Origin of the sequence: Kordia jejudonensis (genome assembly GCF_001005315.1) — a bacterium.
GTDB lineage: Bacteria > Bacteroidota > Bacteroidia > Flavobacteriales > Flavobacteriaceae > Kordia > Kordia jejudonensis.
Window position 1 is genome coordinate 1 of the sequence record NZ_LBMG01000048.1, and the last position, 43,647, is coordinate 43,647.

Genomic DNA, 43,647 nt, shown 5'->3' on the forward strand with positions numbered 1-43,647 from the left:
TTAAAAAAGTAGTAATCTCTTCTATAAAAGGAGGATTTACAGATCCTGAAAATGATAGCCGAGAGTGCAGTGATACTAGCTGTCATAGCTGTGATAGCTGTGGTTGTTATATTCCATTAACTAGAACTTCTATGGGAAATTCCGTAGGCTGCCCAATTGGAAATTAAAACAATATTAAAACTCAAAATTATGAAAAAACAAAAAATCAAAAGTCTAGCACTAAACAAAAAGCTAGTATCAAATTTAAATTCACTTATTGGAGGAAGACCAAACCATACACATGTTCCAATACGAACTAGAGACGAACGTTGTATTGTATCTGTAGTGTATGACTGTCCAGATACTTTTATTGAATGCCTTGCATCTGAAGCAGGTCCATCAGTATGTATGGCATGCGCACCAGATCCGGCAGAGCCAACAGATTCTCCAGGTTAAAAAACCACATTATTTTTTCACAAATTTTTATCAATAATTAAAAGTAAACATTATGAAAAAGCAACAATTAAAATCGTTAACATTACAAAAAAGTACAATATCTAACTTTGATCAAGCAGAAATCAACGGAGGAATTTCCGGAGGTGCCTGTGGTTCACATGGTAATTCTGCATGCTGTCCACATTCATATAACATAAACTGTAGAGAAACAGATCAGAGAACATGTACAAATTCAGTTGTACATTGCGCAGCATAATACTTAATATGTAATTTAACAAAGCATCACTTAGCAATAGGTGATGCTTTATTTTTATACAAGTGTATGTAATTTTTTAAATAATAAAATCGGTTTTACACTACAAATGATTCAAATAAATAACACATAATGATAACTAGAAAACGTTGTGGATGTGCAAACAAGATTCCTGATAATAATAATACACACATTAATTTCCACAAAAAACATTTTTTCTAAAACCCATAAATCAAGCAAATTCTTCCTAAAACCACAAAAATCCTTAGTTTATCAGGCTATTTTATTAATTTTTTCAAAAAGAAATGTATTTTTACCCTTCTGTATACTAAATGATTAAGAATTTAGTTTAAGAAATACAAAATTGATTCACCTTGAAGAAAACACTATATATATCGGTAACGTTATCAGTATTAGGGATTTTACTCTTTAGCTGTTCTACCAAAAAGGATACAATTATCAACAGAAATTTCCATGCGCTAACCACGAAATACAATGTATTATTTAATGGAAAAGTAGCCTTTGAAGAAGGCCGTGAAGCGTTGATGAATGCATACATAGACGATTACTGGGAAATTCTTCCTATAGAACGCATGGAAATCCTAGACGACTTAACACTTCCAGGCGAAGGTGGAAAAAATCCAAACTTCAAAAAAGCAGAAGAAAAAGCCGTAAAAGCCATTCAAAAACATTCAATGGAAATTGGTGGACGTCAACGCAATCCGCAAATGGACGAAGCGTATTTACTTTTAGGAGAAGCACGCTACTTTGACCAACGTTTTATTCCTGCTTTAGAAGCGTTCAATTATATTTTAGGCGAATATCCAGATAGTGATAAAATCAATGAAGCACGCATTTGGCGCGAAAAAACACACTTGCGTTTAGAAAATGAAGAATACGCAATTGCCAATTTGAAACGAATTTTACGTTTTGAAAAACTAGAAGATCAAGAATATGCAGATGCAAATGCTGTATTGGGTCAGGCATACATCAACCTAAAACAAAAAGATAGCGCTGTACAAGTAATGAAACTAGCAGCTGCTTCAACCAAAAAACGCGAAGAACAAGGACGTTACAACTATATTATTGGACAATTATTCAATGAATTAGGTTACAAAGACAGTGCAAATATTGCTTTTGATAAAGTAATTGATCTCAACAGAAAATCGCCAAGAGTGTACATGATTAATGCACACATTGAAAAAGCGAAAAACTTTGAAGTAACTCCTGAAAACAAAGAAGAATTCTTAGAAATGTTAACGGACTTAGCGGAAGATCGTGAAAACAGACCGTTTTTAGACAGAATTTATCGTCAATTAGCAGAATATCACTTAGAAAACGATTCGCTACAACTCGCAGAAGAATATTTCAACAAATCGATCAAAAAGGCAATGCAAGACCGATATTTAAAAGCCTTAGATTATGAAAATATTGCAGCCTTACGTTTTGATGATGCCAACTATAAAGATGCTGGAAAATATTTTGACAGCACATTATTAAATCTAAAAAAGAATACCAAGAAATTTAGACGTATTGAAAAAAAGCGTGCCAACTTAGAAGATGTCATCAAATATGAAGACATTGCCTATGTAAATGATAGTATTTTGACGCTGGTTGAATTTTCGGAAGAAGAACGCACCACATATTTTCAAAAATACATTGACAAGCTAAAAGCTGAAGAAGCAGCGCAACTAGAAGCAGAAGCGCAAAAAAATGCAGTAGCGAGTAATAACCAATTTGCCAATAGTAGAGACAACGTAAGAACAGGAAAAGGAGATGACGGATTTTACTTTTACAATCAAACAACGGCGGCATATGGTAAAAATGAATTCAGAAAAAAATGGGGAGATCGTCCATTGGAAGACAACTGGAGATTGCTAAACAAGCAATCGGTTGTTAAAACGAACACACGCGGCGAAAGTCAAAATGCAGGAAGCGGAGAAGGCGAAAAAGATATCTATGCAGTCGCATTTTACACAGATAAAATTCCTTCGGATACAAAAGCAATTGACAGCATCTCTAAAGAACGAAACTTTGCTTACTATCAATTAGGACTCATCTACAAAGAGAAATTTAAAGAATACCAACTCGCGGCAAATCGTTTAGAACAATTATTGAAAAACAATCCTGAAGAAAAATTAATTCTTCCTTCAAAATACAACCTGTACAAAATATATACCTTATTAGAATCAAGCAAAGCGGATGACTACAAAAACGACATCTTAAACAATCATGGTCAAAGTCGTTATGCGCAAATTCTAAGAAATCCGCAAGATGTAATTGCTTCGGATGAAAACAGTCCTGAAAGTCTCTATGCAAAAACATACAAAAAATTTGTTACGGAAGATTTTCAAGGCGCTTTGGCAGATACCGAAAAATACATCAGGCAATTTACGGGCGAAGAAATTGTGCCAAAATTTGAAATGCTCAAAGCCATTACCATTGCTCGATTAGATGGATATCCTGCGTACAAAAAGGCGTTAAACTTTGTAGCACTTAACTATCCTAATGATGAAGAAGGAAAACGTGCACAAGAAATCATCAAAAACTCATTACCAAAATTGCAAAACAATAAATTGGTAAATGATGACAAATCGAAAAATTTCAAAATTCTTTACAAATTCAATTCGCAAGAAGTAGCGGCAATTGAAGCAATCGACAAAAAAATAGAAGAAGCGTTGGAAGAATTCGGATATCGCTCTTTATCAGTATCACAAGACATCTATACAAGAAACGAATTATTTGTAGTAATACACGGATTTAAAACCAAGTTAGCTGCTGTAAGTTTTGAAAATACGCTGCGTACAAGTCCAAGATATCTTATAGAAAATGATTACATCGTGTTATCATCTGAGAATTATCAAATTGTACAAATACACAAAAACCTAAATGAAGTAAACTAATTATAATTATCAAGTAACACAGATCCCTCAAATTTTAAAACTATGTTTTCAGAATCTAAAAAAAAACGCTCATCTGAAGAAACGCGTGGGCAATCGAACCGAATAGGAAAATCTACTCATATCAAAGGAGATGTCGTCTCAGAAGCCGATTTCAGAATTGATGGAAAACTAGAAGGTAGTGTGCAAACTTCAGGAAAAATTGTCATTGGAGGAAGCGGAGTTATCATAGGAAAAGTCACCTGTGCCAATGCAGACATTGAAGGAAAATTTCAAGGAGAACTCATAGTATCAAACTTACTAACGTTAAAAAGTACCGCATACATAGAAGGAGATGTTACCGTAAGCAAACTCTCTATAGATCCCGGAGCAACTTTTAATGCGACGTGTAGCATGAAAACAGGAATTAAAGAACTAAACGCAGGTGAAGCAAAAAAAACCGAGAAGACAGCTTAGTAGTGGCTTAAGACTTATCGTTTTTTCCATTATTATGGGAACTACACTAGTCATATTCAATTGGGCAGGTCAATGGCTTGATGTTGAATATGATAAAGAGTATTGGGAAATTACATTGACCATCATAGGATTTGTAGTGGCATTAGGATTTATAACTTCATACACTATAAAAAATACAGATGACCATGGTTTAAAATAGTATGCATACGCTCTATTAACAAAAAATACTCTTGTGAAAAACAAAAAACCAACTTCAACTGCAAATAAAGCATTGCGACTCAGTGGCGCTGGATTGCAAATGGGATTAACTATTTATGCCTGTAATTACTTAGGAAGCTGGCTTGACGCAAACTATAACCAAACATTTTGGGAAACCACACTTACATTAGTCGGAATTTTTGCATCCATGTATCTCATCATTAAACAAGTATTAAAAATTACCAACGATGATTAAACAAATCTTCGTCTACATGCTGGTATTTGGAATGGTATTTTTCTTAGGAGATTTCATACACAACTACTACTTGGAAAGTCAAGAAATTTCACTTGGGTTTTCCATTCGAAACATGTATGCGTTTCATGCGTTCTTTTCATTACAACTGTGTATTATCTTTACATTAGTGTCCCACAATAAAAAAATAGGTCCGCAATTGGGATTCATATACTTAGCTTCTTTTGTCTTAAAAATAATTGCCTTTTGTGCTATTTTTTACGATCCATTATTTACGGTTGACAAGCTGTCAAAAACACAACGAGTTTCACTGCTAATTCCGATGCTAATTTTTCTAATCGTTGAGGTCTGTTTTATCATCAAAATCTTGAACAAAAAGCATTCTCTGAAATAAAGTTGAAAAAAAGGCTGTTTTTCTAATTAATTGTTTAATTTTGCGCAGAATTTACGAAGGGTAATTTTTGAATAAATCAATTATGAGGATAGTACAAAAATCTATCAAGTTTCTTACAGTACTGGCAATAGCACTATGTTCTTTTCATGGTTTTGCTAGTGATACAGATAAAAAACACGACACACAAGATGATGGTGGTATGATAAATACCAAAGAAGAAGTAGAAGCCTACATCTTACATCACATTCAAGATTCACACGATTTTAATTTATTTTCTTATACAAGCGACGGCGAAAGAAAACACTTTGGTTTTCCTTTACCAGTGATCGTTTGGACAAGTGGTGGATTGAAAACATTTATGTCTTCTGAATTTCATCATGATGATAGCGGACACGAAATTGTTGAAAAAGGCGATGTGAAGTTGACTAAAATTCACGGAAAAATTTACGAACTAGATGCTGGTGCCGCAGAAGTTAAATTTGATGCAGATCATCACGCAACAAATGCGCACAAAGTATTAGACTTATCTATCACAAAAAGTGTTATGGGAGTTCTATTAGTAGGATTGCTATTATTATGGTGGTTCTCATCCCTAGCGCGTCAATACAAAAAGAGACAAGTGCCAACTGGTTTCGGAAGAGTTTTAGAGCCGTTAGTATTATATGTACGTGACGAAATTGCGCGTCCAAACATCGGAGAAAAACATTACAGAAGATTTACAGGATACTTACTAACAGTATTTTTCTTCATCTGGATACTAAACTTATTAGGATTAACACCACTTGGATTCAACGTAACAGGTCAGTTAGCTGTAACAGCATGTTTGGCGATCTTTACCTTAGTGATTTACACAGCAAGTGGAAACAAGCACTATTGGGGACACATCTTATGGATGCCAGGTGTGCCAGTATTAATACGTCCAGTATTAGCAATCATCGAATTAGCAGGAGCATTGGTTATTAAGCCGTTCTCATTACTAGTTCGTTTATTTGCAAACATATCAGCAGGGCACATTGTAGTGATGAGCTTAATTGCAATTATGTTTACACTAAAACAATCATTAGGAGTTGTGGGAGCAACAGGATTGTCTTTAGTACTATCATTTTTTATCACATTAATAGAAGTATTAGTTGCCTTCTTACAAGCATATATCTTTACAATGCTATCAGCATTATTCATTGGTATGGCAGTAGAAGAAGCGCATCATTAATATAAAGAGTTTGTTTAATTATTTAAATCAATTATCATGGAACCAGTAGTAACTTACAATTTAATTGGAGCAGGATTAATCGTAATCGGAGCAGGAATTGGTCTTGGTCAAATTGGTGGAAAAGCAATGGAAGGAATTGCTCGTCAGCCAGAAGCGACTAACAAAATTCAAACTGCAATGATTATCATTGCTGCACTTTTAGAAGGTTTAGCATTCGGTGCTTTATTCTTAGGAAAATAAGAACTGAACAAAGAAATTAGGTATTCTCCTGCAACGGTTGGTTGCAGGAAATACTTAAGAATTAAACAAAAAATACAGAACATAATTATATAAGTATAATGGATAAGTTATTAAATGATTTTTCACCAGGATTATTTTTAGTTCAAACAATACTATTATTACTATTAATATTTTTAATGGTAAAGTTTGCTTGGAAACCAATCATGGATTCTCTTTCTGAAAGAGAAGAAGGAATTCAAGGTGCTTTAGACGCGGCTGAAAATGCTAAGAAAGAAATGCAAAACTTGCAAGCTGATAACGAAAAGTTATTAAAAGAAGCACGTGCCGAAAGAGAAGCAATGTTAAAAGAAGCGCGTGAAATCAAAGAAAAAATGATTGCAGACGCTAAAGGTGAAGCACAAGAGCAAGCTAACAAAATGGTTGCACAAGCACAGGAAAGCATCCGTAGCGAAAAGCAAGCGGCATTAGCAGAACTAAAAAGTCAAGTAGCAAACATTTCTGTAGAAATTGCAGAAAAAGTAGTTCGTGGCGAATTAGCAGATAAAGACAAGCAATTATCATTAATTGATAAAATGCTCGGAGACGTTACATTAAACTAATAATAACAATACTATGGCAGGATCTAGAGCAGCAATACGCTACGCAAAAGCTATCTTAGCATTAGCGCAAGATCAAAAAGCAGGAGAAGCTGTTGCTAAAGATATGGATGGCATCGTAAAAACTGTTGCAAATAGCAAAGACTTACGATTAATGCTAAACAGTCCTATTGTTAAAGCTGAAGTAAAAAAATCAGCATTGCAAGAAATCTTTACTGGAACACATGCAATATCTGAAGGATTAATTGACGTTTTAGTAGCAAACAAACGTATTGATTTATTAGGCGATGTAGCAACTCAATATGCAATCTTATTTGATGAAGCACAAGGAAAACAAGTTGCAGTAGTAACAACGGCAGTTCCTTTAACAGATACGTTAGAAAGTAAAGTATTAGCTAAGATTAAAAGTCTTACGAATAACGAAGTAATCATAGAAAACAAAATCGACGAAAGTATCATAGGTGGGTTTATCTTGCGTTTAGGTGATATGCAATACAATGCAAGCATCGCAAACCAACTAAACAACCTAAAACGATCTTTCTCTCAAAATTAAATACTAAATAGAATGGCAGAAGTTAAAGCTGCTGAGGTATCAGCAATATTAAAAAAGCAACTTTCAGGATTTGAAGCAACAGCTTCACTTGACGAAGTTGGAACTGTACTACAAGTAGGTGATGGAATCGCTCGTGTTTACGGATTAGCGAACGCTCAATACGGAGAATTAGTTGAATTTGACGGCGGACTTGAAGGAATTGTATTAAACCTTGAAGAAGATAATGTTGGTGTAGTTTTATTAGGATCTTCAAAAAGTATCAAAGAAGGCGGAATTGTAAAACGTACACAACGTATCGCATCTATCCAAGTAGGAGAAGGTATTGTTGGACGTGTTGTAGATACATTAGGAAATCCAATTGATGGAAAAGGTCCTATTGAAGGAACAACATACGAAATGCCTTTAGAGCGTAAAGCACCTGGAGTTATCTATCGTGAACCAGTTACAGAACCATTACAAACAGGAATTAAAGCAATTGATGCAATGATTCCAGTAGGTAGAGGACAACGTGAGTTGGTAATTGGAGATAGACAAACGGGAAAAACAGCGGTTTGTATTGACGCAATTCTAAACCAAAAAGAATTTTACGATGCAGGGGAACCTGTATATTGTATATATGTTGCCGTTGGACAAAAAGCATCAACAGTAGCACTTATCGCTAAAACACTTGAAGAAAAAGGAGCTTTAGCATACACAACCATAGTAGCTGCAAACGCATCAGATCCTGCTGCAATGCAAGTATATGCACCATTTACTGGAGCATCTATTGGAGAATACTTTAGAGATACAGGTCGTCCAGCATTAATTGTATATGATGATTTATCGAAGCAAGCTGTTGCATACCGTGAAGTGTCTTTATTATTGCGTCGTCCACCAGGTCGTGAAGCATATCCTGGAGATGTATTCTACCTTCACTCTCGTTTATTAGAGCGTTCGGCAAAAGTAATCAACAACGATGCTATTGCAAAGGAAATGAATGATCTTCCAGACTCATTAAAACCACTTGTAAAAGGTGGTGGATCGTTAACAGCACTACCAATCATTGAAACGCAAGCAGGAGATGTATCTGCATATATTCCAACAAACGTAATTTCGATTACAGATGGACAGATCTTCTTAGATGGTGATTTATTCAACTCTGGGGTACGTCCAGCAATTAACGTAGGTATTTCGGTATCTCGTGTTGGTGGTAATGCACAGATTAAATCAATGAAAAAAGTATCAGGTACTTTAAAACTAGATCAAGCACAGTTCCGTGAATTAGAAGCATTTGCTAAATTCGGTTCTGACTTAGATGCCGTTACCTTAAATGTAATTAACAAAGGTAAGCGTAACGTGGAAATCTTAAAGCAAGCTCAGAATGATCCGTTTGCTGTAGAAGACCAAGTAGCTATTATCTATGCTGGATCTAAAAACTTATTAAAAGACGTTCCTGTAAACAAAGTAAAAGAATTCGAAAGAGATTTCATTGAATTCTTAAACGCGAAGCACAGAGGTGTTTTAGACACGTTAAAAGCAGGAAAACTAACAGACGAAGTTACAGACACGTTAACACAGGTTTGTAAAGAAATGTCTGCGAAATATAACTAGTAATTAGTATTGAGTACAAAGTATTTAGAATATAGATACTTTGTACTTTCAACATAAAATATAGTATAGCGTATTGGTCTCATGACTAATTACTCAATACTCAATACTAACAACAAATGGCAAACTTAAAAGAAATACGTAATAGAATTAGTTCTGTAAAATCAACAATGCAGATCACGAGTGCTATGAAAATGGTATCGGCGGCAAAGTTGAAAAAAGCACAAGATGCCATCACTGCGATGCGTCCGTATGCTAATAAATTGACAGAATTACTACAAAGTTTAAGTGCAACACTTGATGCTGATAGCGGAAGCAAATATGCAACGCAGCGTGAAGTAAACAAAGTACTCATTGTAGCTATTACTTCTAACAGAGGATTGTGTGGAGCATTCAACTCTAACATTATCAAGCAATCCACACACCTAATCAACAATGTATACGCAGGTAAACAAGTTGATGTATTATCGATTGGTAAAAAAGGAAATGACATTCTATCAAAAACAAACACGATTATCGAAAATCGTAGCGATGTATTTGATGCGTTAACCTTTGATAATGTAGCAGAAATTGCTGAAAAGCTAATGGATTTATTTGTAGACGGATCGTACGATAAAATCGAGATTGTATACAATAAATTCAAAAATGCTGCGACACAAATCGTAATGACAGAACAATTTTTACCAATTGTTCCCATTGAATCAGATTCAAACGTGCAATTAGATTACGTTTTTGAGCCATCAAAAGTAGAAATCGTTGAAGAATTGATTCCAAAGTCATTAAAAACACAATTGTACAAAGGAATAAGAGACTCGTTTGCAAGTGAGCACGGTGCGCGTATGACTGCGATGCACAAAGCAACAGACAATGCTGCTGAACTAAGAGACTCGTTAACGTTAACGTACAACAAAGCACGACAAGCTGCCATTACAAACGAAATCTTAGAAATCGTTGGTGGAGCGGAAGCGTTGAATAACTAAATAGAATTATTTTGTTATTCCTGCGAAGGCAGGAATCCATAAGAAATACTGAACATTTCAGCTCAAAACCTCACGGAAACGTGAGGTTTTTTTGTTTTTCATTTGTTCTTTTGTCATTCCTGCGAAGGCAGGAATCCATTAAACTCCAATTGTAGGATCGAGTCGCGAATCTATGATTCGTAGTATCGAGATCTACTTATGAATATCAAAACATACATAAAATTACTTCTCGGTACAATTTTCATCGAAAAAATCACGTTAAAAGTCGAAGTTACACCTTACTAAAATTACCATGCTATATCTTTACTGAAATTGCTAAACACTTACCATGAACCAAAAATTCCGCTATTTCCTCTTTCTTTTTCTCTGTTTTAGTTTGAATACTTCTCTAAACGCACAAACCCAAAATGATTCTTTAGCGAAGTATAGTTATGAGGAGTTGAGATTATTTTATAAAAAGAATAATTCCCAAGATACTATTTATGTTAAAGAATATTTGGAACGAGCGAAACGTGATAATGATACTATTAAAGTTGCAAGAGGATATTATAATATGGCAGTTAAGTATGAAGATTTAACAACTAAAATAAATTATATAGATAGCTCAATAACAATTTGTGAGAACTGTAGACATTCTACTTACCCAGTACTTTCATATTATTTTAAAGGAGCGTACTTATTTAGTTTAGGTGAAAATAAAAGAGCTTTGATTAATTTTTTAAAAGCTTTAAAGGTTCTTGAAAAAAACAAAAATGTTTCTCTTGAATTAGATGTAAGAAATTCTATAATAGCTTTAAAAACTAATTGGCTTGCAAATCAAGAAACACTTGATTTTACAAAGGAAAGTTTAGAATTTGTAATTAATAATAAGAATGAAATTTCCAATTATAATATTACGTATTTTACAATTTTACATAATTTATCAGTTTCATTGATTCGTAATAAGAAGTTTACTAAGGCATTAAAAATAGCTCAAAAAGGAATAGAAGAGACAATCAATACTGATTATACTTCAGATTATAACGATTTTATTTCTTTATCAGGAATTGCAAAATATTTTATAGAAGATTACCAAACAGCTATTGATAGCTTGCAGAAAGCTTTACCCTACAGAAGTGATCATGGAAAAGCAATGAGCAACTATTACTTAGGAAAAAGCTATGATAAACTCAACCAACCTGAAAAAGCTCACGATCATTTTTTAAAAGTAGATTTCTTGTATGTAAAAACACAAGATTTATTTCCTGAATTGCGAAATACATACGAACATATTGTAGAGTATTATAAAGAAAAGGGAGATACAGAACAACAATTATTCTTTTTAGAAAGACTTATAGAAACCGATGCAAAAATAGATTCAGTATACAAATATGTCAACGAAACTATTCAAAAAAAATACGACACACCACAAGCCATCACCGAACGCAATCGATTACTAAAAGAAGCACAAGCCAACGAAAATTCTTGGAAATACAGTTTTGGAATCATCAGTGCTATTTTAGCGGCAATCATTGGTGTCTTGTTTTATGTATATCGCCGTCAAAAATACTACAAGCAACGTTTTGAAAATGTAATGTCGAAAAGCTCAGGTACGGAAAAAAGCATCTCGACTGCGCTCGATGTGACACAAGAAAAAGAAAATACACAATCAAAAGACATAGGCATCTCTGAAACCATTGTAAAAAGTATTCTAAAAGGTTTATCTAAGTTTGAAGCATCAGAAGGTTATAGAAAGCAAATTACGCTCACAGAACTCGCTAAAAACTTGGAAACGAATCCAAAATATTTGTCGAAAGTGATCAATTGGCATTATCAAAAGAACTTTTCAAGTTACATCAACGAATTACGTGTACAGTATACTATTTCAAAACTAAAAGAAGATTCTAAATTTAGAAACTATACCATCAAGGCCATTGCAAAGGAAGTTGGTTTTAAAGGCACAGAATCCTTTTCTAAAAGCTTTTACAAAGTCACACAAATCTATCCTTCGTATTTCATCAAACAGTTGCAGAAACGTCAACATAGTTGATTCTGTCATTCCTGCGAATGCAGGAATCTAAAAGACACTAAAAATATTTTTTGTATCGCATTGTCATTCCGCATTTGTTGCGGAATCCACTATAGAATAACATGGATTCCTGCCTGCGTAGGAATAACAATAAAATCTATCTAAGCAATTACTGCTTCGCTATAATTCCTATTAAAAGTGCGCCAGTAATAATAACATATCCCAAATACAAATACCAAGGATGTTTGGCATCGTCCGTAATGGCTTCAATTCTATCTTGTGTACGTCTTGGAAATACTGCAATATTCGATTCTACTCGTTTACAAGAAGAACAATCTACATAAATCTCTCGGTTCAACGCAAAAGGTAAAATCTTAAGCATAAAAAACTTCGAATACACCTTTACAGTTAATGATTCTTCAGTATCACACCTATCGCAAGCAGTTCGTTTTACAGTTTCATCTGCAATCAATCGTTTTCCAACTCCAATCATGAATATGGTTTTAAGGGAATTAATAAAAATGCTAAAATATGTAAAAAAGACTAATAGCGAAATTTGAAATTATAAATGTTGAATGCTAAATTTTAAATTAAAAAGTATTTCCAAAACAGAGTATTGAGTATTGAGATGTTAGTATTGAGATGTTTCAAGGTAAATTTAGTGTCAATTAGAATATTACAGAGAAACAAGCTAAAAATCTAATAACAAAGCGGTCTAACATCTAATAGCTTAGCGATTTAAATTTTTTTTGTAACATTTTTATACAAACGGTATCTAAAGGGAAAATCAAAAAAAACAAACAGATGAATACTTTTAAAAAAATACTACTAATCGTGTTGATTTTAGGAACATTTTCAGCACAAGCACAAGAAAAATCATTTCAAGTAGAAATAGTTGGAAAAGGAAATCCAGTATTACTATTTCCAGGATTTAGTTGCACGGGCGACGTTTGGGACGACACGGTAAAAGAACTCTCAAAAAACTATGAATGTCACATATTTACCTTTGCAGGATTTGGAAACGTATCCGCAATTGAAATGCCTTGGCTGGAAACCATAAAAAACGATTTGGAAGCTTATGTAGTTCGAAAAAAATTAGAAAAACCAACCATTATCGGACACAGTATGGGCGGTTCGTTGGCATTATGGTTGGCTTCCTCAAAGTCTGATCTCTATAAAAAACTAATCATTGTAGACGGATTGCCAAGTATTGGCGCCTTGATGATTCCTGATTTCTCAAGCGATAAAGTCACTTACGACAATCCATTTGCAAAACAGCAACTTGCCATGGAAGCGGAACCTTTCAAACAAATGGCAACACAAATGGCAGCAGGAATGACCAACAACAAAGAAAAACAATCCTTAATTAGCAATTGGATGCTTCAAGCGGATAGAAAAACGTACGTATATGGTTATGTGGATTTAATGAAATTGGACTTAAGAGAAAGTATTCAAAACATAAAAATTCCTGTAACGATCATGGCGGCTGTAGGTTTCTATACAAAAAAACAAGTTGAAGCACTATACATCAAACAATATCAAAAACTCACTAAAAAAGATATCATCTATGTAGAAGATTCAGCGCACTTTATTATGTTTGACAAACAAGATTGGTTTCTAAAAGAAACTCAAAAGCTTCTAAAATAGTTGAAAAGGTAAAAATGGCGATCTTAAGAAATAGTAAGCGAAAAGTGGAATTGCAAAGCGCAGCTTTAAGCATGAAGCGCATGAACGAACGTTGCGTAGCAATTTCCTACAGATCGTCTTGACTTTTTTGGTTCGTTTTTGTGTCAAGACAAAAATGAACGTTACTAAAAAAGTCGTTATATAACTCTAATTTTTATCAAACTCATAAAAAACAAAATAACTTGTCACAACAGTTCACAAAAATATACGAAGAACACTACCAAAAAGTACACCGATTGTGCTTGGGCTATGTTAATGGTGATGAAGCCTTGGCAAAAGATTTGGCGCAAGATGTATTCATAAAAGTTTGGGAACATTTGGATGCTTTCCAGCAAAAATCGAGCATTGGCACTTGGATTTACAGAATTACGGTAAACGTCTGTTTATTATTCATTCGAAAAAACAAAACGAAGAAAAAAATCAGCTTTACGGAACTCAGAGACGATAGTTTAATCCTAGAAGAACACGATCATCAAAACCGTTTGCAACAAATGTATGCATGCATACAAAAGCTCAAAGAAACGGAGCGCATCATCATTCTGCTTGTATTAGAAGGTTTACCGCAAAAAGAAATAGCGGAAATTACAGGACATTCACACCAAAACATTCGTGTGTTGGTCCATAGAATCAAAGAAAAACTCACTAAATGTGTATCCTAATGGAATTTAAAGACATACAACATACTTGGCAACAGCAATCGGAAGCCACAAAACTTCCCGATTTTGAACCTGCAAAACAACAACTAACCAATCTTAGAAAAAAGCAACGCATCACACAGTTGATTTTAGGAAGTACAGGCATCATACTCATTGCATTCTTCTTCTACATTTCAGCGTACAAACTTAGCGGACTATTCATAGGAATGCTACTCATGATTGGTGTCATTGTAGCGCGAGTTTTCATCGAAATCAGAAGTCAACAAAAACTCAGAAAAATAAACGTATTGCTCTCTTTTATAGAATTCAAAGAACAACTCATTGCGTACTATCAAAAGCGAAAAACACTGGCATTTAAAACCATTCCAGTATTACTAATCATATACAACATTGGTTTTGTCATCATGTCGTATTACTTCTATCAATACCTTTCGAGAGGATTTTTCTATTACATTATCACATCGTATATCGTATCGTTTATCGTATTATTCATCTTCATACGAAAGCAAGTTTTAAAAGAATTAGACATTTTAAAAGGTTTACAGGAAGCATAAATGTTAATTTGAAAGTTTGATAATGTATCAATTTGAAAATAAGTCAACAATTTAAAAAAGAACAAAGAGCTAAGACCCAAGACTCAAGTGAAACTAGTATTGAGATATGAGTATTGAGTATTGAGTATTGAGTATTGAGAAGTATTTTCGAACAACGAATAACGAATAACAACATACAACAAAACCACAATAACGAAATCCATTTGGGAAAGCCCGTAGAAATCAATACTTTTGAAAAGCAAACAATCTCGGGACAAGTTCGCGGGATATATGTGAAAAATTCTCATAAAAATAACGAGACAAATCTTGAAGTATTTTAAATCTCGATTGTCGAGTAAACAAATCATTCCTTGAGCGTACTAAAAAAGTTCTTTAAAGACACCATTATCTATGGAATTGCGGCAATATTGCCACGCGCAATCAATATTGGTTTGGTAAAATTGCACACCGCAGTTTTTGGAACAGAAAAATATGCCGTAAATACAGAATATTACGTGTATGCTGCATACTTAAATGCGCTCTTAACCTACGGAATGGAAACGGCATTCTTTCGATTTTTTAGCAAAGAACAAGAAAAAGGAAAAGTCATTTCCACATCGTTTACAACCTTAGTCTTTACAACGGTTATATTTCTAATCCTCGGTTTAAATTTTGCGCCAAACATTGCAGAAACCTTTGGATTCAAAGAAGTAATGTACGTTAAAATTTTGGTGTGGACAGTGTTTTTAGATACCATTGTCGTGATACCTTTTGCGTATTTACGTGTGACGAATCGTCCAATTCGCTTTGCAGGAATCAAAATTGCAAACATTCTATTTCTCACTGTACTAAACATCATCTTTCTATGGGTTATTCCCAACGGAATCGTATCGGAAAATATCTTGCCAGATTCGCTCAATTTCTATGTAAAAGGAGAAGCGCAAGTCATATACATATTCTTAGCGAATGCATTTGCAAGTGTATTTACCATCATATTACTCTTTCCAAACATTCTAAAAATAAAATGGGCTATTGACAAAGCCGTCTTGCGAAAACTACTCATCTACGGATTGCCCATCATGATCGGAAGTTTGGCATATGTAACCAACGAAAACATTGACAAACTTTTCTTAGGCGATATGATCGGAGATGCCAACATGGGAAAATACGCCGCATGTTACAAACTAGGCGTTTTCATGACACTCTACATTACAGCATTTCGTTTGGGAGCTGAACCGTTTTTCTTCAATCATGCCAAAGAAAAAAATGCTAAAAACAACTATGCTACCATTCTCAAATGGTTTACCATATTGGGCGCAACGTTCATGTTAATTGTCGTTTCATACATCGATTTATTTGCAAACATTCTCATCAGTCAAAAAGAATATCTAGATGCTTTAGCAATTGTACCAATCATTCTTTTAGCAAACCTATGTTTAGGAATTTATAACAATCTATCCATTTGGTACAAACTCACGGACAAAACCAGTTACGGAATGTACATTTCCATATTTGGAGCCATCATTACTATCGTGTTCAATGTAGTCATGATAAAACACATAGGATTCATGGCGTCTGCTTGGGCAACGCTCATCGCTTACGGAAGTATGATGATCATTTCATACATCTTAGGACAGAAACATTATCCTGTTCCGTACAATCTCAAAAAAATATTTGTTTACGTTCTCATAGCCACACTATTTTCAGCAATAGCATTTTACGATACGTTTCGTGGAAATTATGGCATCACAACTGCTTTAGTTTTAGTATTTTTGGGCATAATTTACCTCTCAGAACGAAAAGAATTAAAACGATTACTAAGGAAATAGTGTTGAGACCTGAGAATTGAGTATTGAGAAGTATTTTTGAATAAAGAATAAAGAACATCATTTGTGAATTCGTGATGAAAAAACATATCAAATCATAAATGCTAAATGTTGAATTATAAATGAAGAAAGATACTTTTTAAGACCCAAGACCCAAGACCCAAGACCCAAAAGAAACTAGTATTGAGATGTGAGTATTGAGTATTGAGAAGTATTTTTGAACAAACAACAAACAACGAAATCTAAACCTTAAACTCTTGAATCATTCAATTTTTAATCTTTGAATTAAAATAATATGAACATAAAAATCATTAACAAATCGCAACACGCGTTACCGCATTATGAAACGTTGGCTTCCGCCGGAATGGACGTACGTGCAAACCTATCGGAATCGGTTACATTAGCACCAATGGACAGAACCATCGTAAAAACGGGATTATTCATTGAATTGCCTATCGGATTTGAAGCGCAAGTGCGCCCTAGAAGTGGTTTAGCAGCCAAAAAAGGAATCACAGTACTCAATGCACCTGGAACAATTGATGCTGATTACAGAGGCGAAATCGGCGTGATTCTTGTCAACCTATCCAAAGAAGCATTTACCATAGAAAATGGCGAGCGTATTGCGCAACTTGTCATTGCAAAGCACGAACGTGCCGAATGGCAAGAAGTAACAGAACTTTCAGAAACCGACAGAGGCGCTGGCGGATTTGGAAGTACAGGAGTTAAATAAGAAATTAGTATTGAGATGTGAGTATTGAGAAGTATTTTTGAATAAAGAATAAAGAATAAAGAATAAAGAATAAAGAATAAAGAATCAACAAGAAATGTTAAATTTTAAATATGAAAGTATTTTCAAACAACAAACAACAAATAACGAATAACGAATAACGAAGTTAAAATGCTAAATGTTGAATTTTAAATAAAAAACATACTTTTTAAAACCCAATACCCAATACCCAATACCCAAAACCCAAAACCCAATTAACAAACAACGAAATAAAAAGACATGAAAATAATAGTACCCATGGCAGGAAGAGGTTCAAGACTTCGTCCGCACTCACTTACAGTTCCTAAACCATTAATTCCAGTGGCAGGAAAACCTATTGTACACCGATTGGTTTCTGACATCGCAAAAGTACTTGGCGAACCCATTGAAGAAATCGCTTTTGTATTAGGTGATCCAGCTTTCTTTGGAGACGATGTTGTGACAAGCTTAACGGAATTAGCAGAAAGCTTAGGTGCCAAAGCAAGTATCTATCGTCAAGATCAACCACTAGGAACGGGTCACGCTATTATGTGTGCAAAAGAATCACTATCAGGTCCAGCAGTAATTGCATATGCAGATACATTAATTCGTGCAGATTTCAACCTTGATAAAGATGCAGACGCAGCTATTTGGGTAAAACAAGTAGACAAACCTGAAGCGTATGGAGTGGTAAAACTAAATGACAACAACGAAATTGTTGAATTAGTTGAAAAACCAGCCGAATTTGTATCAGATTTAGCCGTAATTGGTATCTATTACTTCAAAGATGTTGCTGTACTAAAAGAAGAATTACAATACGTATTAGACAACAATATCATTCATGGTGGCGAATATCAAATCAATGACGGAATCAAAGGAATGATGGCAAAAGGACGTCGTTTCGTTACAGGACAAGTTGATGAATGGATGGACTGTGGAAACAAAAATGTTACGCTAGAAACCAACGGAAAAATGTTAGGGTTTTTACACGCCGATAATGAAAAATTAGTGGCGGATTCTGCTAAAATTATAAACTCTGAAATCATTCCACCATGTTACATTGGCGAGAATGTAATCATCGAAAATTCAACAATAGGACCAAATGTTTCTATCGGAAATAATACTCATATTGAAAACACAACTCTTAAAAATAGCTTAATACAAACCAATACTACGGTAAAAAATGCTAATTTAGAGGAAGCAATGATTGGAAATCACGCAAAGTTTGATGGAAGTTTCACAAAAATCAGCATTGGCGACTATTCAACACTAGAAGCATAACAAAGACAAATCACACGTTTCAATGAAAAAATACATGTACATACTTATACTCTCAGGAATACTATTCACAATTCCTGAGTGTGTACATGCGCAAGAAGAAGAAAGTGCAGAAATCTCGTTAGAAGAAAATATTGACGAATTTCAAGAACACTTCTTTGAAGCACTCAAACAACGTGGTATTGAAAACTATGACCGAGCTATAGACGAATTGCTGAAATGTAAAAAAATTGACGACAATGCAAGCGTAGCGTTCGAATTAGGGAAAAACTACTATTCGCAAAAAGACTACGATCAAGCAAAAGAATCATTTCAGAGCGCCGTAAACAAAAAACCTCAAAATCAATGGTATCTTTTAGGATTGTTCAATACGCAAGTAAAACTCAACGAACGTGATGATGCGTTTGCTACAGGAAAAAAAATCATCTATCTCAATCCAAAATTTAGAGAAGATGTTGCCAAACTTCACATCAACCGACAAGAATACAAAAAAGCATTAAAGCAATTAGAAAAGCTTCAAAAAGAAGCTGGACTCACGCCAACAGCAGCACGAATGAAGGAAATGTTGGAAAAGCGAATGGAAAAAAAGCAACCTTCTGAAGATGTTGCCGATGTCATAAAACAAACGCCAAAACCACGCGTAAGAGGTGATGGAAAAATTTTAGATCAAATCAAAGATGCTTTACAAACGAAATCATACCAAGCAGCAATTCGCTTGGCAAAAAATGGTTTAAGTGACTTTCCATCGCAACCAAAACTCTATCTATACAATGCAAAGGCATTAAATGCGTTAAATGAATATAAGAAAGCGATAGAAATGCTCGAAATTGGACTCGACTATATCATTGACGATGCGCCACTGGAAAAAGAATTCTATCAAACATTTATAGTTGCTTACAAAAAAATGGGCAACGCCAAAAAAGAAAAATACTACCTAAAAAAGATACAATAACGTGTTCATGCAAATCAAATTCACGCACTTGAAAAACGGAATTAACATACTAATAATAAGTACATTGTTGCTATTTTTTGTGGGATGTAAAACAACTAAAACGGTTACATCTACAGGTAAAGTAGCCAATCTGTCTACGAAAAATATCATCAAAAATCATTACAAAAACGAATTGAACTTTAAAACCATTCGTGGAAAAATGAAAGTACAATTTGACAATGGCAAAATGCAAGAAAGTTTCACGCTGAGTTTGCGAATGAAAAAAGATGAAGCCATTTGGTTGAGTGCCACACTATCGTTAGTAAAAGTATACATTACACCAACAAAAGTAAGTTTCTATAACAAACTAGACAATACGTATTTTGATGGCGATTTTACGCTATTAAGTAATTTCCTTGGTACAGAACTTGACTTTCAAAAAGTGCAAAACTTACTCATTGGAAATGCGCTTTACGATCTAAAAAAAGAGCGATTCAATTCAGCCATAGAAGACAAAACATATGCATTAACACCAAAACGTGACTTGCTATTATTCAAACGGTTATTCATGTTAGATGCGTTTCATTTCAAAGTAAAAGAACAGCGTTTAGAACAAACCTCAAAACAACGATTGCTTACCATTGTATATCCTGAATATCAAAAAATTACAGGTCAAGCATTTCCAAAAAATGTTCAAATAAAAGCAGAAGAATTAAACAGAGAAACGACAATTCAAGTAGAATACAAAAAAGTAACATTTAACGAAAAAGTACGTTTTCCTTTTAAAATCCCAAGTGGATATAAAGAAATAAAAATTTAGTGAAGTCTCTATTCTCCATACAAAACACAAAAAAAATCACCGTACTCTTACTGCTCTTTGTAAGTTGTATTGGTTTTGCACAGGATAAAAAACAAGAGTTGGAAAACAAACGTTTGCAACTCATGAAAGAAATTAGCCTGATCAATAAACTCATCCGAAAAACAAACTCTAAAACGAAGTTTATTGTAGATGATGTGCGAAGTATCAATCATAAAATTCGTGTCAAAAAAGATTTAATCAAAGTGATGAATCAGCAAACCAACCTGTTGACGAATCAAATTAATAGCAACATCAAAAAAATAGGACAATTACGAGACGATTTAACGAAGCTAAAAACAGACTATGCTGCAATGATTCGCAAATCGTACAAAAGCAAATCTGAGCAAAGCAGACTCATGTTTTTACTTTCGTCAGAAAGCTTCCTGCAAGCATACAAACGTGTAAAATACATGAAACAATACACGGATTACCGCAAAAAGCAAGGAGAAGCCATTGCTGCCAGAACGCAAGAATTGCAAAAACTAAATACGACGTACGCTGCACAAAAAAAGGAAAAAGAAACACTTATTGCCGACAATAGGAAAATTCAAGAAGAATTAGAGAACGAAAAAAATACCCAAAGTGAAATGTTGGCTGCGTTGCGAAAAGACAAAGACAAATATGCAAGTCAGGTAAAAAAGAAGCGACAACAAGCAGACGAAATTGACCGTCAAATAGAAAAACTCATTCGTGATGCCATTGCAAAATCGAACAAAAAAGCTGGGAAAAAATCAACCAACAAAACCTTTGCCTTAACGCCTGAAGCGAAAGCCATTGGAAACAGTTTTACAGCAAACAAAGGAAAACACATTTGGCCAGTTGCCGAAGGAACGAAAGTTCAAGGATACGGAAAACATCGCGATTTATTGAACCCGAATGTTACCATTGAAAACAATGGAGTTGTACTGGCCACCAACAAAAATGCCAGAGTGCGCGCTATTTACAAAGGAAAAGTAACACATGTATTTGGTGTAAAAGGAGGAAACAAAGGTGTAATGATCACGCATGGTAGTTACATAACGGCATATTACAATCTGAAAAATGTAAGTGTAAATGTGGGCGATGAAGTAAGCACCAAACAAAACATTGGAACCGTTGATACGGATGAAAATTCTGACAAAACTGAACTCAAATTTTTCGTCTTCAAAAACACAAAACGCCTAAATCCAGAAAGTTGGTTGTATAGAATGTGATTCAGTATTTTTTTGTCATTCCTGCGGAGGTAGGAATCCAACTTTTGAAAATAAGAACTTTCTTCAAAAACTAATCGTTTTTTGATTGTTGCTTAGCAGGATAAAAATACCCTTGCAATTTAAAAAATAAGGCATGATACGCCACAGAAGCAATATTGAGAATGACTGTAAACCCAATATAAAATTTAGAACAGTTGTCAGCTTTCATATCAGCTATGATTTCTTGTAAATCAGCTATACATTCAGCTCTTGATGATTTTGGAATAACTACTAATAAATATTTAAATTTATTTTTTCTGGAATTTTTCATTTCAACTTCAGTCAATTCTGCATCGCTCAATGATGTTGTGTGGGATTCAAGAATTACTTGCGTAGCTTCTACAAAGTCATTTGCCACTTTTAAATCTCTTAGCATACTATCCCTGATTAGTAATTTTCTCATAACAAGCTCATCAATTAATTCTGTCAAGTTAATTGTTGCTACATATTGATTGTATACACTATACACTTCAATTATATTTTGATCCTTATATTTTACAATGAAGCCAGCATTTTTAAGAACTGCCAATTTTTTATGTACTTCGTTCATGATTCTAGGTTAGTTTAAAAAATGGTGCCAATTCTATACGCGTATCGTTGAGTATCTTGTTCCCCAAGGCGGTAATACTGTAATATTTGCGTCGTCCGCCCTGTCCAGTTTCGTCTCCCCATTTGCTTTCTACATAGCCTTTTCGTTGCATACTTTTCAAGCTATTGTACAAGCTTCCTAAAAGAATTTTACTTTGAATCTCTTTCAAAATCTGGTATCCATACATTTCTTCGATTTCTAAAGCAGAAAGGATTTTTATCTCTTGAAGAGTTAAGTTGTAATTTGACATTGTATTAATTTTAATATTACACTACGAATATAATTAAATTAATTATAATGGTCAAGAATAAGATGCTAAAATACAGAATGTTAAGTTTTTTGGATTCCTGCCTACGCAGGAACGACAATAAAATGTTATTGTTTCAAAGTCGGTTACTTTATGGGAAACGGAACTTGATTTAGTTTGACGGTAATTCAAAGAAAAAAATCCGTGAATTTATGGTAAAAAAAGAAGTGATTTTGAATCAGAATGAATCAAATCACTTCAAAATATCTATATTATTACAAAAGTATTTTAAAAGGAAATTACTAAAACCCAACAGCAAAGTAAGTCTAACTAAACAACGCTTTCAACTCAGTAGCTTCATTAGGTTTCATCTTTCCAGCAAGTACTAAACTCAATTGTCGTCTACGCAATGCACCGTCAAAACGTTCTTTTTCCAATGCAGTTTCAGGAACTAACTCAGGAATTTGAACAGGTCGTCCCGTATCATCAACGGCAACAAACGTGTAAATAGCTTCATTAGCTTTATCGCGCAGTCCAGACTCACGATCTTCAATCCAAACATCAATATAAATCTCCATAGAAGACTTAAATGCGCGTGAAATATTTGCTTCAACCGTAACCACACTTCCCACAGGAATAGAACGGTTAAACGCCACGTGATTCACAGAAGCGGTCACGACAATTCGTCGCGAATGTCTACGTGCGGCAATGCTGGCAGCTCTGTCCATACGTGCTAACAATTCGCCACCAAATAAATTATGCAACGGATTTGTCTCACTTGGTAACACCAAGTCAGTCATGATCGTTTTCGATGATTTAGGATGTTTTGTTTCCATCAATACAATTTTGTGCAAAGGTACACAGATTCGTATTCTAGGACGCTAAAAAATGGAATTAATTATAGGAAATAACACAGGATTCACAAAAGAAACTCCATTTGTTTTATCTCGCGTAAGCACAAAAAAAGACCGCCAAAAAAGCAGTCTATTTAATATATTATTCTAATTTTTTTTATTCTGTAACTAACAACCAAGCTTCAGGAGCTTCTGTTTTTTTAATTTTTGCCAATGCTTCACTTGCTTCAGCTCTTGTTGCAAAACTAGCATATGATACTTGGTGTAAACCGTATCTGTTTTTTCCTAACAATTCCGCATCAAAACCATTGGCTTGCAATTGTGATACTTTCTTATGTGCATTTTCTTCAATTCGGAAAGCACCTGCAACCACGTGATAATTTTGAACTTCTTTCGCAACTTGCAACGTAATCGAAGGCAACTCTACAGGATTATTTCCAAAAAAAGTAGCTTGCTGAATATATTCATTAATAGATTCCTGCGCTTTTCCTTGCTCTGCGAGTTGTTGATTTGATTGATATTCTCTAAATCCAAAAACACTAGCGCTAAAAATAATTGCTGCCGCTGCTGCATATTTCCATGGAAAACGGAATCCTTTGCGTTCTTCTTCTTTGGCAATTAAAGGAATCACAGGCATTTCTTCGGCAACCGAAATTGTTTCTACGTCTTCGGTAGTTTGTACAATTCTGCTAATTTCAGAAGAAACAAAAGAAGATAATCCAAAAGATGAGGTCAAATAATTTAAATGATACGAAGGTTCAAACTGAATATTTCCTTCGGCATTCAATGACAAATCGCCAATATTTTCAAGTGAAACCACTGTTTTACTTTCCAAATTTTGTTTCCAATCGGCAACTTTATTTTCAACCTTTTTCAATACTGTTTCGTACTCTTTTCCAGTAACATCTGCAATATGCTTCACAAGTAATCCGTCATTGGATAAAAGTTGCGCATTAAAAGATAGCACTTTTGAAGGTGGATAAAATGCATTTGTGGTATGATGTACTTGTGCACCTTTTCGTTGCGTTAAAAACGCTCCAAAACCAGGTACTGTTACACATTCATATCTATATAAAAGGTCGCTTATGTAGTTGTCTAATCTCATTAAAACAAAGTTAGAAAAAATATAAAGCGAATGAAATATCGGCGTAACTTTTTATTAACATTAAAAAACACTGTAACTTTGATAGATAGCTATTTTTTATTGTGTAAACCGATAAAAAACTATTTACCAAGTACAAAGTCGGTGCTTGTTCTTCATGTTAAACAGCTAAACTTCTAAGATTTTAAAATGATGATGAACTAACGTTAATTTTATAAAAAAATCCTGTAACTTTAGTTTTGAAAATTAAAATTATATGAATTCTGAACAAGAATTACTGTACACATTAGCGCTTCAAAAAACAGCAAATATTGGCGATATCATTGCGAAGAAACTTATAAAAAACTGTGGAAGTGCGGAAGCTGTATTAAAAGAAAAAAAGCAAAAACTACTCAAAATAGACGGAATTGGCACGCATGTGTTGGCACATATTCATGATGTAAAAAACTTGAAATTGGCAGAAGCCGAATTGCAATTTATTCAAAAAGAAAACATACAAACACATTATTTTTTAGACAAAAGCTATCCGCAACGCTTACTGCATTGTGCTGATGGACCAATTTTATTATTCCAAAAGGGAAATGTAGATTTAAATGCTACGAAAATGATTAGCATTGTTGGCACGCGAAAAGCAACTACATATGGACGTTCTTTCTGTGAAAAACTGGTGGAAGAATTAGCCGTATTGCAACCAACTATTGTGTCAGGTTTTGCATACGGAATTGACATTGTAGCACAACAAGCCGCCGTTAAAAATAACATTCCTACCATTGGTTGTTTGGCACATGGACTCAATCAAATATACCCGAAAGTTCACAAACGATTTATGCCAGCGGTAGAAAAAAATGGTGGTTTTGTGACAGATTTTTGGAGTACTTCAAATCCTGATCGTGAAAATTTTCTCAAAAGAAATCGCTTAGTAGCCGGAATGACGCAAGCTACCATTGTGATTGAATCTGCTGAAAAAGGCGGAAGTTTAGTTACAGCGCACATTGCGAACTCGTACAACCGAGATGTATTTGCCGTTCCAGGACGCGTTGGCGATTTGCAGAGTATTGGCTGCAACAATTTGATAAAACAACAACGTGCACACTTGCTCACTTCCGCAGCAGATATTGTATATCTTTTAGGTTGGGATTTAAATAATGCAGTTCAAAAACCTGTGCAAAAACAGTTATTTGTAGAACTCAATACTGACGAACAATCAATTTATTCACACTTACAAACACAAGGTCAAACCATGTTAGACAGTATTGCGTTAGCGTGCAAATTACCAATTCATAAAGTAGCACCAATTTTATTACAAATGGAAATGAAAGGTGTTGTAAAACCATTACCAGGAAAAGTATTTGAAGCCGTTTAACTAACGTAATCTGTTGATATTTAGAGAATAAATCTTATATTTAGTTTCCGAATAACCAATACTATACATATGAAATCACTGTCTTTCTGCATACTTTTTTTAAGTATTAACTGTCTTTGGAGTCAAATAAAACTTGAAAATCCTGAAAAACTATGGAGTACCATTCACATTAGTTCGCAAACGCCTGTAAAAGATCAAGGAAACGGAAATTCTTGTAGTGCTTTTGGTGTTGCCGCTGCGTTGGAAACCTTGCCAAATATGCCAAAAGATATCAGCGAAAACTTCTTATATTCTTCACAAAAATACGATCAATTACAAACAAAATCAGGTGTTACTAGGGGTAATTTCTTGGAATCATATATCATGTCTTTGCAGAAATACGGTATTCTCACAGAAGCGGAATTGCCATATCCTGAAATTATTGCAGGACAATGGGACGACAGCGATCCAGAAATTTTAAAAGCACTTCGAGAATCTACTACAGGACCTGTTAGTTTCTTAGCTTTCTACAAATCGAAAGCAAGAGTATTGCGCTTAGATTCGTATGAGTATTTGCCAAGAATGAAAAGTAAAGACGTAAAATACATTAAATACTTATTGGATAATGGTGTAAAAGCTATTCCCGTTTCTTACGAATTGTATATTCCAGCTTGGGAACTATTTTCGGCTACAAAATATACTACTATTGTACCAGATGTCGGATATGGATTTTTACTCAAAAATGGCACAATGGCTACATATTCAGCTATAAAAAAAGAATATCCAAATATAAATGCGGATGTAAATTCAGGAAAATTTCAGCTTACAAGAACAGACAAACGTCCGAAGGCATACAGTGCACATGTAGTTACGATTGTTGGTTATGACACAAAAGGATTCATCATTAAAAACTCGTGGGGAACCGATTGGCGTTACTACGGTTATGAACGTGTCAGCTATGATTTTCACGAACTTTTTGCATACGAAGGTTTAGTGCTAAAGAAAGTGAGTTACAAATAGCAAATAGATTTACAAAAATTCACTTTTAACAATCCAACAATCCAACAATCCAACAATCCGACAATCCAATACCCAAAAGCAAAGCGACCTAACACCAAAAAACTAACACCAAAAAAAAATCAATATCCTACCTTTTCACGTACTTTTGCCAACACTCCATTGGCAACTTTCTTGGCTTTTTCAGCGCCAACGGCTAAAGCAGCATCAATTTCGTGCTTGTTTTCCATATAATGGTTAAAACGTTCGCGCGCAGTGGCAAATTTTTCTACAATCAATTCAAATAACGCTTGTTTTGCATGTCCGTAACCGTAATTTCCACCTTCATAATTTTGACGCATTGCAGTAATTTGTTCCGCAGTTGCCAATAATTTATACAAAGCAAACACATTATCGGTATCTGGATCTTTCGGATCTTCCATGGGCGTACTATCTGTTTTGATGCCCATAATTTGCTTGCGCAATTTTTTATCGGTCTGAAAAATATCGATTACGTTGTTTTTACTCTTGCTCATTTTTGCGCCGTCAGTTCCAGGAATCAGTTTGGCTTCTTTGTGAAAACGTGCTTCTGGTAACACAAAAACTTCGCCCATTTTGGCATGAAATCGGGAAGCTACATCGCGTGTAAATTCTAAATGCTGTTCTTGATCTTTTCCTACGGGAACTATTTCAGCATCATACAATAAAATATCTGCCGCCATCAACATTGGATATGTAAACAAACCTGCATTTACATCACTCAAACGATCTGCTTTGTCTTTAAACGAATGCGCTAATTCTAATCGTGTAAACGGGAAAAAACAATTTAAATACCAACTCAATTCGGTTACTTGTGGTACATCACTTTGACGGTAAAACACGGTTTTTTCAATATCTAAACCAAATGCCAACCATGTAGCTGCGGTTCTGTACGTGTTTTCGCGAAGTGTTTCTCCATCTTTTATCTGCGTAAGCGAATGCATATCTGCAATAAACAGAAAAGATTCATTTGCAGCATCTTGCGCCATTTCAATTGCAGGAACAATAGCACCTAATATATTGCCTAAATGTGGTGTTCCTGTGCTTTGAATTCCTGTAAGTATTCGTGCCATGAGTAATCGTAATTATTGAATTTTAGCAAATGTACTTCTTTTGAAATCACCATTGAAAATTTCATAAAAATAATTTTTAAACACAGTTTCGAAACTTTAATGTATTTTTGGCGCTTATGATTACTTTCATACGAAATATAGGAATCCTTCTTTGGCGCATTTGGTTCTACCTTTTGGTATTAGTTCCTATACTTTTATTTTTTCCATTTTTACTCCTAACTACTACAAGTGAAAAGTTGTATCCGCAGTTTTTTTGGTTGGCACGAAACCTTTGGGCACGACCTATTTTATACGGAATGGGCTTTTTTCCAACTTTTAAAAGAGAAGAAGAATTGGTAAAGGGAAAAAGTTATATGTTGATTGCAAATCATACGAGCATGACAGATATTATGTTGATGTTGCTAGCGTCTAAAAACCCGTTTGTTTTTGTTGGGAAGAAAGAACTCGTGAAGATTCCAATTTTTGGTTTTTTCTACAAACGTACGTGTATTTTGGTCGATAGAGGAAGTGCAAGAAGCCGTAAAGCTGTGTATGATAGCGCTCAGAAACGACTCAATCAGGGCATGAGTATTTGTATTTTCCCAGAAGGAAAAGTGCCTGAAGAACATATTCTTTTAGACGAATTTAAAGATGGCGCGTTCCGCTTAGCGATAGAACATCAAATTCCCATAGTTCCGATTACATTTGCAGACAATAAAAAACGCTTTTCATATACATTTTTTAGTGGTTCGCCAGGAAGAATGCGTGTTACTATTCATAAATTTTTAAAAACGGCTGGGTTAAAAGTGGAAGATAAAAAAGAAATGAGTAAAACGGCTAGAGAAATTATTCATACTGCACTTTTAGCGTATGAAAATGAAAAACCGCTTCCCTAAGATAGAGGAAAGCGATTTTTCTGGTAAACATCACTGCTTTTAAAAGGTATCCGTATATACCTAACCAACTAAAAAACTAAAACCTAAAACTGACTCCTGAGTAGACACCTACAGAATAAGGTCTAAAGTTGCCAGTATTTCCTGAAAATGTATTGATTTGATATTTTAACATAGGTTCCAAGTTGAACTCTAATTGTTTAGAAATCTTATAATCAATTCCAATTCCGATATTTGTGCTAAAACTTACGTCATTTACATTAGTTGCTTCTCCTAATTCGGTTGTCAATGCAGGAGAATCTAACAACAAGCTGTTTTCTGTTAAAAAAAATGTACTTACACCACCAATAACATTTACGCCTATTTTTTTATCAATCACGGCATATTTCAATTCCACAGGAACTTCAATAAAACTCATACGTTGATTCAAATTTCCTTCAATTTGTGCTTGGCGAATAGAAGAATCTGAAATGGTTGGAATAAACTCTCCATTTCCAGCAGCTTGCTTGTCTGTTAAAGTATATGTTGATGCATTTTCTGTAAAAGAAATTGTTGAAATATCATTTGAAATACCATTTGTTCCCAAGCCGCCATTCACGGTTTGCGCATTGCCAGCACTAATATTAGGTACTATCGCAACATCATTGGTATTATAACTATAATCAACTTTATGAATTCCTGAACGTATTGTCAGCCTGCTTGAAACATCATACCCGACATTTACACCAAAACTTAAATTTACTTCGCCTGATTTGGTATTGTCTGCAAAAGTTTCTGAGATTGGAGAACCATTTACAAGTGTATTGTAATATACAGGAGATGCATTTGGCGCAATTGTCCAACGTCTCATGTCGGCTTCCGCTACAGCCGTAGAATCTTTATCAAGTTCATGTAAATCGTTGATAACATCTAAAAGCGATTTTCCAATTTTTTCATCTTTCTTCTCAGTAATACTTGCTACAGTTTCTGTAGTTGTATTCGTTTCCGTTGCCGAATTCGTCGCTTTCTTGTCATTCTTCGTGCTGTTTTCAGCAACAGAAGTTGTATTTGCAGTTTCTTCTGTAGTTTTTAATGTGGCAGAAGCTGAACCATTTACACCTTTGATAGTTGTTTTTGTATTCGTTGTGGTGTTCGCTGCAACACTATTTTTATATGGATCATTTTTAGTGTCTACCGTATTTTGTGTGTTGTGCTGTTTCGTACTGCTTTCGCTAGAATTTGTATTCGTTACAGTATTTGATGCATTTGTATTTGAAGTAGCAACTGCGTTTTTCTGTGCAATTGTTTTGTTCTTATCAATACGATTTGGATTATTCGTAGTATTCGAATTTATTCCATTTTCTTGAGTTACAACTGCATTTTTCTGCGTAATTTTTGTATTGATACGATTCGGATCATTTACACTATTAGTATTATTAGAATTTGTTTTGTTTTCTTGTGTAACGATCGTATTCTGGAATGCACTTCCTTTTTGAACACTCTTTTCAACACCATTTTCCTTTTTAGTATTTAGATGGTCATATTTGGAATCGTTAGCAATATTTTCTTTTAGTTGTAAGGTATTATTTTGAACATCACTATTCTTTTCGTTTTCTAAACGTTCTTCTTTTGTATTGTTCTCATTATCTGATATTTGTGTGTCAGAATCAATTTCAGAATTTGTTCCGTTTGTTGTATTATTTTTCGAATTTGAATCGTTATGTACATCTTCATTTGTTGTTGAAGTTGTTTGGTTTTCAGGATTTAACCCATTGTCGTCATTGTCAAAAAACTGACTTCCTACAGCAAATAATAACAATATCGCTGCGGCAATACCTGCAATTCTGTAAAACCACGGTAAAAACACAATGCCTTCTTTTTTCTGTTGCGGTTGAGGCGGTTTTTCATCTAATTTTGATGAAATTTTGTCCCATAACGCTGGATCGGGCGCTGCTTCAAAATCTTTGAAAGCTTCCCGAAACAGATTATCTATATTTTTTTGATCACTCATTTATGGCGATTTTTTTTTTATACGCTTCTACTTTATTCTTTAAAATCATTCGAGCTCTTGCCAAGTTCGATTTTGATGTTCCAACCGAAATGCCCAGCAAATCTGCAATCTCCTGATGCGAGTAATCATCAAGCACATACAAATTGAACACCAATCGGTAACGATCAGGCAATTCTTGAACAATACTCAACAAATAATCTAAAGAAACATCTTCTTCATAAACCGTAACTGGTTTTTCTTCCAGCACGTTTTCATTTATAACTTCAAAAACACCTTTACTTCTATATTTTTGAAGTACGGTGTTTACAGTAATTCTTCTAAGCCAACCTTCAAAAGAGCCTTTAAAATTGTATTGCCCTATTTTTTCAAAAATAACCATAAAACTATCTTGCAGATTATCTTCCGCTTCAAGTTTGTTCCGTGAGTATTTTAAGCTTGTAGCGTATAGCTTTTGGGAATATAAGCTGTACAATGTGGCTTGTGCCTCGCGGTCATTATTCTTACAGTTATGTATGAGTTGTTCTAAACTCACTAGGTTTGTTGGTTTTAGTAGCTAAATTTTAATTATTTACAGGGATTTCATATACTAAGTACATATCTTCATTGTCTTCATTTTTTCCTTGCCAAAATCTAAATCTATACGGATTTGTATCTAATACGTTTAAAACAAACGTCTGTGTTTGAAAACTACCAGTAAGTGCCGTGCAATCACCTGGTGTAAATAAATTTACTACGGCAACGGTTCTAATATTTGTTGCGCTGGTTGTGTCTGTGATGTATTCAAAATTGCTAAATGCATGACAATCTGTTGGACGTTCGTATGTTACAGAAATAGTGTATGTTTCTCCAAGTGTAAACTCCGTTGGAATAAGCACATTTTGTACAGGAACAAGTTCAAATTGAACATTCACAGCGTCATCGCTAACTGAACACGATGTAAATACTGTAAAACAGGTAAGTAAGGCTAAAAATAATATCTTTCTCATAATCAAAAATATAACTACTTTTCAAGTAGATGCGAATTGTATAAAAAGGTTGCGTGTAAAAATAAAAAAAATCCCGACAAGGGATTTTTTTACTCGATAATCGAGATTTAAAATGTGCTAAGCTGTGCGCTAAGATGACCGATTTAACTATTTGCGATCGCATCTTTAATTTTTATTTCAAGTTCTTCTAATAATTCTGGATTGTCTTGAAGTAAGGTTTTAACAGCATCTCGTCCTTGACCAAGTTTAGAATCTCCATAACTAAACCAAGAACCACTTTTCTTTATAATTTCGTAATTAACACCGATATCTAAAATTTCTCCAACTTTAGAAACACCTTGTCCATACATAATATCAAATTCTACAGTTTTAAAAGGTGGCGCTACTTTATTTTTTACAACTTTTACTCGCGTTTTGTTTCCTTTTACTTCTCCATCAGTAGATTTAATTTGTGTAGATCGTCTAATATCCAAACGAACCGAAGCATAAAACTTTAAGGCATTTCCACCAGTAGTCGTTTCAGGATTTCCGAACATTACACCAATTTTTTCACGTAATTGGTTAATGAAAATTACCGTACATTGTGTCTTATTAATAGAAGCTGTCAACTTACGCAGTGCTTGCGACATTAAACGCGCATGTAATCCCATTTTAGAATCTCCCATTTCGCCTTCAATCTCACTTTTTGGTGTCAACGCGGCAACCGAGTCAATAACAACAATATCAATAGCACCAGAACGAATTAAATTATCTGCAATTTCCAACGCTTGTTCTCCGTGATCAGGTTGAGAAATAATTAAATTATCAATATCAACACCTAAGCTTTCTGCATAAAAACGATCAAAAGCATGTTCAGCATCAATAAAAGCAGCAATTCCACCTTTCTTTTGTGCTTCAGCCATTGCGTGTAGCGTTAATGTCGTTTTACCAGAAGATTCAGGTCCGTAGATTTCAATAACTCTTCCGCGTGGATAACCACCAACTCCTAAAGCGATGTCTAGACCAAGTGATCCTGAAGGAATAGTATCTACTTCTTGTACAACGGAATCACCTAACTTCATTACAGCGCCTTTACCATATGTTTTATCTAACTTATCTAATGTAAGTTTTAATGCTTTTAATTTTGCTTCTTTTTCTGAACTCATTATATCGATTTTCTAGTATTTCTTACTGTGCTAAATTACCATTTCTTTTTGCTGAAAACAATTCGGTCGAACCGATTTTGAAATTTTATGCATAATTTTTTTCATATCGGACGCAACCTTTTTTCAATAATGCCATCTACTTTACAAACAATGTCCATGTTTTAATGAGAATTTTAAGTAAAATAATATTTCAGAAAAAGAAAAAAGCTGCAGTAGCAATCTACGGCAACTGCAAGCTAGACGGTGGCTAGCTTCATTGTTGATTCTATTTTTCAATAGAAAAATTTAATATTAACAATGAATTAGCTAATAGAAGTGCTTCTGTCCACACAGAAGCACTTTTATTTTTCCCGTAGTTGCAGTAAAAAGTATTTTCTACCTACAAAAACTCTCGTTTATCACTTCTAATTTCTGTAATTATTACACTCAAAATTATGTCAAATCAACAGAATTTTGATAGCAATTATTTTCTTCGCTAAAGAAATCTAAACGAAAAGTACAACAACCAACTCAATATCACCCAATAAACTTCACAAGCGTCGTAAATTTTATACAAGCGTTGATTTTTAGTATTAAAAATCGGTAGTTACACCAAAAAATGTATTTTTGCTCAAAATATACACTTTAACCTTAAATAATTGATATAGCATGCAACTGTACAATAAATTAAGTGCTAAAGAAAGAGCCGAACTTATCGAAAAAGCGGGTAAGGATCGCATGACAATATCTTTCTACAAGTACGCCAACATCGGAAATCCTGAAATTTTACGAAATCACTTATTCATCAACTGGGACAAACTAGAAGTGCTAGGGAGAATTTATGTTTCATACGAAGGAATCAATGCGCAACTTTCGGTTCCTGCCGAAAATTTTAATGCGTTCAAAACACATTTAGATACCATTACGTTTCTAGAAAATGTACGCCTAAATGTAGCCATAGAACAAGATAATATGTCGTTCCTGAAGCTAAAAGTAAAAGTGCGCGACAAAATTGTTGCCGACGGACTCAATGATGATAGTTTTGATGTCACTGAAAAAGGTGTGCATGTCGGTGCCGAAAAATTTAATGAATTACTAGACGATCAAAATACCATTTTGGTAGACATGCGTAACCATTATGAAAGTGAAATTGGTCATTTTCAAGGCGCTATCACACCTGATGTAGATACATTTCGCGAGTCGTTGCCAATCATAGAAGAAGATTTATCCGATCATAAAGAAGATAAAAACTTAGTAATGTATTGTACAGGCGGAATTCGTTGTGAAAAAGCAAGTGCCTACTTTAAACACAAAGGATTTAAAAAAGTATACCAACTAGAAGGTGGCATTATCAACTACGCACGTCAGGTGGAAGCACAAAATCTAGAAAACAAATTCATTGGTAAAAACTTTGTGTTCGATCATCGTCGTGGCGAACGCATCTCAGAAGATATCATTGCCAACTGTCATCAATGCGGAAATCCTTGTGATACGCATGTAAACTGTGCCAATGAAGCTTGTCATTTGCTATTTATTCAATGTGAATCCTGTGCCGAAAAAATGGACGAATGCTGTTCTTATGAGTGCAAAGAAGTACACAGCTTACCTTTAGAAAAGCAAAAAGAACTGCGAAAAGGAAAAGAAGTAAGCAACAAAATCTTTAAAAAAGGAAGATCGGAAGTATTGAAGTACAAAAAGTAGATTTTCGATGCTACAGAAATAATCCTATCTTTACATCTTTAGAGAAAATTATGAACCCCATATCTGCATACCCGAATATTTGCAGATTCTATATATAAAAATATGAGTTGTAACAGTTGTTCAACTGGTAAAGATGGTCAACCAAGAGGTTGCAAGAACAATGGTACTTGCGGAACTGATAGTTGTAACAAACTAACGGTATTCAATTGGTTATCAAACATGTCGTTGCCTAGCAATCAAAAACCATTTGATTGTGTAGAAGTGCGCTTTAAAAATAGTAGAAAACATTTTTATAGAAATACAGAAAATCTAACGCTGAGTATTGGAGATATTGTAGCTACCGAAGCTTCTCCAGGACACGATGTCGGAATAGTAACGCTTACTGGAGAATTGGTAAGAGTGCAAATGAAGAAGAAAAAAGTAGCGCTCGATAGCGAAGATGTTAGAAAAATATACCGAAAAGCTTCTCAAAAAGATATTGATGTTTGGTCAAAAGCCAGAGATCGTGAAGAAGAAATAAAAAAGCGTTCCCGCGAATTGGCAATTGCGCTAAGTTTGCAAATGAAAATCTCTGATGTAGAATTTCAAGGAGATGCTTCAAAAGCAACCTTTTATTACACCGCAGAAGAACGAGTAGATTTTCGTCAACTAATAAAAGACATGGCAAAAGCATTCAGTATTCGTATTGAAATGCGTCAAATTGGTTTCCGACAAGAAGCAGCGCGCTTAGGCGGAATTGGCTCTTGTGGACGCGAGTTGTGCTGTTCTACTTGGTTGACAGACTTTAGATCTGTAAATACGGCTGCTGCCAGATACCAGCAACTCTCACTAAACCCGCAAAAACTTGCAGGACAATGTGGAAAACTAAAATGTTGCCTCAACTTTGAATTAGATGCATACTTAGAAGCATTACAGCAATTTCCCAAAAATGATGTAAAACTCTATACAGAAAAGGGAACAGCCGTTTGCCAAAAAACCGATATCTTTAAAGGACATATTTGGTATGCATACGAAGGCGAATGGATGAATTGGCACAAACTGACAACCGATCAAGCCAATGAAATAATTGCGCTAAATAAAGAAAAGAAAAAAGTAATTAGTTTAGAGGAATACGCCTTAGAATTAATAGAAGAAGATACTAAAACAGACTTTGAAAACGTTGTAGGGCAAGACAGTCTTACACGATTTGATAAGAAACCCACTCGAAACAGAAAAAGGAAAGGCGCTCAACACAAGAAAAAGCGTAGAAACAACAATAATGCTGGCAATAAAGTTGCTGCAAAAACTGGAGGAAATACTAAAAAAAGCAACAATCCAACTGCTAAAAAAAGTACCAATCCGAATGCAAAAAATAGCAATAATGCCAATAAGAGTAGTCACAAAAATAATAACAGACGTAAAAAACCGAACAAAAATGCAAAGCCCAAATAAAATCGCATTTTTTATCTGTATTATCAGTACATATCTACTAACTTCTTGTGATAGCAACCGTGTTTTTGACGAATATGTTTCAGTAGGAACATCATGGGACAAAGACACCGCGCTCACATTCAAATTTCAACAGCCAGACAGTACAAACAGGTACAATATGTTTGTAAACGTGAGGAACACCAACGACTATGAATTTCAAAACCTATTTCTCATTGTCAACATGAACTTTCCAAATGGAAATGTCGTTTCAGATACCTTAGAGTATAAAATGGCAGCACCAAACGGAGAATGGCTTGGTACAGGTATCAGTGTCAAAGAAAGTAAACTTTGGTACAAAGAAGACAAAAGTTTTCCTTTTCAGGGAACCTATGAAGTCACCATACAACAAGCCATGCGAAAAATTAATGAACCCAACGGAATCCAAAGCTTAAAGGGAATCTCGGAGGTTGGCTTTAGAATCGAAAAAAAATAGTGCAAAACGTATTACAATGGCAAAAAAGCAAGTCAAAAAGACACAAGAAGAACCTACTACATTCAAAAAATTCATCAAGTGGTTTTGGATCGTATTCGGAGGTGGAATCGCAAGTATATTTCTACTATTCCTCTTAGCATCATGGGGCGCATTGGGCGAAATGCCTTCCTTTGAAATCTTAGAAAATCCGCAAACAAATTTAGCAAGTCAGGTATTGTCATCTGATGGAGAAATACTTGGAAAATACTACTTACGTGACAACAGAACTCCCGTAGGATATAAAGAATTACCAAAAGATTTAGTAAATGCATTAGTAGCAACTGAAGATGCTCGTTTTTACGATCACTCAGGAATTGATGTGCGCGGAACCATTCGTGCTTTTGCTTTCCTTGGAAAAAGAGGTGGCGCAAGTACCATTTCACAACAATTGGCACGACAGTTATTCGTAGGTGTACGATCAAGAAATATATTTTCAGCTGGTACACAAAAAATAAAAGAATGGGTTATTGCAACCCGTTTAGAACGTCAATATACCAAAGAAGAAATCATTGCGATGTATTTCAATATCTATGATTTTAACAACAATGCAGACGGAATTCGCTCGGCGGCGAGAATATACTTTGGGAAAGAACCAAACGAACTCAAAATTGAAGAATCTGCCATGTTGGTCGGAATGTTCAAAAACTCATCCTTATACAACCCAAGAAGAAATCCTGAAGGTGTAAAAAACAGAAGAGATGTGGTGTTGGCTCAAATGTACAAGTACGATTACATCTCAGAAAAAATAAAAGATTCACTACAAGACTTACCGTTAAAAATCAACTACAATCCAGAATCGCACAATGCAGGTTTAGGAACTTATTTCAGAGAACATCTAAAAAAGTTTATGAAAAGTTGGGTGCGTGAAAATCCTAAAGATGACGGAACACGCTACAACATTAATTTCGATGGTCTAAAAATATATACAACAATCGATTCGCGCATGCAAAAATATGCCGAAGAAGCGATGGAAGAACATATGAAAAAACTACAAGCAGAGTTCTTTCATCAAAACACAAAAAAACGAAACAAAAATGCACCATTTGCAGCAGATGTTGAACAAAAATCTATCGACTATGCTATAGAGAGAGCTGTTCGACAATCAGAGCGCTGGCGCGTAATGAAAAAAGAAGGAAGGTCTGAAAAAGAAATCATTGCTTCGTTTGACAAAAAAATTCCAATGACACTCTTTACGTGGAAAGGGGAAAAAGATACCATCATGTCTCCACGTGATTCACTCATCTTTACAAAATACTATTTACGTGCAAGTTTTATGTCGTTAGAACCACAAACAGGACAAGTAAAAGCTTGGGTTGGTGGCATCAATCATAAATATTTTAAATATGATATGGTAAAACAAGGTAGACGTCAAATTGGTTCTACATTTAAGCCATTTGTATATGCATCTGCCATTGATCAATTGCACCTTTCTCCTTGTGATTCTATGCCAAATGGTCCATTCTGTATTGAAACAGGAAAATATGGATTGTTAGAACCTTGGTGTCCAAAAAACTCTAACGGAGATTATGAAGGAATGCGTACGCTAAAAGGAGCATTGGCAAATTCAGTAAATACTATCACAGCACGTTTAATGGATAGAGTAGGACCTGCAAACGTTCGTTCGTTAGCACAACGTCTTGGAGTTGAATCTGAAATCCCAGAAGCGCCATCTATTGCATTAGGAACACCAGATATTTCACTCTATGAAATGTTAGGCGCATACGGAACCTTTGTAAACAGAGGTGTATATGTAAAACCTGTAATTGTGAGCCGTATAGAAGATAAAAACGGAACGGTATTATACGAATTTGTGCCAGAAACCAAAGATGTACTCAGCGAAGAAGTTGCGTATACGGTTGTAAACCTTATGGAAGGTGTTACACAAAGTGGTTCTGGAGTTCGTTTACGTACCAAAGGTGCTGACAAATGGAATCCGATGTATAAAGAAATTATCACAGGATATCCATACGAATTCAAAAACCCAATTGCAGGAAAAACAGGAACTACTCAAAACAATAGTGATGGTTGGTTTATTGGAATGGTGCCTAATTTAATTTCTGGTGCTTGGGTTGGTGGAGAAGATCGTCAAGTACGTTTTGCCAGAACAAAATATGGAGCTGGCGCATCTATGGCATTGCCAATTTGGGCATTATTTATGAAAAAATGCTATGCAGATCCAAGTTTAGGCGTTTCCAAAGGAAATTTCCCAAAACCTGAAGAATTAACCATCAATATCGATTGTTCTAAAGTGACAAAGAAAGATGACGAAGGACAAAAGAATCCTGATAACAATCAAAATAACGATGGAATTGACTTCTAAATACTGATAAATAATTCCTAAAAAAAGGAAACATCTTTTGAAATTTTCGTAATTTTCAGTCAAAATATTGATTGATGATTAACAAAAAGATAAATAGTGTACACGAAGCCGTTGAAGGAATCAAGGACGGAATGACCTTGATGCTTGGCGGCTTTGGTTTATGTGGAATTCCTGAAAATTCCATTGCTGAGTTGGTCAGACTTGGCGTAAAAAATCTTACCTGCATTTCCAACAATGCTGGTGTAGACGATTTTGGACTAGGTTTATTACTTCAAGGACGTCAAATCAAAAAAATGATTTCTTCTTACGTTGGCGAAAATGACGAATTTGAACGTCAAATGCTTTCAGGCGAACTAGAAGTAGAACTCACACCACAAGGAACCTTAGCAGAAAAATGTAGAGCTGCACAAGCAGGATTTACAGCTTTTTACACGCCAGCAGGTTACGGAACCGAAGTAGCAGAAGGAAAAGAATACCGAGAATTTAATGGCAAAATGCACATCTTAGAAAAAGCCTATGAAGCAGATTTTGCGTTCGTAAAAGCATGGAAAGGCGACGAAGCAGGAAACTTAATCTTCAAAGGAACGGCACGAAATTTTAATCCAAATATGTGTGGTGCGGCAACAATTACAGTAGCTGAGGTGGAAGAATTAGTACCTGCAGGCGAATTAGATCCAAATCAAATACACATTCCAGGTATTTTTGTACAACGCATATTTCAGGGAGAAACCTATGAAAAACGCATTGAACAACGTACGGTACGACAACGATGATTTGAAAATATAATAATTATTCAATGTAACAATTAATCAATATATCAATGAAAAATGTTGTTGTTGAGAAATCCATTGAAGTAGCTTTGGAGATTATTGAATATTGTGAAAAACTTGAAGTTCACAAAAAATTTGTAATAGCGAATCAGTTATTAAAATCAGGAACAAGTATAGGCGCAAATATTCATGAAGCACAGAATGCAGAAAGTAAAGCAGACTTTATACATAAAATAAAAATAGCTACAAAAGAGTTGGAAGAAACAAAATATTGGTTGATTTTATGTGAACAATCAAAAAACTATCCAACCAATAAAACGTTAAAAGAAAAAGTAAACCAACTAGGATTAATTCTATACAAAATACTAAGTACAAGTATCAAAAATAGGTAATTGATACATTGTTAAATTAAAAAATTGATACATTAAAAATATGTTAGACAAAAACGGAATTGCGCAACGTATTGCTAAAGAAGTAAAAGATGGTTACTATGTAAATCTAGGAATTGGAATTCCGACGCTAGTTGCCAACTTTGTCCGAGATGATATAGAAGTAGAATTTCAAAGTGAAAATGGCGTACTCGGTATGGGACCTTTTCCTTTTGAAGGCGAAGAAGATGCAGACATCATCAATGCAGGAAAACAAACCATTACAACGTTGCCAGGTGCAAGTTTCTTCGATTCGGCAACGAGTTTTGCCATGATTCGTGGAAAACATGTCGATTTAACCATTTTAGGCGCCATGGAAGTAGCAGAAAACGGCGATATTGCCAACTGGAAAATTCCAGGGAAAATGGTCAAAGGAATGGGCGGCGCAATGGATTTAGTTGCTTCCGCAGAAAATATAATTGTGGCTATGATGCATACCAACAAGCGTGGCGAATCCAAACTACTCAAACAATGTTCGTTGCCACTTACGGGAGTTGGTTGTGTCAAAAAGATTGTGACCAACATGGCAGTATTGGAAGTTACGGCTGCAGGTTTCAAACTTCTTGAAAGAGCACCAGGTGTTTCGGTGGATGATATTATAAAAGCTACTGAAGGTAACTTAATCGTAGAAGGAGACATTCCTGAAATGAAACTTTCTTAAGTAAACTAAGTAACTAATGAAAGTTTGATGGAACCAAATTTATATGTGTTTTACTTTCAGGATGTTACAAATAAATGTAATTTTTTACGTCAGATCCATATTAAATAAAAAACTACTCAAAACATAACAAAGCGTCATATCATATATATGGCGCTTTTTTTATTTCAAAAAGGCAAAACTATTTGGTATAACTTACATTTAGTGAAGTGCAAAATTTAATAAATAATAATAATTTCGAAAATTTTCGTGTATTTCATCGAAAAAAAAGTAATTATATCGGATAATTAGCAAAAAATTAACATATTTGATGAGGTTTTGTCACGACCAAGATTAATAGCAAAACTTAATATCAACCTTATAAATTAACCGTTTATGAAAAAAAACTTTACACTCTTTTTAATGAGTTTCCTTTGTATTACAATGGCATTCGCACAACAACGTGATTGCTCTACAATGGACAATTTTGAGTACAGAAAACAACTAGATCCTCAATTGGAAGCGCGGATGCAACAAATTGAAGATTACACAAGAACACGTATCCAACAACAAGGAATACAAGAAAGCATTACAGGAAATGTAATTACCATTCCAGTAGTTGTACATGTTATATATGCCAATTCGCAAGAAAACATTAGTGATGCACAAATTCAGTCACAACTAGATGTATTAAACGAAGATTTTAGAAGAACAAATGCAGATGCAGACAATAGATGGTCGCAAGCTGTAGATACAGAAATTCAATTCTGTTTAGCAACTGTTGATGAAAACGGTAATGCTACAACAGGAATTACTCGTAAGTCATCTTCAACAACTGCTTGGGGAACCAATGACCGAATGAAAAATGCTTCTCAAGGCGGAGTAACTGCTTGGGATACCTCACAATACTTAAACATGTGGATTTGTAATATTGGAGGAGGAATTCTTGGATATGCACAATTTCCAGGTGGAGCTGCTTCAACGGATGGAGTTGTAATGAGTCCACAATATTTTGGAAGTAGTGCCAAAGGATCTGGATTCTATCTTTCAGCTCCTTTTGATTTAGGAAGAACTACAACGCATGAAGTAGGTCACTTTTTAAACTTACGTCACATTTGGGGCGACGGTGGATGCTCAGTAGACGATTTTGTATCTGATACACCAGCTTCTGACGGACCAAACTACGGATGTGACTCTACGCATGTATCATGTGGAAGTACAGATATGGTTCAGAACTATATGGACTACTCTGATGATGGATGTATGAACTTATATACTGCAGGACAAAAAGCGCGTATGCGAGCAATTTTAGATGTTGGAGGCGTACGAAGAAGTCTTGCATTATCTAATAAGTGTAGCGCTACACCACCGCCAGCACCAACATGTAATGACGGAATCCAAAATGGAGACGAAACAGGAATAGATTGTGGTGGATCATCATGTGCACCATGTCAGTCTGGATGTTCAGAAAATGAAGTAACCTTAACGATTACTTTTGACAACTATCCAGAAGAAACGTCTTGGTCTATTGTAACAGACGGAGGAACTACAGTAGCTTCGAATAGCTATTCAACTTCAAACCCTGACGGATCAACAGTAACTGAAACTTTCTGCTTGCCAGATGATTGCTATACATTTACAATCAATGATGCATACGGAGACGGAATCTGCTGTACATATGGAAGCGGATCATACACATTAACAGGACCAAGCGGACAAATTGTATCTGGAGGAAGCTTTACGTCATCTGAATCTGAAGACTTCTGCTTTGGTAACACACCACCAGCACCAACATGTACGGATGGAATCCAAAATGGAGACGAAACAGGTATTGACTGTGGAGGTTCGTCATGTGCACCATGTCAAACTGGAGGAACTACCGTATTACACGAAGGATTCTTTGAATCAGGATTAGACGGATGGCAAGATGGAGGAAGCGATTGTTTCCGTTACAACGGATCACGTTCTTACGAAGGTTCATACTCTATTCGTTTACGTGACAACTCAGGGACTGCTTCGGCAATGACTTCTGAAACATTTGACTTACGATCGTTTGATCAAGTAGAAATTAACTTCTATTTCTATCCAAACTCAATGGAAAATGGAGAAGATTTCTGGGTACGTTATTTCAACGGATCATCGTGGAGCACTGTTGCAACGTATGCTAGTGGAAGTAGCTTTACAAATGGAAGCTTCTACTCTGCAACGGTAACATTAGATAGTTCGCAAGTAAACTTTGCATCTAACTCACGTTTCAGAATCCAATGTGATGCAAGTGCAAATGCTGATCAGGTATACATTGACCAAGTAACTATTACAGGTATCAATGGAGGTGCTAGAACAAAAGCAGATGGAATTACTGCATTGCGTTCAGGTCCACCAAGTTCAGTAAATGGCGATTTCTTAATCACTCCAACAATTACTCGTGGAGATATTACGATCAACTTAGCAAGCTATAACTTGAATTCATCATACAGAATCTTAAACTTATTAGGACAAACAGTAAAAGCTGGAACTATTAAAGATGGAAGATTGAATGTAGGTGAATTAAAATCTGGAGTTTACTTACTAGAAGTAAGCGACGAAGAAGAAAAAATTATTCAGAAGTTTGTGAAGCAATAAGCGAGCACTTCAATATAATTATATAAAATGAAAACGCCCAAGTGTAAAAGCTTGGGCGTTTTTTTGTTTTGTAAACCCCATCACACAACTGTTAATTTTTAGATGCTTTTATAAATAAAATGCTTCATTTAATTTTACCTCATCCTTCATCCCTCGCAAAACTACCATTCCTGTTGCTTCAAAAAGCTAGAAACTGTTTCGCCT

General features: G+C 34.9%; 44 protein-coding genes. 34 read left to right on the forward strand and 10 right to left on the reverse strand.

What is annotated here, in order from left to right:
* Positions 1-189 precede the first annotated feature (189 nt).
* The 14 genes from AA089_RS18675 (at position 190) to AA089_RS18735 (ending at position 12,084) form a co-directional block, all read left to right on the forward strand.
* Complete coding sequence (locus AA089_RS18675) at positions 190-435, forward strand: hypothetical protein (RefSeq protein WP_046758518.1); 246 nt, start codon at positions 190-192, stop codon at positions 433-435.
* Between the two features lie 52 nt (positions 436-487).
* A complete protein-coding gene (locus AA089_RS18680) occupies positions 488-691 on the forward strand; it encodes a hypothetical protein (RefSeq protein ID WP_046758519.1) in 204 nt (67 codons plus the stop codon).
* A 371-nt stretch (positions 692-1,062) separates the two neighbouring features.
* The gene (gene porW, locus AA089_RS18685) at positions 1,063-3,591 is read left to right on the forward strand and encodes a type IX secretion system periplasmic lipoprotein PorW/SprE (RefSeq protein ID WP_046758520.1); all 2,529 of its coding nucleotides are present in this window, start codon (positions 1,063-1,065) and stop codon (positions 3,589-3,591) included.
* A gap of 42 nt (positions 3,592-3,633) precedes the next feature.
* The gene (locus AA089_RS18690) at positions 3,634-4,044 is read left to right on the forward strand and encodes a bactofilin family protein (protein ID WP_046758521.1); all 411 of its coding nucleotides are present in this window, start codon (positions 3,634-3,636) and stop codon (positions 4,042-4,044) included.
* A 34-nt stretch (positions 4,045-4,078) separates the two neighbouring features.
* The gene (locus AA089_RS24985) at positions 4,079-4,243 is read left to right on the forward strand and encodes a hypothetical protein (protein ID WP_156169128.1); all 165 of its coding nucleotides are present in this window, start codon (positions 4,079-4,081) and stop codon (positions 4,241-4,243) included.
* Positions 4,244-4,276: 33 nt separating this feature from the next.
* A complete protein-coding gene (locus AA089_RS18695; protein WP_046758522.1) occupies positions 4,277-4,498 on the forward strand; it encodes an AtpZ/AtpI family protein in 222 nt (73 codons plus the stop codon).
* Complete coding sequence (locus AA089_RS18700; RefSeq protein WP_046758523.1) at positions 4,491-4,889, forward strand: DUF6168 family protein; 399 nt, start codon at positions 4,491-4,493, stop codon at positions 4,887-4,889. The genes AA089_RS18695 and AA089_RS18700 overlap by 8 nt, the downstream gene beginning before the upstream one ends.
* Positions 4,890-4,971: 82 nt before the next feature.
* Complete coding sequence (gene atpB, locus AA089_RS18705) at positions 4,972-6,099, forward strand: F0F1 ATP synthase subunit A (RefSeq protein ID WP_046758524.1); 1,128 nt, start codon at positions 4,972-4,974, stop codon at positions 6,097-6,099.
* Between the two features lie 36 nt (positions 6,100-6,135).
* Complete coding sequence (atpE, locus tag AA089_RS18710; RefSeq protein ID WP_046758525.1) at positions 6,136-6,339, forward strand: ATP synthase F0 subunit C; 204 nt, start codon at positions 6,136-6,138, stop codon at positions 6,337-6,339.
* Positions 6,340-6,437: 98 nt separating this feature from the next.
* The gene (locus AA089_RS18715) at positions 6,438-6,938 is read left to right on the forward strand and encodes a F0F1 ATP synthase subunit B (RefSeq protein ID WP_046758526.1); all 501 of its coding nucleotides are present in this window, start codon (positions 6,438-6,440) and stop codon (positions 6,936-6,938) included.
* 13 nt (positions 6,939-6,951) lie between these two features.
* Positions 6,952-7,488: an ATP synthase F1 subunit delta gene (gene atpH, locus AA089_RS18720; RefSeq protein WP_046758527.1), complete on the forward strand. Its 537-nt coding sequence runs from the start codon at positions 6,952-6,954 to the stop codon at positions 7,486-7,488.
* A 12-nt stretch (positions 7,489-7,500) separates the two neighbouring features.
* The gene (gene atpA / locus AA089_RS18725) at positions 7,501-9,078 is read left to right on the forward strand and encodes a F0F1 ATP synthase subunit alpha (protein WP_046758528.1); all 1,578 of its coding nucleotides are present in this window, start codon (positions 7,501-7,503) and stop codon (positions 9,076-9,078) included.
* 116 nt (positions 9,079-9,194) lie between these two features.
* On the forward strand, positions 9,195-10,055 hold the full coding sequence (atpG, locus tag AA089_RS18730; protein WP_046758529.1) for an ATP synthase F1 subunit gamma: 861 nt from the start codon (positions 9,195-9,197) through the stop codon (positions 10,053-10,055).
* 328 nt (positions 10,056-10,383) lie between these two features.
* Positions 10,384-12,084: a helix-turn-helix domain-containing protein gene (locus tag AA089_RS18735; protein ID WP_082113335.1), complete on the forward strand. Its 1,701-nt coding sequence runs from the start codon at positions 10,384-10,386 to the stop codon at positions 12,082-12,084.
* A 148-nt stretch (positions 12,085-12,232) separates the two neighbouring features.
* Here AA089_RS18735 and AA089_RS18740 read toward each other — a convergent pair whose 3' ends face one another.
* Positions 12,233-12,556 carry a hypothetical protein gene (locus AA089_RS18740; protein ID WP_046758531.1) on the reverse strand — a complete coding sequence of 108 codons (324 nt, stop codon included), beginning with the start codon at positions 12,554-12,556 and terminating at the stop codon, positions 12,233-12,235.
* A gap of 311 nt (positions 12,557-12,867) precedes the next feature.
* Here AA089_RS18740 and AA089_RS18745 point away from each other — a divergent pair, with 311 nt between their 5' ends.
* The 9 genes from AA089_RS18745 to AA089_RS18785 all read left to right on the forward strand — a co-directional run bounded on the left by AA089_RS18745 (position 12,868) and on the right by AA089_RS18785 (position 21,770).
* Positions 12,868-13,710: an alpha/beta fold hydrolase gene (locus tag AA089_RS18745; protein WP_046758532.1), complete on the forward strand. Its 843-nt coding sequence runs from the start codon at positions 12,868-12,870 to the stop codon at positions 13,708-13,710.
* 221 nt (positions 13,711-13,931) lie between these two features.
* Positions 13,932-14,408, forward strand: a complete 477-nt coding sequence (locus AA089_RS18750; protein WP_046758533.1) for an RNA polymerase sigma factor — start codon at positions 13,932-13,934, stop codon at positions 14,406-14,408.
* Positions 14,408-14,959 carry a hypothetical protein gene (locus AA089_RS18755; protein ID WP_046758534.1) on the forward strand — a complete coding sequence of 184 codons (552 nt, stop codon included), beginning with the start codon at positions 14,408-14,410 and terminating at the stop codon, positions 14,957-14,959. The genes AA089_RS18750 and AA089_RS18755 overlap by 1 nt, the downstream gene beginning before the upstream one ends.
* 350 nt (positions 14,960-15,309) lie before the next feature.
* Positions 15,310-16,767 carry an oligosaccharide flippase family protein gene (locus AA089_RS18760; RefSeq protein ID WP_046758535.1) on the forward strand — a complete coding sequence of 486 codons (1,458 nt, stop codon included), beginning with the start codon at positions 15,310-15,312 and terminating at the stop codon, positions 16,765-16,767.
* Positions 16,768-17,059: 292 nt separating this feature from the next.
* Complete coding sequence (dut, locus tag AA089_RS18765) at positions 17,060-17,494, forward strand: dUTP diphosphatase (RefSeq protein WP_046758536.1); 435 nt, start codon at positions 17,060-17,062, stop codon at positions 17,492-17,494.
* Positions 17,495-17,770: 276 nt separating this feature from the next.
* A complete protein-coding gene (locus tag AA089_RS18770; RefSeq protein ID WP_046758537.1) occupies positions 17,771-18,790 on the forward strand; it encodes a sugar phosphate nucleotidyltransferase in 1,020 nt (339 codons plus the stop codon).
* A gap of 22 nt (positions 18,791-18,812) precedes the next feature.
* Entirely contained in the window at positions 18,813-19,739 is a 927-nt protein-coding gene (locus AA089_RS18775; protein WP_156169130.1) for a tetratricopeptide repeat protein, read from the forward strand.
* A 7-nt stretch (positions 19,740-19,746) separates the two neighbouring features.
* Positions 19,747-20,538, forward strand: coding sequence for a DUF4292 domain-containing protein (locus tag AA089_RS18780; RefSeq protein ID WP_046758539.1), 792 nt, complete (start codon positions 19,747-19,749; stop codon positions 20,536-20,538).
* A complete protein-coding gene (locus AA089_RS18785) occupies positions 20,538-21,770 on the forward strand; it encodes a murein hydrolase activator EnvC family protein (RefSeq protein WP_046758540.1) in 1,233 nt (410 codons plus the stop codon). Before AA089_RS18780 ends, AA089_RS18785 begins: the two co-directional genes overlap by 1 nt.
* Before the next feature lie 70 nt (positions 21,771-21,840).
* Here the strand turns inward: AA089_RS18785 and AA089_RS18790 are convergent, their stop codons facing one another.
* The 4 genes from AA089_RS18790 to AA089_RS18805 form a co-directional block, all read right to left on the reverse strand.
* Complete coding sequence (locus AA089_RS18790) at positions 21,841-22,359, reverse strand: hypothetical protein (RefSeq protein ID WP_046758541.1); 519 nt, start codon at positions 22,357-22,359, stop codon at positions 21,841-21,843.
* A 4-nt stretch (positions 22,360-22,363) separates the two neighbouring features.
* On the reverse strand, positions 22,364-22,648 hold the full coding sequence (locus AA089_RS18795; protein WP_046758542.1) for a PadR family transcriptional regulator: 285 nt from the start codon (positions 22,646-22,648) through the stop codon (positions 22,364-22,366).
* A 323-nt stretch (positions 22,649-22,971) separates the two neighbouring features.
* On the reverse strand, positions 22,972-23,481 hold the full coding sequence (locus AA089_RS18800; protein WP_046758543.1) for an acyl-CoA thioesterase: 510 nt from the start codon (positions 23,479-23,481) through the stop codon (positions 22,972-22,974).
* 175 nt (positions 23,482-23,656) lie between these two features.
* Entirely contained in the window at positions 23,657-24,604 is a 948-nt protein-coding gene (locus AA089_RS18805; RefSeq protein ID WP_046758544.1) for an HU domain-containing protein, read from the reverse strand.
* Positions 24,605-24,857: 253 nt separating this feature from the next.
* On the opposite strand from AA089_RS18805, the gene dprA reads away from it, so the two are divergent.
* Together dprA and AA089_RS18815 are read left to right on the forward strand one after the other, a co-directional pair.
* Entirely contained in the window at positions 24,858-25,964 is a 1,107-nt protein-coding gene (dprA, locus tag AA089_RS18810; protein WP_046758545.1) for a DNA-processing protein DprA, read from the forward strand.
* Positions 25,965-26,033: 69 nt separating this feature from the next.
* Positions 26,034-26,963, forward strand: coding sequence for a C1 family peptidase (locus AA089_RS18815; RefSeq protein ID WP_046758546.1), 930 nt, complete (start codon positions 26,034-26,036; stop codon positions 26,961-26,963).
* 119 nt (positions 26,964-27,082) lie between these two features.
* On the opposite strand, the gene trpS is transcribed toward AA089_RS18815, so the two are convergent.
* Positions 27,083-28,051: a tryptophan--tRNA ligase gene (gene trpS / locus AA089_RS18820; RefSeq protein ID WP_046758547.1), complete on the reverse strand. Its 969-nt coding sequence runs from the start codon at positions 28,049-28,051 to the stop codon at positions 27,083-27,085.
* 116 nt (positions 28,052-28,167) lie between these two features.
* Between trpS and AA089_RS18825 the strand changes: the two genes are divergently transcribed.
* Positions 28,168-28,926: a lysophospholipid acyltransferase family protein gene (locus AA089_RS18825; RefSeq protein WP_046758548.1), complete on the forward strand. Its 759-nt coding sequence runs from the start codon at positions 28,168-28,170 to the stop codon at positions 28,924-28,926.
* A gap of 76 nt (positions 28,927-29,002) precedes the next feature.
* On the opposite strand, the gene AA089_RS23900 is transcribed toward AA089_RS18825, so the two are convergent.
* The 4 genes from AA089_RS23900 to recA form a co-directional block, all read right to left on the reverse strand.
* A complete protein-coding gene (locus AA089_RS23900) occupies positions 29,003-30,913 on the reverse strand; it encodes a hypothetical protein (protein ID WP_053002578.1) in 1,911 nt (636 codons plus the stop codon).
* Complete coding sequence (locus AA089_RS18835; protein ID WP_046758549.1) at positions 30,906-31,445, reverse strand: RNA polymerase sigma factor; 540 nt, start codon at positions 31,443-31,445, stop codon at positions 30,906-30,908. The genes AA089_RS23900 and AA089_RS18835 overlap by 8 nt, the downstream gene beginning before the upstream one ends.
* Before the next feature lie 28 nt (positions 31,446-31,473).
* Positions 31,474-31,899, reverse strand: a complete 426-nt coding sequence (locus AA089_RS18840) for a hypothetical protein (protein ID WP_046758550.1) — start codon at positions 31,897-31,899, stop codon at positions 31,474-31,476.
* Positions 31,900-32,042: 143 nt separating this feature from the next.
* Complete coding sequence (recA, locus tag AA089_RS18845) at positions 32,043-33,044, reverse strand: recombinase RecA (protein WP_046758551.1); 1,002 nt, start codon at positions 33,042-33,044, stop codon at positions 32,043-32,045.
* 648 nt (positions 33,045-33,692) lie between these two features.
* Between recA and trhO the strand changes: the two genes are divergently transcribed.
* From trhO to AA089_RS18885, 8 genes are all read left to right on the forward strand, one after another.
* Positions 33,693-34,724 (forward strand): oxygen-dependent tRNA uridine(34) hydroxylase TrhO, encoded by a 1,032-nt coding sequence (trhO, locus tag AA089_RS18850; RefSeq protein ID WP_046758552.1) that lies wholly within the window; start codon positions 33,693-33,695, stop codon positions 34,722-34,724.
* 102 nt (positions 34,725-34,826) lie between these two features.
* Positions 34,827-36,155 carry a PSP1 domain-containing protein gene (locus AA089_RS18855; protein ID WP_046758553.1) on the forward strand — a complete coding sequence of 443 codons (1,329 nt, stop codon included), beginning with the start codon at positions 34,827-34,829 and terminating at the stop codon, positions 36,153-36,155.
* Positions 36,139-36,627, forward strand: a complete 489-nt coding sequence (locus AA089_RS18860) for a gliding motility lipoprotein GldH (RefSeq protein ID WP_046758554.1) — start codon at positions 36,139-36,141, stop codon at positions 36,625-36,627. Before AA089_RS18855 ends, AA089_RS18860 begins: the two co-directional genes overlap by 17 nt.
* A 16-nt stretch (positions 36,628-36,643) precedes the next feature.
* Positions 36,644-38,986, forward strand: coding sequence for a penicillin-binding protein 1A (locus tag AA089_RS18865; protein WP_046758560.1), 2,343 nt, complete (start codon positions 36,644-36,646; stop codon positions 38,984-38,986).
* Between the two features lie 74 nt (positions 38,987-39,060).
* A complete protein-coding gene (locus AA089_RS18870; protein ID WP_046758555.1) occupies positions 39,061-39,759 on the forward strand; it encodes a CoA transferase subunit A in 699 nt (232 codons plus the stop codon).
* Between the two features lie 47 nt (positions 39,760-39,806).
* A complete protein-coding gene (locus AA089_RS18875) occupies positions 39,807-40,148 on the forward strand; it encodes a four helix bundle protein (protein WP_206540705.1) in 342 nt (113 codons plus the stop codon).
* 40 nt (positions 40,149-40,188) lie between these two features.
* Positions 40,189-40,845, forward strand: coding sequence for a CoA transferase subunit B (locus tag AA089_RS18880; protein ID WP_046758557.1), 657 nt, complete (start codon positions 40,189-40,191; stop codon positions 40,843-40,845).
* Positions 40,846-41,217: 372 nt separating this feature from the next.
* Positions 41,218-43,443 carry a M43 family zinc metalloprotease gene (locus AA089_RS18885; protein WP_046758558.1) on the forward strand — a complete coding sequence of 742 codons (2,226 nt, stop codon included), beginning with the start codon at positions 41,218-41,220 and terminating at the stop codon, positions 43,441-43,443.
* Positions 43,444-43,647: the final 204 nt, after the last annotated feature.

Bases quoted from the DNA above. Each gene is read 5' to 3' on its own strand.
- AA089_RS18675 (WP_046758518.1), top strand. From the start codon at position 190: ATGAAAAAACAAAAAATCAAAAGTCTAGCACTAAACAAAAAGCTAGTA.
- AA089_RS18680 (WP_046758519.1), top strand. From the start codon at position 488: ATGAAAAAGCAACAATTAAAATCGTTAACATTACAAAAAAGTACAATA.
- AA089_RS18690 (WP_046758521.1), top strand. From the start codon at position 3,634: ATGTTTTCAGAATCTAAAAAAAAACGCTCATCTGAAGAAACGCGTGGG.
- AA089_RS24985 (WP_156169128.1), top strand. From the start codon at position 4,079: ATGGGAACTACACTAGTCATATTCAATTGGGCAGGTCAATGGCTTGAT.
- AA089_RS18700 (WP_046758523.1), top strand. From the start codon at position 4,491: ATGATTAAACAAATCTTCGTCTACATGCTGGTATTTGGAATGGTATTT.
- atpB (WP_046758524.1), top strand. From the start codon at position 4,972: ATGAGGATAGTACAAAAATCTATCAAGTTTCTTACAGTACTGGCAATA.
- atpE (WP_046758525.1), top strand. From the start codon at position 6,136: ATGGAACCAGTAGTAACTTACAATTTAATTGGAGCAGGATTAATCGTA.
- AA089_RS18715 (WP_046758526.1), top strand. From the start codon at position 6,438: ATGGATAAGTTATTAAATGATTTTTCACCAGGATTATTTTTAGTTCAA.
- atpH (WP_046758527.1), top strand. From the start codon at position 6,952: ATGGCAGGATCTAGAGCAGCAATACGCTACGCAAAAGCTATCTTAGCA.
- atpA (WP_046758528.1), top strand. From the start codon at position 7,501: ATGGCAGAAGTTAAAGCTGCTGAGGTATCAGCAATATTAAAAAAGCAA.
- atpG (WP_046758529.1), top strand. From the start codon at position 9,195: ATGGCAAACTTAAAAGAAATACGTAATAGAATTAGTTCTGTAAAATCA.
- AA089_RS18735 (WP_082113335.1), top strand. From the start codon at position 10,384: ATGAACCAAAAATTCCGCTATTTCCTCTTTCTTTTTCTCTGTTTTAGT.
- AA089_RS18740 (WP_046758531.1), bottom strand. From the start codon at position 12,556: ATGATTGGAGTTGGAAAACGATTGATTGCAGATGAAACTGTAAAACGA.
- AA089_RS18745 (WP_046758532.1), top strand. From the start codon at position 12,868: ATGAATACTTTTAAAAAAATACTACTAATCGTGTTGATTTTAGGAACA.
- AA089_RS18755 (WP_046758534.1), top strand. From the start codon at position 14,408: ATGGAATTTAAAGACATACAACATACTTGGCAACAGCAATCGGAAGCC.
- dut (WP_046758536.1), top strand. From the start codon at position 17,060: ATGAACATAAAAATCATTAACAAATCGCAACACGCGTTACCGCATTAT.
- AA089_RS18770 (WP_046758537.1), top strand. From the start codon at position 17,771: ATGAAAATAATAGTACCCATGGCAGGAAGAGGTTCAAGACTTCGTCCG.
- AA089_RS18775 (WP_156169130.1), top strand. From the start codon at position 18,813: ATGAAAAAATACATGTACATACTTATACTCTCAGGAATACTATTCACA.
- AA089_RS18780 (WP_046758539.1), top strand. From the start codon at position 19,747: ATGCAAATCAAATTCACGCACTTGAAAAACGGAATTAACATACTAATA.
- AA089_RS18790 (WP_046758541.1), bottom strand. From the start codon at position 22,359: ATGAACGAAGTACATAAAAAATTGGCAGTTCTTAAAAATGCTGGCTTC.
- AA089_RS18795 (WP_046758542.1), bottom strand. From the start codon at position 22,648: ATGTCAAATTACAACTTAACTCTTCAAGAGATAAAAATCCTTTCTGCT.
- AA089_RS18800 (WP_046758543.1), bottom strand. From the start codon at position 23,481: ATGGAAACAAAACATCCTAAATCATCGAAAACGATCATGACTGACTTG.
- AA089_RS18805 (WP_046758544.1), bottom strand. From the start codon at position 24,604: ATGAGATTAGACAACTACATAAGCGACCTTTTATATAGATATGAATGT.
- dprA (WP_046758545.1), top strand. From the start codon at position 24,858: ATGAATTCTGAACAAGAATTACTGTACACATTAGCGCTTCAAAAAACA.
- AA089_RS18815 (WP_046758546.1), top strand. From the start codon at position 26,034: ATGAAATCACTGTCTTTCTGCATACTTTTTTTAAGTATTAACTGTCTT.
- trpS (WP_046758547.1), bottom strand. From the start codon at position 28,051: ATGGCACGAATACTTACAGGAATTCAAAGCACAGGAACACCACATTTA.
- AA089_RS18825 (WP_046758548.1), top strand. From the start codon at position 28,168: ATGATTACTTTCATACGAAATATAGGAATCCTTCTTTGGCGCATTTGG.
- AA089_RS23900 (WP_053002578.1), bottom strand. From the start codon at position 30,913: ATGAGTGATCAAAAAAATATAGATAATCTGTTTCGGGAAGCTTTCAAA.
- AA089_RS18840 (WP_046758550.1), bottom strand. From the start codon at position 31,899: ATGAGAAAGATATTATTTTTAGCCTTACTTACCTGTTTTACAGTATTT.
- recA (WP_046758551.1), bottom strand. From the start codon at position 33,044: ATGAGTTCAGAAAAAGAAGCAAAATTAAAAGCATTAAAACTTACATTA.
- trhO (WP_046758552.1), top strand. From the start codon at position 33,693: ATGCAACTGTACAATAAATTAAGTGCTAAAGAAAGAGCCGAACTTATC.
- AA089_RS18855 (WP_046758553.1), top strand. From the start codon at position 34,827: ATGAGTTGTAACAGTTGTTCAACTGGTAAAGATGGTCAACCAAGAGGT.
- AA089_RS18860 (WP_046758554.1), top strand. From the start codon at position 36,139: ATGCAAAGCCCAAATAAAATCGCATTTTTTATCTGTATTATCAGTACA.
- AA089_RS18865 (WP_046758560.1), top strand. From the start codon at position 36,644: ATGGCAAAAAAGCAAGTCAAAAAGACACAAGAAGAACCTACTACATTC.
- AA089_RS18870 (WP_046758555.1), top strand. From the start codon at position 39,061: ATGATTAACAAAAAGATAAATAGTGTACACGAAGCCGTTGAAGGAATC.
- AA089_RS18875 (WP_206540705.1), top strand. From the start codon at position 39,807: ATGAAAAATGTTGTTGTTGAGAAATCCATTGAAGTAGCTTTGGAGATT.
- AA089_RS18880 (WP_046758557.1), top strand. From the start codon at position 40,189: ATGTTAGACAAAAACGGAATTGCGCAACGTATTGCTAAAGAAGTAAAA.
- AA089_RS18885 (WP_046758558.1), top strand. From the start codon at position 41,218: ATGAAAAAAAACTTTACACTCTTTTTAATGAGTTTCCTTTGTATTACA.